Here is a 44346-nt window from a genome sequence, read left to right as displayed (position 1 = left end):
GGGCAGTTTGTATTACCGGCCCGAAGGGAGCGAAGTTATCCCCGCTGCGTGAAGCCGAGACCACAGAAGTATGGAGTTAAAAAAACCAATAAAAACAATGCCAGTCAGGCTTAACTGACTGGCATTAAGCCAGCTGGCTTGCCCTTTGTTTTAACGGCTGTATGCAAAAGCGGTGGAAAAGATCGGGTTCAGAGGGCCAGCAACTGCTCGTTCTCGACAATCTCGCACCCGGCGGGCAGTTTCGAGAGGGCGATCATGGCGCGGGCTACCTGCTGGGCCTCGATGGCGCGCCAGCGGGCGAGCTTGCCCACCAGCAGCGGCCGAAACAGCGGGTAGATGGTCTGAAAGATCTGCTCGGAGAGGCGCGGTGGCTGGCGATCCCCCAGCAACATGGCGGGCCGCACGATGGCGAGCCGTGGCCAGGATTGGGCCAGCAGGGCCTGCTCCATCTCCCCCTTGGTGCGCGGATAGAGGGCCGGTGAGCCTGCGCTGGCTCCCATGCTCGAGACCACGATCAGCCGTTGACAACCGTGGCGGCGGGCCAGCTCGGCAAAGGCGAGCACATAGTCAAGGTCGACCCGGCGAAATGCCTCGGCAGAGCCCGCCTCCTTGCGGGTGGTACCGAGGGCACAGAAGGCGATATCGACCGGGCGGGAGAGGGTGACGCTGGCCAGATCATCAAAATTGACCGGTAGCCAATTGTGCGCCTCCTTGCCCGGCTTGCGACAGAGCAGGGTCAGTTCATGTTCGGCAGGCAGTTGCTGCAGCAGTTCGCGGCCGATAAGGCCGCTGGCTCCGGCAATCAGGATCCGGCTCATGGGGTTTCTCCCTGTGTCATTCGATGGTGTTGATGCCATGGTGGCTGCTCATCAGCATCAGTCAATTTGCGAGCCGCTGCAATGGGGGGAGATGACATCGCATCGTCTGACAAGATAACGGGCAGGATAAATAGCGAGGGCTGGATAAAACAAAACCGGCGCGAGGCCGGTTTTGCGGAATATCAGAGCGGGGTATTGAAGGCCGCTGGCAGCGGGAAGTCACCCGTCACCGTGGTGAGCCGCTCATTGGCAAAGGTCACGGTGAGCTCTTTACGCTCCTTGTCGCCGTGGCCCGGCTGGAATTCATAGAGGTAGTACCAGCTGTTGGGGTCAAAGCCGTCGCGCAGCATGGGGCTGCCCAGCACATAGCTGACCTGCTCGCGGGTCATCCCCTGGCGCAGTTTGTCGACCTGTTTTTGTTCCACGTAGTTGCCCTGGGGAATATCAATGCGATAGACCAGGCTGCAACCGGAGAGGGTGAGGGCGGTCAAAGCCGCGGCAATCAGGTGTTTCATCCGCATATCGAGTTCAGATCATCCATACAGTCTTTTTGGCTCGGCAAATCATACCGACTCCCTCCACGGAAGTAAAAAGCCATTGATCCATCAGCCAATAAAAAGGGCCGCAGTGCGACCCTTATCGGCAATCAGGCAACCATTACATGGCGGCGCGGAAGATGGCGACGATCTCTTCGTGGCTCGCCTGTTTCGGGTTGGTGAAGCCGCAGGCATCTTTCAGGGCGTTGCTGGCCAGGGTATCGAAGTCATCGGCTTTGACGCCGAGCTGCTCCAGACCGGCCGGGATCTTCACATCCAGCGCCAGCTGCTTGATGGCGGCAATGGCGGCGGCGGCACCCTGCTCATCGTTCATGGCGCTCACGTCCACACCCATGTAGCGGGCCACCTCTTTCAGGCGGGCGGCGCTCACCTGGGCGTTGTAAGCCTGAACGTGGGGCAGCAGCACGGCGTTGCAGACACCGTGGGGCAGATCGTAGAAACCGCCCAGCTGGTGGGCCATGGCGTGTACGTAACCCAGGCTTGCGTTGTTGAAGGCCATGCCAGCCAGGAACTGGGCATAGGCCATCTGCTCGCGGGCGTGCAGATCATCGCCCTGATGAACGGCGGTGCGCAGGTGCTTGGCGATCAGCTCGATGGCCATCACGGCGCTGGCATCGGTCACCGGGGTGGCGATGGTGGAGACATAGGCTTCGATGGCGTGGGTCAGGGCATCCATACCGGTGGCGGCGGTGAGGCCGGCCGGCTTGGCCAGCATCAGCTCGGGGTCGTTGACCGACATCAGCGGGGTAACGTGCTTGTCGATGATGGCCATCTTCACGTGGCGCGCTTCGTCGGTGATGATGCAGAAGCGGGTCATCTCGGAGGCGGTACCGGCGGTGGTGTTGATGGCGATGAGCGGCAGTTGCGGCTTGGCGGAGCGATCCACCCCTTCGTAATCCTTGATGCTGCCACCGTTAGCGGCAACCAGCGCGATGCCCTTGGCGCAGTCATGGGGCGAGCCGCCGCCCAGCGAGATGACGCAGTCGCAGCCGTTGGCCTTGATCATCGCCAGACCCGACTCGACGTTGGTCATGGTGGGGTTCGGCTTGGTTTCATCGAAAACCACGCTTTCAATACCATGTTCAGCCAGCAGGGTGGTGAGCTTGGCGACCACGCCGATCTGGTTGAGGATCTTGTCGGTCACGATCAATGCCTTGCGATAGCCGTAACCCTTGATATCGGCGGCAGCCTCTTGCAGACAACCGGCACCCATCAGGTTGATTGCAGGAATATAGAACTTGAATGTAGCCATGATGGACTCCCTATAGTTAGCCATTTAGTGGTAATTGAGGGCTAAGTTACCATCATGGGTGGGATACAAAAGCATCTTGTTTACAACTTTACGGGGTCGATCACGAGTCGTTAATTAAGCGCTGAACCAGACTTGACTTTCCCGCTTAGTGTTCACTTTTCAGAAAAACGTTTGTCAATTATTTCATTGGGTTAGCAAACGTTTTGCGCGGAGTTTGTCACTGTCAATGCGTGGAAGTGTGAGGCGCTTCAAGGAATTGGAAAGCGCTTTCGACCATAGTTGGCGCCTCCCCAAAGAGGGGGGTAAAGGCTTGAAAGTATCATAAAGAATCATCTTAACTTGCGCCCTGACCATGCTGGCAGGGGGCAACCAGGAGTCCAATATGTCTGATGTATTTCACTTGGGTTTGAAGAAAGCGGATCTGCAAGGCGCCACCCTGGCGATCGTCCCCGGTGACCCCGAGCGCGTCAAGCGCATCGCAGAGATGCTGGATAACCCGGTGCACCTGGCCAGCCATCGTGAATTCACTTCCTGGCGCGGCGAGATGGACGGTAAGGCCGTGATCATCTGCTCTACCGGTATCGGTGGCCCGTCCACCTCCATCGCGGTAGAAGAGCTGGCCCAGCTGGGTATCAACACCTTCCTGCGTATCGGCACCACCGGCGCCATCCAGCCGCACCTGAACGTGGGTGACGTGATCGTCACTACCGGTTCCGTGCGCCTTGACGGTGCCAGCCTGCACTTTGCACCGATGGAGTTCCCGGCTGTTGCCGACTTCGACTGCACCACAGCGCTGGTCAACACCGCCAAAGAGATGGGCTCCAAGCTGCACATCGGTGTGACCGCCTCTTCCGATACCTTCTACCCGGGTCAGGAGCGTTACGACACCGTATCTGGCCGCGTAGTGAGCCGTTTCCAGGGTTCCATGAAAGAGTGGCAAGCCATGGGCGTGCTGAACTATGAGATGGAATCCGCAACCCTGCTGACCATGTGCACCAGCCAGGGCCTGCGTGCCGGTATGGTGGCTGGCGTTATCGTCAACCGTACCCAGCAGGAAATCCCGAACGCCGAGACCATGGCGAAAACCGAATCTGATGCCATCAAGATCGTACTGGGTGCTGCCCGCAAGCTGATCTGATAGCAGAGCTCTTGTTACAAGAGCACCGAGTGGGGGGTGGGGGCCGTTGCGAAAGCGCGGCCCCTATCTTTATCCGCCGTTTGCCTCTGTTCTTCTCCCGTCATCCCTTTCACTGCTCCCGCCGCACTCGCGCTGATTGCCATCTACTGACGGCCTCTACCCATTGCCTCTAAAAAGGGGCGGCACAGCGGATCTGCATCGGCTCGCCGTTTACCGGATGAGTAAAGTCCAGCTCGCTGGCGTGCAGCATCAGCCGCGGCGCCTGTTCGCAACCCGGTTGCAGCAGACCGCCATAGAGATCGCAGCCGAGGATGGGGTGGCCCAGCAACTGGCTGTGGATGCGCAGTTGATGAGTGCGGCCGGTCTCAGGCACCAGCCGCACCCGGGTCAGTGGCACAACCTGGCCTTGCATCTGCTGATCCAGCCGCTCAATCACCTGATAGCGGGAGCGGGCGGGTTTACCGCTGGCGGCGCAGATCTTCATCAGCGGAAAGATCGCCGGATCCTTGGCAATGGGGGCGTCGATCATCCCCTCATCGTCAGCCAGATGGCCGCAGAGCAGGGCGCTGTAGGCCTTGCTTACCGCCCGCTGGCTGAACTGCTGGCAGAGCAGGGCGTTGATGGTCTTGTTTTTGGCCACCACCATGATGCCCGAGGTACCAAAATCTAGGCGATGCACCAGGGTGCAGCCGGGGTGATCCTGCACCAGTCGATAGTGAACCGAGTCGAGGTTCTGCGGGTTCTTGCCTGACAGACTCAGCAGGCCGCTTGGCTTGTTGATCAGCAGCAGGTGCTCATCTTCAAACAACGTCTCGATGACGGCACTGCAGGGCGGGGCGATAAAGGTGTCGACGATAACGGACATAGGGCACACGGGCTGAAAACGGGGGGCGATCATACCCGAACCGGCGCGGCCGGGCGAATGGGCGGTGCGCTGTCTCGGGAAATGAACGGGATTGCGCCATGCACCCTCTTGATAATGAGCCGCTTTGATCGCGCGACGGCGTGAAGTGCAAACCCTTCTGGTCACCAACAAGGCCCCGTTTTGTGACCCCTTCCCGAGTTCATCCGAAGCTTGCTTGTTAAGGTATGGCTCCCTGTTATGTTGTAAGGACCCTTTCCATGGAACTGCCCGTTATTCTCGATTGTGATCCCGGCCACGACGACGCCATTGCCCTCATTCTGGCGCTGGCCAGCCCTGAACTTAAGGTGCTGGCGGTCACCACCAGCGCGGGCAACCAGACACCGGATAAGACCCTCAACAATGCCCTGCGCATCCTCACCCTGCTGGGGCGGGACGATATTCCGGTGGCCGCGGGGGCGCCGAAGCCACTGGCCCGCGAGCTGATTATTGCCGACAACGTCCACGGCGAGTCGGGGCTCGATGGTCCCAAGCTGCCGGATCCCGCCTTTGCGCCGCAGGCCATGACGGGGGTTGAATTGATGGCCAAGTGCTTGCGCGAGAGCCCGCAGCCGGTGACCCTGGTACCGACCGGGCCACTGACCAATATCGCCCTGCTGTTGGCGGCCCACCCGGAGCTCAAACCCAGGATTGCCCGCATCGTATTGATGGGGGGCACCGCAGGGGCGGGCAACTGGACCCCGGCGGCGGAATTCAATATTTATGTCGATCCGGAAGCGGCCGATATGGTGTTCAAGTCTGGTATTCCCATCACCATGTGCGGCCTCGATGTGACCCATGAGGCGCAGGTGATGGATGAGGATATCGAGCGGGTGCGCGCCATCACCAATCCGGTGGCCCAGTGTGTGGCTGGGCTGCTCGACTTTTTCATGATTTACCACCGGGATCCCAAGTGGGGATTTGCTGGCGCGCCGCTCCACGACCCCTGTACCATTGCCTGGTTGCTGGCTCCCGAGTTGTTCCACGGGGTCGAGTGCCGGGTCGATATCGAGACCAGTGGGGAGCATACAGTGGGGATGACGGTGGTGGATCGTTATGGTCTGACCGGCAAGCCAGCCAATGCGCTGGTATTGCTGGGGCTGGATCGTCCGGGCTTTATCGATCTGCTGGTGACGCGGCTGCGGGCGTTTGACTGAGCGCCGGTTCATTTTTGCAAGAAGGGGCGGGGAATGTGGAAGAGAGGCTTGGTGCTGCTGGCCGGGTTGCAACTGACGGGCTGTGCGACGCCATTCGAGCGGATGTGGCAGGGTCTGGCGACCTGTGAATTTACCGATCTCTATGTAGATGAGACGGGCAGGGCCGCCAATCTACAGCTGGCCAACTACACCCCCTACAAGGTGAGCGACGGCTTTGCCTGGTACAAGGTGCACGAGGAGCTGCACGGCTTGCCAGTGGTCGGTTTTATCGTGCCTGCCGCAAGCTTTGAAGTGCACGCCCTGTTTGTCGATACCCCCATCGCCAACGCCCGCCGGTTGACCCACAACGCCTACGGCAGCGAGTTTAGTGACGAGCAGAAGCATGACGAGGGGTTGGCGCCCCTGCTGCTGCGCGACCCCAACAATCCCAAACGATCCATCATCGATTGCACCAAGGGGGAGTCCGACGAGGAGCTGCAGGATTCGGCCATGCCGGAGTAGGGCTGCCATCACCCTATCCCCCTGTCAGCCTGAAACATGCGGCCGGAAAATAGAGGGGCCAGCCTTGTCGGCTGGCCCCTCTATTTATTTAGTACAGAGTGTTATTGCAGAGCTGTTCCCGGCTTAGGGATAGCTCAGCGTCTCTTTGATCAGAGGCAGCTGAGCCTTGATCCATGCAGGGTTGATGGGGCCCCAGTCGCTGATGCGGTAGTGCCCTTGCAGGTGGCGAGCCCCTTCGGTCTGCTCGAAGGCGCAGTTGATATCGAGCTCGGCCAGCGCGCTCAGGGTATCTTGCGCGGTGCGGCGCGGCATGCCGGTCACCTCCATGATGGCGGGTACCGTATCCGTGCCCTGGCTGATCAGCCAGGCCACGTAGAGCCGCCGGTAGAAACTGGTGCGGGTTTTACTCGGCTCACTCATATCTCGTCCTCAAGACGATCGAAGTAGCGCCAGGTCGCAATGGCCGCTTTGCCCATCACCAGTGCCCAGAGGCCGAACCAGAACCAGCGGAAGAAGCTCCAGGTGGAGGCATCAGGCTCGGTGCTCTCGATCTTGGTAACGTTGGGGAACAGGGAGAACATGTTCACGCGCCAGCCGTAGGAGGTGATGATGGCCAGACGCTTCTCGAACTCCATCGACTTGGCTTTGGCCTGCACATCGGCGGCGTTGAACTTGAAGTAGAAGGGCCAGCCCCACTCGGTATCTTCATTGCGGAATACCCGGATCTTCTCGCCGGGGCGCTCGGTATAGATGTAGTAGACGTCGGAGGTGGGGCCATCAGCCGGGTTCTTCTGGCTGATGGGGCCATCCTTGTCGGTGCGCTTCACCTCGACACCAGTGATGGTGGCAATGGTGTGCTCCGGCAGGTAGAAGTCGAGCCAGGTGGCGGAAACGAGGGCGATGAGCCCCAAAGCGATAAAGGCGGGTTTCTTGAATCTCAGGCTCATGGTGTGCTCACGTGAGGGGGAGTAACGTGCCTCTACCATACCGATATTTGGTGGAGCAGCCCAGCCCCCTATGGAGCCATTGGCCAAAAAATGGCGTTTAAAACAGAGACAAAGCCATTGTCCCATCAACAAGAAAGGCCCTTACGGGCCTTTTTGTCTTGTTCGCTTTGTTCGCTTTGTGCGCTTACAGCTGGAATTGGGATAGCTGCTTGCGTTGCTGCTCGGCGAGCTGCGAGAGTTCGTTGCTGGCACTGGCGCTCTGGCTGATGCCGGCGGAGCTCTGGCTTACGATCTCGTGAATATTGGTGATGTTGCGGTTGATGTCGGCAGTGACGCAGGACTGCTCCTCGGCGGCGGTGGCTACCTGGGCGTTGGCGTCGTTGATCTGGCGCACGGCACCGGTAATACCGCTTAGAAGCTCCTGCACCTGAGCCGACAGGCGCTGGTTATGGCTGAGGATCTCCAAGGTTTCTTGCACGCCGTTGTTGGCGGATTGGGACTGGCCCTGCAGCCGCTCGATGATGGCCTGGATCTCCTTGGTGGAGTCCTGGGTGCGGGCCGCCAACATTCTCACTTCGTCGGCCACGACCGCAAAGCCACGGCCCGTCTCACCGGCACGGGCCGCTTCGATGGCGGCATTGAGCGCCAGCAGGTTGGTCTGCTCGGAGATCCCCTGAATAACTTCAATCACCTTGCCGATCTGCTCGGACTGGGATTTGAGCTGGGCCACTATGGCGGCGGCATCTTCCAGACTGCCCGCCATCCGGCTGTTGGCAGCGATGCTTTCGGTAAAGAGCGTTAGCCCCTGTTCGACCCGGCCATTGGCATCCCGTGCCAGATCATCCGCCATGGCTGCGTTCTGGTTGACGTTGTCAGCGGTGCTGGAAAGTTCGGTCACAGCTGAGGCAACCTGCTCAATCTCGCTGCGTTGTTGCTGGGCGTTGGCTTCGGACTGGGTCATCACGGCGGCCAGCTCGGTGGCGGCGGAGGCGACGTTATCGCTGATCCCGGTCAGGTTCTCTATGGTGCTACTGAGCTGGGTCAGGGTGAGGTTAATATCCTTGGCCAGATGGGTCAGTTCATTATTGCCCTCGTCATGAGCACGCACGTTGAAGCGCCCCTGAGCCACTGCGCGCATAACCGATTGCAATTGGCTGATGGGCCGAACAATATGGCCTGAAAGCCACCAGCCGCAGACTAGGGCGGCAATCAGAGATCCCAGCATAAAGAACATGGCTTGCAGCATGGTCGCTTTGTAGTCTGCATCCTTGCTGGCGATCTCGGCGACGATCAGCTGGTTGATATGGGTAGACATGCTGTCAATCTCTTTGATCAGCTGTTCTCCCAGTTCACGGAAACGAACACGTGCTTCTGCGTAGCCGGCAGGATCGATTCCGTCACGATGTTTTTGGGCAAGCAGGGGAACCATATTGGTTCGGATATGACCAAGATAGGCTTGCAGGGCATTGGTAACCTGGCGGTTATCCTGTTCGGCACCACTGATCTCCAGACGTGACAGAATGGTGCTGATTTCTCGTTCAGAGTTGTTGAGTTGTTCCGGCAGGGTGGCAAACAGCTTTGCGTCATAAAGGCCGTAAATGGAACTGGTGCGCAATCGATAAGTGGCATGAATCAATTTGGCGATATCGTCTTTGTGTGAGATTACGTTATCGGTAGTTTCATTCATGGCCTTGATGGAGCTGTCGAGTCCCTGTTTGCTGACGGTAATCATTAATACCATCAATACACTGGCAAGCAGTAGCGGGATAAGGATTTGTAGTCTTATTGATAGATTATTCAATGACATGCATTCTCCTGATTCAAATTTGATCGGCCAAGGAGTATACAAAACTGACAAGATATGTCACCGGTAACATTAGTAAAATTTATCGAAATTAATCGTATTCTTCTTGTTTAATAAAATGGTGTCCGGCAAGATCTGATATCTGTTTTGATGGAGGTATGTTGTGTCCAGCTGGATCGATCCGGCCATTCTGGCTCTGTTTATCCCGACCTTTTTCTTTGTCTCGGTGACCCCCGGCATGTGCATGACCCTGTCGATGACCCTGGGGATGAGCCTGGGTGTGCGCCGTACTCTACACATGATGTGGGGGGAGCTGATCGGAGTCGGGCTGGTCTCGGTGCTGTCGGTGATCGGGGTAGCTGCCATCATGCTCAACTATCCGGGGATCTTCGCCGCCTTCAAATATGTGGGGGGCGCCTATCTGGTGTGGCTCGGCATCCAGATGTGGCAGGCCAAAGGGAAGATGGCCATTCCGGCGGATCTCTCGGCCGGTCAGCAGACCAGCCCCATGGGGCTGGCGGTGCAGGGGTTTGTCACCGCCATCGCCAACCCCAAGGGGTGGGCCTTTATGATCTCCTTGCTGCCGCCGTTTATCTCTGCCGACAAGCCGATGGCGCCGCAGATCACCGCGCTGGTGGCGCTGATTTTGGTCATCGAGTTCTCCTGCTTGCTGCTCTACGCCAGCGGTGGCCGCACCCTGCGCCACTTCCTTGCCAAGAGCGGCAACGTAACCCTGATGAACCGCATCGCCGGTACCCTGATGCTGGGGGTAGGGGTCTGGCTGGCGCTCGGTTAAGAGCCGTCAGTGACCCGCGCCACGAAAGAAAATGCCACCGCTTGGTGGCATTTTTTATGGGAGCGGCTTGGCTCAGCGGGGCTTGAAACGCTCGACCCAGGGGTTGGCGGTGAGGCCGTGCAGGATGACGCTCAATATGATGGTGCAGAGCACGGTGGCGATGATGGGGCGCTGGCCGATCAACGCTGGCTGGTTTTGCAGCACCATCACCGCAAAGACAATGCTGGCAAGGCCCCGTGGCCCGAACCAGCCGATAAAGAGCTTGAGCTCTGGTTTGAGGCCGGTGCCGATAAGGCTCAGCCAGACCGGCACCATCCGCAGCAGGGTGAGACTGGCAATGGCATAGAGCCAGTATTGCCACTGCAGAAGCTCCGGCAGGATGGGCATCAGGGTCGCGCCAAACACCATCCAGATCACCACGGAGAGCAGGTCGCCGTAGCCTTCGCAGCTGTCCATGTAGGCGTGCTTGTGCTCGCCAAGCCGGTGGCCGATAAAGAGGCCGCCGACAAAGGCGGCGATAAAGCCGCTGCCACCGAGAGTCTGGGCCAGGGCAAAGCAGAGCAGGGCCAGCCCCGGCATGGTGAGCTGACGCCAGAGCGGCAGTTGCCAGCCGTTGAGATAAGAGATTTTCAACAGCCGGATGGTGAGGCTGGTCAGCACAAAGGCGACCAAGAGGCCAATGCCGATCTCTTCGAGCATCAGGGTGATGGCCAGGGTGGCGGTGCCTGCGTGTTGCTCGGTGGGGGCGATAAGGGCCAGCAGCAGAAGCAGTACCGGCACGCAGATGCCGTCGTTGAGGCCGCTCTCCTGATTGAGCCCTTCGCGCACCGGTGCCGGTACCGCGGGGTTGCTCACCACCGCCTTGCCCAGCGCCGCATCGGTGGGGGCAAGAATGGTCGAGAGGATGGCCATCTCTAGCAGTGGTAGGTCGGGGAAAATCCAGTGGCCAAACAGGGCGCCACAGAGCAGGGTGAGGGGCAGGCCAATCAGCAGCAGCCGGATCGGGAGCTGGCGGTTGGCCAGCAATACCTGCCAGTTGGTGTTGGCGGCATCGTTGAACAGCACTATGACCAGGGTCAGCTCGGCCAGCAGCTTGATGCCGGCGCTGTCGATAGAAAGAGATAGCAGCTCCAGCCCGCCCGGCCCCAGCAGCCAGCCGGTCAGCAGAAACAGCAGGGGGCCGTTGACCAGTTTTGACTCGAAGCGCCCCGCGATCAGGCTGTAGATCAGCAAGAAGGCAGCGATCACCGCCAGATTCTGGTAAAGCAGATGTGTATCCATACAAGCTCCCTTGAAACCATCTTGTCAGGGCTGTTTAACTGCCATCCTGGCCCCGGGTTATGCCCGATATTCTCAGTTATGAACTCTTCATTGCCGTAGCTGTGCGCACACCTTGCCCAGACTGGCTGCGCGCATCACTCCCATCACGACAATCACGCCAGCCGAGACTGGCTCAGCCTGCCCCGCAGGGTGAGTTAATCGGTCAGACAGTCGGGGTCGAACACATACTCCCCATCCAGCCAGCGCACGATTTCGTCGACGCAGGATTGGTCGCGAAACGGCAGGTAGCGCGCCTTGAGGGCGGCAATCTGCTCGGAGGTGAGCTGCGCCAGCCCCAGATCCTGAAACAGCGGCAGGTCGGCTTCGATCATCGCCGAGATCTGCGGGCCGCAGGTGGCGTTGAGGGCGGCGTGCAGCGCCTTGTCGGGATCGTACTGCTTGCCGAGCCGGTAGCTCATCGGCAGGGTGGCGAGGGGTAGGGCCGACAGCGCCGCCTGTTTCATCGGGTTGACCGCGTGGCCAGAGACCAGCTCCGCCAGCTCGGCGGGGCGGTTCTCGAAGGCGCGCAGATGGAGGTAGCTGCTCGCCTTGCTGCCATCGTTGACCGGGTAGTTGTCCCACAGGAACGGCTTGCGGCCGAGCAGTTCGGTCACCTGCTTGAGGTGGCTGGCCGGATACTCGCTGGAGCAAACCTTGGGGCCGGTCCAGAAGATCTCGAAGCGGCGGTCGAGTTGCTCGCCAAGCTCTTCCAGATAGCGGGGGGGCATGGCGCCGAACACCTTCTCCAGCACCGGATCGGTCGAGTAGTAGCTGGGGCAGAAGATGAGGCGGGTCGCCTTGCTGTGGGCCGCGATGTCGTGGGCGATGGTGAGCTGGTGACGGGCCAGATCCGGGGTATCACCCTTCATGTCGTCAAACAGCACCGCCAGAATATCGGGCTGGATCATCTCATCGATAAGGCGCACTTTTTCGAGCAGCGCCGGGCGCTTGCGCTCGTAGTCGTGGTGTGCCCCCATGGGGCTCAGGCCCACCCCGAAGGCGAGCCCGTTGGCACGGCACTGGCGCGCCAGCTCGGCCAAATCTGCCAGCTGCTGCTCGGGCCAGGGGAGGGCCCAGTGCTTGCGCAGATAGCCATCCTCTTTCGGGGCATAGATATAGAAGCCGTAACCGTGGCGCGGCAGCCACTGGGCGTAGCGGGCGCGGGCCTGCCAGCTCCATCCCTTGCCAAAAAAGCCTTCAATGACCCCCAGATTGGCAGCGGGGGGCAGGGAACCGGACAGCAAACTTTGATATGGCATAACTCTTCTCCCTTCTTGCTGGGGACTTGATACGGGACGGTCGCTCAGACCGGGTCCTCTTCCTGAAAGCGCACCCCGATCTTGCCCGGCACGCTCTCGTCCATTTCGGCCACGGTCCAGATCAGGCCCTGCCATTCGATGTTGTCACCGACCACCAGATTATCGCCCAACTGGTTGGCAATAAAATCGGCCAGTGTCTGATCCGCCACCTCGCTCACATCCAATCCGTACAGGGGGGCGAGATCCACCAGCCGCGCCGCCGCTTCCAGCAGGAAGTCACCGAAGAAGCGGGGGCCGAGATCCTGCTCCGGCGCCTGACTGAACAGTTGGCCGAGGGCGGAGAGATCGCGCTCGTGGCCAATCACGCAGAGGATGTCATCGGCCTGCAGGCAGGTACTGCCCGAGGGGTGAAGCAGTTCGCGGCCACGAAACAGGGCGCAGATCCGGGTGCCGGTGGGCATCTGCAGATCTCGCAGTGGCGAGCCGATGCACCACTTATCGGCTCCCAGCTGGTAGACGAAGGTCTCCCACTGACTGTCGAGATCGATCTCGAGCCCCGAACGGTTGATGGGCGAGGGCGGTGCCGGTACCTCAACCCGCGCCAGTTTTGATGCCAGCGGCAGTGAGCTCCCTTGCAAAATCAGCGAAACCAGCACCACGAAGAAGGCGACGTTGAAGTAGAGCTGGGCGTTGGGCAGCCCCGCCATCATGGGGAACACCGCCAGAATGATGGGAACGGCGCCGCGCAAGCCGACCCAGGAGATAAACCAGCGCTCGCGGGGGGCAAAGTTCTTGAACGGCAACAGGCCGATCCACACCGAGATGGGGCGGGCTATCAGGATCATCCACATCGCCAGCGCCAGCGCGGGCAGGGCGATGGGTAGCAGATTACTCGGGGTGGCCAGCAGCCCCAGCACCAGAAACATGCCGATTTGGCTGAGCCAGGTCAGGCCGTCCAGCACCGACAAGGTGGTGCTGCGGCTGCGCAGGGAGAGGTTGCCGAGCAGCAGACCGGTGAGGTAGATGGCGAGAATGCCGCTGCCACCTACTGCCGTGGTGAGGGCGAAGATCAGCAGGCCACCGCTGACGGTGAGCAAGGGGTAGAGACCTGCAGCCAGCTTGGCTGTGTTGATCAGTCGCCACAACAGCCAGCCACCGGTCAGACCAATCCCGGCCCCCATGCCAAACTGCTGTAACAGTTGCAGCAACAGGTAGCCACCATCCAGCCCCTGCTGGGCGGTGGCCAGCACTTCAATCAGGGTGACGGTGAGAAACACCGCCATGGGATCGTTGCTGCCCGATTCGATCTCCAGGGTGGCGCTCACCCGTTCGTTGAGGCTGCGCCCACCGAGCAGGGAGAAGACCGCCGCCGCATCGGTGGAGCCGACGATGGCGCCGATCAGCATTCCCTGCATCAGGTTGAGGTCAAACAGCCAGGCGGCGGCCAGACCGGTCAGGCCGGTGGTGATGGCCACCCCGACCGTGGCCAGCGACAGTGCAGGCCAGAGTGCCACCCGAAACGAGGAGACCCGGGTGCGCATGCCGCCGTCGAGCAGAATGATGGCGAGCGCCAGGTTACCCACCAGATAGGCGATGGAGTAGTCAGCGAAGTGGATGCCACCGGGGCCATCCTCACCGGCCAGCATGCCGACGGCGAGGAAGATAACCAGAATGGGAATACCGAGGCGGGAAGAGAGGGCGCTCAACAGGACGCTGGCACCCACTAGCAGTGCGGCGACAAAAAAGAAACTGTTGATGGTAGCGGCATCCAAGGGCGAACTCCTTCCTGGTAATGTGCAAAGTAGGCACATTATATGCAGTTAGGCCCCCCTTGTGTGGCTTATTTGTGCATCAATTTGCACTTTCTTACATTTTTCATCCCTTTTTTCAGTATGGCCGCGCCATATTCTGACTGTGACGGGGTTAACGAAAGCGGAGTCAAAGGAGCGTCGATTTCAAGGATGCGCAGGGAGGAGAGGGCGGGGAAAAGCGAAACGGCACAGCAGAGGGAGAGGGGAGCACAAGGGCGCTCCCCAAGGGATGGGGCGGGATTCAGTCGTCCTCGTCATCCTTCACTTCGCGTATCTTGTCCTTGTAGTTGGGCAACTGCTTCTCCAGCCGTTTCATGTCTTTGATGGCATTGAGAAACAGCCCGAGCAGGAACAGCAGCGGCAACCCTATCCATAGCCAGAGATTCATGGGATTTTCCTTTCGTCAGGACAGGTGGTGACATAACGGGCCAAAATTTCATCAAGGTTGGCCAATATGGTCGACTTGCCTTCAATATCCGCCTGTTGCAGGCAAAGCGCCAGTGCTGCGGGATCGAGCCGCTGCTCATCGGACTCCAGCGAGAAGCTGATATGCCAGGGCTCGTAGGCGACCCCGCTCCCCGCCCCGACCGGCTTGGCATAGGGCAGGAAGAAACCGAAGTCGCTCATATGATCGCTGAGCCACTCGCTGAGATCTGCAAACCAGCCCCCGGCTTCATACTCCCACGGCTCCAGCGCCAGTTTGGTATCGGCGGGCAGGCAGTCCGGGTCGTAGATGTCGAGATCGGTCCCCCAGTGGTGACGGCTGGTGCCGGGCAGGGCACTCCAGCGCAGGATGGCGTGCAGCCGCTCTACCTCGCTTAGTTGCAGGGCATCGATGGGCTGGCTGTTGGCATCGAGCAGTGGCCGTTCGCCGCGCCACTTGCCATTCCAGATGGCGAGCTGGCGCTCGAAGCTGCGCCAGCTGGAGGCCGCCTGCAGGTTGAACCCCTCGTAGGCGGCCGCCACCTGCATGTCGTTGAAGGCCGCCGCGGTGGCGGCGGTCAGACGATGGGGGCCGCGCCCCACCAGAATTAGGTGACTCTCGTCGAGCCCCAGCAGTTGTTCCTGCGTCATGCCAGTAATCTCTCGAGCACCCCTTGGTACATGTCGGCCAGCAGATCCAGATCGTCCGCCTTCACGCACTCGTTTACCTTGTGAATGGTGGCGTTGACGGGGCCAAGCTCAATCACCTCGGCGCCAGTGGGGGCGATAAAGCGCCCGTCCGAGGTGCCGCCAGTGGTGAGCAGGGCCGGTCGCTGACCGTTCACCGCCTCGATGGCCGCCACGGCGGCATCGAGCAGTGCGCCGGTGTCGGTGAGGAATGGCTGGCCGGAGAGGGTCCAGCTCAGCTGATAATCGAGGCCGTGTTTATCCAGCAGCGCTTCGACCCGCTCACGGATATCCATGTCGGTCAGTTCGGTGCTGAAGCGGAAGTTGAACTGCACCTGCAGCTCGCCCGGAATGACGTTGGAGGCGCCGGTGCCGGCCGAGATATTGGCGATCTGGAAGCTGGTGGGGGGGAAGTAGGCGTTGCCCTCATCCCACACGGTGGCGGCGAGTTCCGCCAGCGCTGGCGCGGCTTTGTGAATGGGGTTGTCCGCCAGATGGGGATAGGCGACATGACCCTGCACTCCGCGCACCAGCAGATCGCCGGTGATGGAGCCGCGTCGGCCGTTCTTCACCACATCCCCGACCACGGCGGTGGAAGAGGGCTCGCCGACGATGCACCAGCGGATCTTCTCGTGGCGGGCCTCCAGAGTGTCGATCACCCGGGTGGTGCCATTGATAAAGGGCCCCTCTTCATCTGAGGTGATGAGAAAGGCAATCGACCCTGCGTGATCCGGATGCTCGGCCACGAAGCGCTCGACTGCTACCACCATGGAGGCTAGCGAGCCCTTCATGTCGGCGGCGCCGCGCCCGTAGAGTACGCCATCCTTGATGGTCGGCTCGAACGGCGGGGTGTGCCATTTGTCCAGCGGCCCGGCAGGCACCACGTCGGTGTGACCGGCGAAGCAGAACAGCGGCCCCTCGCTGCCACGGCGGGCCCAGAGGTTGGTGGTGTCCTCAAACACCATGGGCTCGATGACGAACCCGAGCCTGGCGAGGCGCTCCGCCATCAGGGTCTGGCACCCCTCATCGAGGGGGGTAACGGAGGGGCGGCGGATCAGATCCTTGGCCAGTGCAATGACATCCGACATCAGTTGTCCTTAACGAGAGAAGAGGGATTGGTAGTGATCAGCCTTGAAACCCAGGGTCAGTTCGCCGTCACGGTCCAGCAGCGGGCGCTTGATCATCGCCGGGTGTTCCAGCAGCAGGGCGCGCGCTTTAGCGGTGTCGAGCCCCTGTTTGGCCTCATCCGGCAGGGCGCGGAAGGTGGTGCCACGACTGTTGAGCAGGGCTTCCCAGCCGAGTTGTGCCAGCCAGCTGTCCAGATCGTCCGGGTTCAGGCCGTCGGCGCGGTGGTCGTGAAAGCGGTAGTCGATACCGGCCTCATCCAGCCACTTGCGGGCTTTCTTGATGGTGTCGCAGTTCTTGATGCCATAGAGGGTGGTGGCCATGGGGAGTCCTTCTCTTGTGGGCGCTGCCGTGGGCTGCTGCCCGAAAATCCGAATCAACACAGTGCAAGGGCCCGATTCTGGCATTGTGGCAATCCCATGGCAACGCCGATGGTCCGGCTCGCGGGTTTTACCGGAACTGGTCACACCTGAACGGCGCTTTCGTGCTCAAGGTCAGGAGCACTGCTGTGGGTATGCTCGATGGGGGCGGTTATTGCGGGAGAAAAGCGGCTATTACGGGAGAAAAAGATAAGGGGCAAACGCCAGATAGCCAAAACGCGCCAGTTGGCGCGTTTTGGTCGGCATCTTCAAACACGTCAATCAGTGCAGGGTGGTCCACTCATGGTCAAAGACCCGGGCCCGTTCCCAGGGTGCATCAGGCAGGCTGGAAGAGAGGCCAGTATATTTGCCCACGTCATCCACCACTATGGTGGAGAGGATCGGCAGGTGGTTTTCAGTGCAGTACATGCGGATGCGTTGCAGCAGGGTGCGCAGTTCATCCTGGCACTGCTCCAGCCCGGCCAGCTTGGCCAGTTTGGAGTAACGAATGGTAGTGCGTTCCTTTGCAGACTCGACGAGGATGTCCCACAGCTTGTAGTCGCAGGTCGAGACACCTGCGGTGGCTTGGTTTGTCATAACTCTCTCCGGCGCGAAATGGTCGCTAAATGTCGAAGCGCATCTTCGCCACTTCGGCGCTGTCATATGTTGATCCAACGCAAAAAAGAGGGGAGTCGTGTCACACAATCCCCGGATAGCGGTTGATAAAGGTTTTCCGGCAGTTTAAACAACGAAAATTTGTTACATCACCGACATATTATGCTGATGGTACCCAGTGAAGGCACCTTTATTGATAGGGATCAAAGGCAATCTCTGGTCAGAACACTAGATTCCGCTCTTCGATAAATTTATCAGGAGTGAATATTGGAACTTTTATTCGTCTTGCTCGTTCTGGTCGCCGTGGTCTACGGCATTATCAAGGATTACAACCCGCAGGCGGTGCTGGCGCTGGCGGGCATGGCCATTTTTGCGGTGGCCTACTGGCTGGGGCTGCACCCCATTCTCCCCGCTGACAAGAGCACCGGCTTCGCCCTGTTCGACCTGTTTGAAGTGTTCAAGGGGATCTTCTCCTACCGCGCGGCGGGGCTGGGCCTTACCATCATGGCGGTGGCGGGCTTCGCCACCTACATGTCCCATATTGGTGCCTCCCAGGCGCTGGTGCGAGTGGCGGTCAAACCGGTGGCTGGCATCCAGTCCAGCTACCTGATGCTCTCCATCTGCTATCTGGTGGCGGTATTCGTTTCCCTGTTCGTCACCTCCGCCACCGGCCTTGGCCTGCTGTTGATGGTCACCATGTACCCGGTGATGCGCAACCTCGGCATCAGCCCGGCCTCCGCCTGTGGCGTCATCGCCACCTCCCAAGCGTTCGAAATTGGTCCGACCCAGACCAACGCCATCTTCTCCGCCGGTCAATCCGGCATGGATCCGACCAGCTACTTCGTCGACTACCAGATCTGGCTGGTGGCCCCCATGCTGCTGGTGACCATGGTGCTGCACTTCTTCTGGCAGCGTCACTGCGATCGCAAGGATGGCTGGGATCCGGCGCTGCATCGCGGCGATCACGCCGAGCTGGACGAACAGGGTACTGATGCGGTGCAGGCGCCGACCTGGTATGGCCTGCTGCCGATCATCCCCTTTGTGCTGATGATGACCTTCTCCAAGCTGCTGGTAAGCGACATCAAGATGAGCGTGGAGGTGGCCATGCTGCTGTCGGTCTTTATCGGCATGTTGTGCGAGCTGCTGCGTAGCCGCTCGCTGCGCACCGCTATGGCCGGGTTGTCGAGCTTCCTCGATGGCATGGGCAAGGTGTTTGGCCCGGTGGTGGCGCTGATCGTTTGTGCCGAGCTGTTTGCCGAATCCCTCAAGGCCATTGGTGCTATCGATACCCTGCTGCACTCTGCCAGCAATGCCGGTATCGGCAGCGGCCTGATGACCCTAGTGATGGTGGCGCTGATCATGGTGGCGGCGGTCATCATGGGCTCTGGCAACGCGGCGTTCCTCAGCTTCTCGACCCTGGCACCGGCAGTGGCGGCCAAGTTTGGTGTACCTGCGGTGACCATGCTGCTGCCGATGCAGCTGGCCTCCAGTATTGGTCGCACCATCTCCCCCATCGCGGCTGTGCTGATCGCCTGTGCGGGGATTGCCAAGGTGTCGCCCTTTACCGTGGTCAAGCGCACCAGCGTGCCCATGGCGGGGGCGCTGGTGACGGCGTTGACGCTTAACTATCTGCTGTTCATGTAGTGGTGTTTGGAATTTACCGGTCGGGCGGGTGGCATGGTTGCCCGCCTTTTTCTCACTGTGTCGCATTGTTGCAATAGACGATCGGCCATCAACGCTGATTGTTGCATGGAGAAGATAATGACAGTTGTAAAGAGCCCGTTTTCCCTCGATAGCTATCTGGCCGATCTGGCCCCGCTCATCAACCTCGATTGCGGCACCCGCACCCCGGCCGGGGTGGCGAAAGTTGCCGACATCATGACCGAGAAATATGAGGCCATCGGCTGGCAGGTGACCCGCCACCAGTTCGCTCCTGAGTGCGGCCCTTGCCTCGAGATCACCAATGCGCCGGGGGCCGATCACTACGACGTGATGCTGTGCGGCCACATGGATACCGTCTTTCCCGAGGGGACGGCGGCCAAGCGACCGCTGAAAATCGAAGGCAATCAGGCCTTTGGCCCCGGTGTTTCAGACATGAAGAGCGGCCTGCTCTCTATCTGGTATGCCCTCAAGGAGATGGATCCGGCGCAGCTGGCCAAGCTCAAGGTGCTGGTCTGCTACAACTGCGACGAGGAGGTGGGCTCCCCCTGGTCGAAGGATTGGCTGGTGAAAAAAGCCAAACAGAGTGGCTGCGTGCTGGTGGCCGAGGCAGCCCGTCCCAACGGGGATCTTATCAGCGCCCGCAAGGGCAATGCCAAGTACCGCATCACCTTCCACGGCAAGGCGTCCCACGCCGGTTCGGCCCTCACCGAAGGGGTCTCCGCTATCACAGAGTTGGCGCACTGGGTGCTGGCCATCAACGAGCAGGTCAACATGACTACGGGCACCACCATGAACGTGGGGGTGGTACAGGGCGGCACCGGCGTGAATGTGGTGCCGGACTTTGCCGAGGCGATCGTGGATTTGCGTTTCTGGAGCAACGAAGAGGCCCGCGCAGTACACGATCGACTCACCTTTATGGCCAACAACCCCTTCCTGGTGGGCTGCCGGGTCGAGGTGGATCGCCAGACCTTCAAACCGGCGATGCGCCCGAGTGGCGACACCGAGGCGTTGATGGCGCTGGTGGAGGCTGCTGCCAAGGAGGAGGGGATCCCCTTCAACTGGCTGGAGGCCGGTGGCGGCTCGGATGCCAACTTCACTGCCGCTGCGGGTGTGCCGTCGCTGGATGGCTTCGGCCCCATGGGCGGCGGCTTCCACTCGGAAGCGGAATTCCTGCTGCTCGACAGCATAGAGCCGCGCATCCGTCTGTTGCAGCGGGTGCTGGGCAAGCTGGCGAAATAAGCCAGTTTATTGTTGTGCCGAGTCATCAAAGGCGCGAACAGAACAAGACGGGAGGCTGCTGCCTCCCGTTTTTTTATCTCGATTTTTCGCGCACCCCTGAACGAGCTGGCCAGATAGCTTGGCGCCGTTATCCCTGCTGCTCGGCCAGATAGGCCAGATGATCTTGCCGTGCCACCTGCCAGCCATCGAGGCGCAGGTGGCGTCAGGGGAAAAAGAGCAGGCCCCCGAAGCGGGGGCCTGTCTGGCAATGGCGCGATAAACGCGACTGCGATTAGAGCAAAATGGTGGTCAGCAGATAACCCAGGGCGCAGGAGCTGCTTACCCCGATCAACCCCGGAATGATGAAGCTGTGGTTGATGATGAACTTGCCGATGCGGGTGGTGCCGGAGCGGTCGAAACCGATACAGGCCAGATCGCTTGGGTAGGTCGGCAGCACGAAGTAGCCGTAGCTCGCCGGCAGGAAGGCGATCAGCAGTTTCGGCTCTACGCCCAGTGCCAGACCCATGGGGGCGATGGCTGTCAGGGCCGCGGCCTGGCTGTTCACCAGCTTGGAGATCAGGAACAGCACCAGGGCGTAGGTCCAGGGCTGGGCCTGTACCACGTGAGCCAGGGTCTCTTTGAGCAGCGGCATGTGAGCCTGGAAGAAGGTCTCACTCATCCAGGCAACCCCGAACACGGAGAAGATGGCGACCATACCGGCCTTGAACACGGGGCCATTGGAGATCTCACCCGGCTTGACCTTGCAGCGCATCAGGATGATGGCACCGGCGATCAGCATCATCATCTGGATCACCAGGTTCATGGAGAGCGGGCCTGTCTTGTCCTTGATGGTGAATACCGGACGCAGACCTTCGTTGGCGCCGAGCAATACCACGGCAGCGATGGCGGCGAAGAAGATCCAGGTAGACCAGTAGGCCTCTTTCGGGAACTTGGTGTTGAGCAGGGTTTCACCACCGCCGTAGATGAAGGTGCGCTGCTCCGGATCCTTGATCTTGGCCTGGAACTCTTCGTCCTGATCCAGATCCTTACCGCGACGCAGGCTCCACAGGGCAGCCATGATCACACCGGTCAGGGAGGAGGGGATGGCGATCATCAGGATGTCGAGCAGGCCGTAAGCCTGACCGATGCCATGACCGGCCGCCAGAATGGAGACCATGGAGACCACGGCAACGGAGACCGGGGAGGCGCAGATCGCCATCTGGGAGGCAACGGATGCCACGGCCATCGGGCGCTCGGGACGGATGTTCTTCTGCAGCGCTATGTCAGCGATGATGGGGAACATGGTGTAAACCACGTGGCCGGTACCGCACAGGAAGGTGAGGGTCCAGGTCGTCAGCGGTGCCAGAATGGTGATGTATTGCGGGTGACGGCGCAGCAGACGCTCGGCCACCTGCATCATCAGGTTGAGGCCACCGGCAGTCTGCAGGGTGGCGGCACAGCCGATCACCGCCAGAATGGTCAGCATCACCTGCACTGGCGGTTCGCCCGGCACCAGGCCGAAGACGAAGGTCAGCAGGAAGAGACCGATACCACTGATGAGACCCAGTCCCATGCCACCAAAGCGGGTACCCAGCAGCAAGCAGCCGAGTACCACCAAAAATTCCATCAAGATCATTCCATTACCTCGTGTGATTCAACCCATATTGCCGCGGGTAGCCTGAACCATGAATTGTCATTGTTTGTTTTATTTAGCCCAAAAGGGTTAGTTGCTATTCTGCTCCCCTGCATAAGTGAAAAAATTGAGTTACTTCAATAACTCGATGAATTTTTGATTAAACCACTTAAAAACCTCTTGTTAACAAAAAAATCAATTTAATTGCCGTGTGGTATCACACGGAGCCAAGCCTTCAGGTCGTCATGGTGGCGGTAAGGAGAGAGAGCAAGGCTGCAGGGGAGGGGAAGAAAAAGTGATAAATAGCGACAGAAGAGGGTCAAAAAGCCGGTGCTCAGGCCATCTCTGCCTGCAAACGGGGACTTCGGCGGTTTGGCTCACTTGGCCGCAGGTGCTTGCTGCAGATAGCGACGCTGATAATCCTCACTCAGCTTGGCAATATCGAGTCTGGCAATGGCCTGCGCCAGCCGCTGCTGCAGCGCCTGTTGATCGGGGCGAAACATGATGTGCAGGCTCTTGTGCTCGAGGATCTGCGGGTGAAACTGCAATCCGGCCGTTTGTAGCTTGCGGTCGTGATGGATCAGCCAGTAGAAAACATCCCGGTCGATGACCGCCAGATCGAGCCGGTCGCGTTGCAATTTGCGTAGGTTGAGCAGATCCGCATCGACGGCGAAGGTGTTGAGGCGTTTGCTGGTCATCAGGGCATCAAATTCCCGGGTGTTGACATACCCCTCTACCACACCGATCCGGTAGGGGGCGAGATCTGCAAGCCGTTGCCATGGTATGGGGGGGCCAACTCGCTGCGCCATGCCCAATACGCTGTCCCCCACGCTGGGGGAGCTGCGCCACAGGGTGGGCAGGGTGTCTGAGAGGTACTCGGGGAAATAGCCGCGGTAGGGCTGGGCCGGATCGGCAGCCAGTCGCACCGCCCGCTGCCAGGGGTAGAAATCGAACTCCACCTCCAGCCCAGCCTCGGCAAAGGCGCGCTTGACGATATGACCGGTAAGACCGCCATCGGGCAGGCTCTGGCTGGTGAAGGGGGGCCACTCCAGGGTGGTCAGACGAACGGGCTCGGCCCACAGTTGAACAGGCATGCAGAACAGCAGTAGCGAGAGCAGCAGGCGATATCCCATAGGCGACCAGTTCCTTGTGCCGATTGATACTGAGTATCACCCATAACGGTGACAATAAAAAAGCCGACCCCAAGGTCGGCTTTTATGATGCAGTGGCAAGATGCCGCAGATCAGAACTCGGCGGTACGCGGCGTGCGCGGGAACGGGATCACGTCGCGGACGTTGCCCATGCCGGTCACATAGACCACCAAACGCTCGAAGCCCAGACCGAAACCGGCGTGGGGTACGGTACCGAAGCGACGCAGGTCGCGGTACCACCAGTAATCTTCCTTGTTCAGGCCCATCTCGGCCATGCGGGCATCCAGCACCTCAAGGCGCTCCTCACGCTGGGCTCCACCGATGATCTCGCCGATCCCCGGTGCCAGTACGTCCATGGCGGCAACGGTTTTGCCGTCGTCGTTGAGGCGCATGTAGAAGGCCTTGATATCTTTCGGGTAGTTCTTCACCACCACCGGAGACTTGAAGTGCTCTTCGGCCAGATAGCGCTCGTGCTCGGAGGAGAGATCGATACCCCAGGAGACTGGGAACTCGAACTTCTTGCCACAGTTCTTCAGCACTTCGATGGCATCGGTGTAGTCGATTTGGGCGAAGTCGGAGGAGACGAAACGCTCCAGACGACCGATGGCATCCTTGTCTACGTGCTGGGCGAAGAACTCCAGATCGTCGCGACGCTCAGCCAGTACGGCGTTGAAGACGTATTTGAGCATGGCTTCGGCCAGGGCGGCGTTGTCGTCCAGGTTGGCGAAGGCAATTTCCGGCTCTACCATCCAGAACTCGGCTAGGTGGCGGCTGGTGTTGGAGTTTTCGGCGCGGAAGGTGGGCCCGAAGGTATAGACCTTGGAGAGGGCACAGGCATAGGTTTCGACGTTGAGCTGGCCGGATACGGTCAGGAAGGTCTCCTTGCCGAAGAAGTCCTTGTCGTAATCGACCTTGCCAGCGTCGGTGCGCGGCAGGTTTTCCATGTCCAGGGTGGAGACGCGGAACATCTCGCCAGCACCTTCGGTGTCAGAGGAGGTGATGAGCGGGGCCGCAATCCACAGATAGCCCTCTTCATGGAAGAAGCGGTGGATGGCTTGGGCCAGGCTGTTGCGTACCCGGGTCACGGCGCCAACGATGTTGGTGCGCGGGCGCAGGTGAGCCTGTTCACGCAGGTACTCGATGCTGTGACGCTTGGCAGCCATCGGGTAGGTGTCCGGATCTTCGACCCAGCCGACAACCTTCACGTCGGTGGCTTGCAGTTCAAAAGCCTGGCCGCTGCCCTGAGAGGCGGCAACCACGCCGGTCACTTCCACGGAGCAGGCAGTGGTCAGACGCAGCACTTCATTCTCGTAATTGGCTAGGGTATTGGGAACAACCGCCTGTACCGGATGGAAACAGGAGCCATCGGATACGGCCAAAAATGAGATCCCCGCCTTGGAATCACGGCGAGTCCGGATCCACCCTTTTACAGTTTGGGTGGTGCCAACCGCATATTTACCGGTCAGCACATCTACTACGGATGCGTGCGTCATCGAAATATTGTCTCCAGCTTGTTCTTGCAGCGCTATTTGCAACACTAGGGGTCTGGCCGGGCATTCATTGGCCCATCATGGCAGACTAAGCCGTCAATCTTACCCGCGCGGGTTTGATAAACAAGCAAAAATGTCGGACTCTGGTGGGGTTTTCAGCATGGTTGGCGCAACCCGGGTGTCATGGCAAAGGAGCAGTGTGTGAAAGATAGGCGGCATGGACCTGATTGGCTGACGAAGGCATTGCAGTGGCTGGTGGTGCTCTGCTGGGGGGGCTTTATTGTGTTGCTCTCCCTTTACCACTATGCCCGTCCCGAAATTTCCTACGGTTTTCTGGTCTATGGCGGGATCGCGGTGCGCGATTATTGGGATCCTGCGTTGACCCCCTGGTTACTCTATTGGCTTTGGGGGAGCTGCGGGCTGACGCTGACGGTGTTACTGCTGGAGCGGCAGCGCAGCCGGCGCAAAGAGGATTCGATGCACGTCAATCTGGCCATCCTGTTGCTGATCCTGATTGCCAGCCTGCTTTTTTACTACGTCCCCTGATCGATTACTTACTCAGAGGCTCTTTTTGGTGCTTGTCAGCAGGCCTGGGGGGCTTGCCCAGCTGACGTGCCACGCTGTCGAGCATCTGGTTGTAGGCGAGGGCCACCCGCCCTATCTCATCGTCGTCATCTCCTTCCAGCCGGTGGTCAAAGTCGTGCAGATCGGTGGCCTCCTCGATGGAACGGGTCAGGTGATTGAGCGGGCGAACTATCCAGGTGCGGATGACCCACAGGGTCAGCAGCAGTCCCAGCCCGAAGATGGCGGTGAGAATGAGTGCCGAGGTGAGGATGTTCTGCTCAACCCGGGTAAACAGCGAATCGAGGGAGTAGTCAAAGCGCACCGCACCGAGCACTGTGTCTTCCGGCACCAGATGGCAGCTGGTGCAGTCGGTGCCACGAAGATCTTTTTTGGCCAGCAGCGGTCGGGTCACGACCAGCCGGCTATGCATATCGTCATACACCACCGCCATACTGCCTGTTCCCGCTAACGCCAGTCGATCATATTCATCCTTGGCCTGTTCGGTCGCCCGTGCTGGTCCGTACTGCTTGTTGACCGCATCACCGCGCACGATGCGGGCATCTTCCACATGGGCGTGGTCGAGAAACTTGGCTCGCAGGGTATCGCGGGCTTCCATCTTGCCGGTCAGCATCAGCATGTTGAGGCCATCGAAATAGGCATCGGTCTGCTCGCGACTCTGCTCCTTCATGAGGGTCAGGATGAGGTCACGCTCGCGCACCGCCTGATAGGCTGCGGAGAAGACCAGTACCATGGAGAAGATGAAGAGCAGGAAAAAGTTGATTTTGGCAGCAATGGAGAGGCGCATGAGCAATCTTTCTTGATGGTAAAACCGCAGCAGTTTACCCCTCTTGGTGCCTCAGGTCTGGTGTTTTGCTCACATTACGGCAAGTGAAACCGCACTGAAGTAGATAAAGTTGCCCTCTCTATATATCAAATGCGGGTAGTCAAACGGGCGGCTGCAATGGCCGCCCGCCGCTTGCCTTAAAACTCGCCCTCGGCGATGGCCTGACTGATTGCGCCGGTCAATACCCGCAGCTCCTCGGGGGTGATGACGAAGGGGGGCATCAGGTAGACCAGCTTGCCAAACGGCCGGATCCAGGCGCCCAGCTCAACGAACTTGCGCTGGATACGGGCCACATCCACCCGCTCTTTCATCTCCACCACCCCGATGGCGCCAAGCACCCGCACGTCTGCCACCGCCGGGTTGAGGGTCAGCGCCACCAGCTCGGTACGCAGTTGATGCTCGATAGCGCGCACTCTCTCCTGCCACGGGGAAGCCAGCAGCAGATCGATGGAGGCGTTGGCCACCGCGCAGGCCAGCGGATTGCCCATAAAGGTGGGGCCGTGCATAAAGACCCCTGCCTTGCCGTCACAGATAGTGCGGGCTACGTGTTCGGTGGTCAGGGTCGCCGAGAGGGTGAGATAGCCGCCGGTGAGCGCTTTGCCGAGACACATGATGTCGGGGCTGATCCCCGCCCAGTCGCAGGCAAACAGCTGGCCGGTGCGACCAAAGCCGGTGGCGATCTCATCGGCAATCAAGAGCACGTCGAACTCGTCGCACAGGGCGCGTACCCACTGCAGGTAGCGGGGATGGTAGAAGCGCATGCCGCCTGCACCCTGCACTATGGGTTCGAGGATGATGGCCGCGATCTCTTGGTGATGATCGGCCATGAGCGTGGCCAGCTCCACCACGCTCTGCTCGTCCCACTCGGCGTGGAAGCGGCAGCTCGGTGCCGGCGCGAAATGGTGCTCCGGCAGGAAGCCTTTATAAAGATCATGCATGCCGCCATCGGGGTCACAGACGCTCATGGCGCCGAAGGTGTCGCCGTGATAACCGCCGCGCAGGGTGACAAATTTGACTTTTGGGGTGCCCTTGCTGTGCCAGTACTGCTGGGCCATCTTGAGCGCCACTTCCACCGCCACCGAGCCGGAATCTGCCAGAAATACCCGATCCAGCTTAGCTGGCGTGATCTCCACCAGTTTGCGGCACAGCTCGACCGCCGGAGCGTGGGTCAGGCCGCCAAACATTACGTGGGACATCTTGCCGAGCTGGGCGGTGGCGGCGGCGTCCAGTTCCGGCACCTGATAGCCGTGCACGCAAGCCCACCAGGAGCTCATGCCATCCACCAGTTCACGGCCATCGCTGAGGGTGATGGTTACCCCTTTGGCGCTGGCCACTTCATAGCAGGGCAGGGGGTGAGTGAGGGAGGTATAGGGGTGCCAGATGTGGTGCAGGTCGAATTCTTGATTGGTCATTTGTTGTTCTGTTGTCAATTTATTTGATCTGGTCGGTGTTGACAGTCTACGCGTGCTCTCTACACTAGCCAACAATTTCAGCCACTTGGCGCGGCGCATCACCCTGATCGCGCGGGCCCGGCGGCGGGTTTTGTGGCCGCCCATCGCGGGATGCGGGCGCAGGATCCCACTAATAACAACCGGAAGCCATGTATGAATGCTCTCACCACTGGCGGTCACGCCCTTCGTCATGACTGGACTCTCGCCGAGGTTCAGGCCCTGTTTGCCCTGCCGTTCAACGATCTGCTGTTTGCGGCCCAGACCGTACACCGCGCTCATTTCGACCCGAACGAAGTGCAGGTGAGCACCCTGCTCTCCATCAAGACCGGCGCTTGTCCGGAAGATTGCAAATACTGCCCCCAGAGCGCCCGCTACCACACCGGACTCGAGACCGAGCGGCTGATGGAGGTGGAGAAGGTGCTGGAGCGGGCCCGCGAGGCCAAGGCCAATGGCTCGTCCCGTTTCTGCATGGGGGCGGCCTGGCGCAACCCCAAAGAAAAAGACATGCCCTACGTCATCCGGATGATTGAGGAGGTGCGCGGGCTGGGGATGGAGACCTGCATGACCTTGGGCATGCTCACCGCCGATCAGGCTGCCCGTCTTGGCGCCGCAGGGCTCGATTACTACAACCACAACCTCGATACCTCGCCGGAGTTCTACGGCGAGATCATCTCTACCCGCACCTATCAGGACCGGCTAGATACTCTGGAGCATGTGCGTGGCGCGGGCATGAAGGTCTGCTCCGGCGGCATCGTCGGCATGGGCGAACAGGCCAAAGACCGTGCGGGCCTGTTGATGGCGCTGGCCAACTTGCCCCGTCACCCCGAGAGCGTGCCCATCAACATGCTGGTCAAGGTGAAAGGGACGCCGCTGGAGAACGAAGAGAACCTCGACCCGTTCGAATTTATCCGCACCATCGCCGTGGCGCGGATCATGATGCCCGCCTCCCATGTGCGCCTCTCCGCCGGGCGGGAGAAGATGAACGAGCAGATGCAGGCGATGTGCTTTATGGCGGGGGCCAACTCCATCTTCTACGGCTGCAAACTGCTGACCACCCCGAACCCGGACGAGAACAGCGATATGCAGCTGTTCAAGCGGCTCGGCATTCGCCCCGCCCAGCGCGCCCAGAAGCCGGATCAGGTCCAAGAAGAGGAGCTGCTGGCTGAGGTGAGTCGCCAGAGCGAGCCCGCCGAGATGTTTTATGACGCAACCCGCCCCCGTGCCGGGGCTGCGCGGTCATGACTGGCCCTGCAGTCACAGGCCCCTTTGCATTGGGCGCTGCGCTGGCCGGGCGCGAGCAGGCTGGCCTGCTGCGCAACCGCATCGCGACCGACGGGGCGAGTGGCGGGCGGCTCAGGGTAGCGGGGCGCGACTACCTCAATTTTTCCGCCAACGACTATCTGGGGCTGGCGGATCATCCCGCCATCAAGGCCGCCTTCAAAGCGGGGATTGACTGCTATGGCACGGGCTCCGGCGCCTCGCCGCTGGTGACCGGTTACAGTCGCGCTCACCAGCAGTTGGAAGAGACCCTAGCCGAGTGGCTCGGGGTGGAGGCGGTGCTGCTGTTCAATTGCGGTTTTTCGGCCAATCAGGCGGTGCTGAAAGCCCTGCTCGGCAAGGAGCATCTGCTGTGGCAGGACAAACTCAACCACGCCTCCTTGCAGGAGATGGGCAGCCAGCTCCCCTGCAAGATGAAGCGCTTTGGCCATAACGATATGGCGGCCCTTGAACGGCTGCTTGAGCCAAATCACGGGCTGATTGTCTCGGAAGGGGTGTTCAGCATGGACGGGGATCAGTGCCCCTGGGCTGAGCTCGCAACACTGGCAGCCCGGAGCGGCAACTGGCTGATGATCGACGATGCCCACGGCCTCGGCGTGCTGGGGGCCGAGGGGCGCGGCACCCTGGCGGCGCAGGGAGTAAATCCTGCCAACGTGCATATCCAGATGGGCACTTTTGGCAAGGCGCTCGGCGTCGCTGGCGCCTTTGTCGGCGGCAGTCGCGAGCTGGTGGAGTATCTGGTCAACTTTGCCCGCCACTATGTCTACAGCACCCATATGCCTGCCGCGCAGGCTTGCGCCGTCAGCAAGAGTATCGAACTGGTGCGCGCGGCTGATGAGTCCCGCGCCCATCTTGGTCAGCTGATCGCCCGCTTCCGGCAAGGGGCAAAGGCGCAGGGTTGGCAACTTGGTGCAAGCAATACCCCCATCCAGCCGCTGCTGGTGGGGGAGAGCAGTGCTGCCCTGCAACTGGCTGAACGGCTGCGCGAATGCGGCGTCTGGGTGAGCGCCATCCGCCCGCCCACGGTGCCGGTCGGTACGGCGCGGCTGCGTATTACCTTGAGCGCGGCTCACCGCGAACAGGATGTGGAGCGCCTGCTCGATGCCCTTGGCCCATGTTCGGGCAGTGCCACTTCGGAGGGATCTCACCATGGATGAGCGCTTCCAGTCGGTGGACAAAGCGCAGCTAGCCCGCCGCTTCGGTGCTGCCGCCTGTCATTACGATGCCCACGCCCATTTTCAGCAGGAGGTGGGTCAGGCGCTGCTCGAATTGATGCCGGACAGGTCGGTTGGCACTGATCTGACGGTCAACGGGCTGGATCTGGGCTGTGGCACCGGTTTTTTCTTGCCCCGGCTGGCGAATCGCTGTCACCAGCTGGTGGGGCTGGATCTGGCCCCCGGTATGCTGGCACAGGCCGCCTTGCGTGGCAGTGGTGCCCGCCTGCTCTGCGGCGATGCGGAGCAGCTGCCCTTTGCGAATGACTCGTTCGACTGGGTCTTTTCCAGTCTGGCGCTGCAGTGGTGCGAACGACCGGCCCACGCCTTTGGCGAGCTGCTGCGGGTGGTCAAACCGGGCGGCCAGATCTTTTTCTCGACCCTGCTCGATGAGTCGCTCTGGCAGTTGCGAGCCGCCTGGCAGCAGCTGGATGGTCGTGCCCATGTCAATCGCTTCCTCAGCCTGCCACAATTGGAGCAGGCGCTGGCTACCGCCGGGGTATCTGCTCCCGAGCTGCGTTGTATCACCTGGGATCTTGCCTATCAGGCATTGCCGCAGCTGTTGCGCGATCTCAAGGGGATCGGGGCTAATCAGGTTAACGACAATCAGCAAAATGCCGCACCGGCCGGGCTGAGCGGTCGCGCCAGATTGCAGCAGCTGGCACAGGCGTATGAAGCGTTTCGCCAGCCCGATGGCAGGCTGGTCGCCAGTTATCGGGTCTGTCTCGGACGCCTCAGCAAGCCTCGCTGAGCGTCGGGAATTGCAATATCTGCAGGGCAGTCAACGGCGCCCTGCCAAGGAGATAATCGTATGAAATCATTCTTTATCACCGGCACCGATACCGATGTGGGCAAGACGCTGGTGGCGCGTACCCTGCTGCGAGAATTCAGCGCACAGGGGATCAACTGTGCTGGCTACAAGCCGGTTTCTGCGGGATGTGCCCGCACCCCGGACGGGCTGCGCAATCTCGATGCGGTGTTGCTGCAAGAGGCGGCGAGCCTGCAACTGCCCTATGAGGTGGTCAATCCCTTTGCCTACGAGCCGCCGATTGCCCCCCACATCGCCGCCAGCGAGGCGCGCCAGCCCATCACCATGCAGGGCTTGAGCGAGGGGTTGCGCAAGATTGAACAAGCGGGGGCCGAATTGACGGTGGTGGAAGGGGCGGGGGGCTGGTATCTGCCGCTCGATCGCAAACACCTGTTATCGGATTGGGTAAAACAGGAAAACATGGCGGTGATCATGGTGGTGGGGGCCAAGCTGGGCTGCCTAAATCATGCGTTGCTCACCTTTGCCGCCATTCGTAATGATCAGCTGCCGGTTGCTGGCTGGGTAATTAATCGGCTCCATGGTTCCATGAGCCATTATCAGGAAAATCTGGACACCCTCAGAAGCTTGCTGCCTGCTCCCTTTCTGGGGGAAATTCCGTTTATAAACAATCCGCTTGAGGCCGATTTGCAGGGGCGTATCGATATATCTCCGCTACTTTAACGGCACATTCAGCGAACATTCATCGAATCCATCTAGAATGGCCACCATTAACATGAACAGGTGGATGACCGGCTGTCATGTCCTATTTTTCACAAGGAGTCTATATGAAGCGAATTATGCTATTCCTGGTGACCAACCTGGCCGTCATGCTGGTGCTGGGGGTGGTACTCAATATCCTGTTCTCGGTTCTGGGTATCAACAAGTCCAGCATTACTGGCCTGTTGATGTTTTGTGCCGTGTTCGGTTTTGGGGGTTCCTTTATCTCCTTGTTGATGTCCAAGTGGATGGCCAAGCGCAGCTACGGTGTCCAGGTCATCGAGCAACCCCGTAACGAGACCGAGCACTGGCTGGTGAGCACTGTGGCCCGTCAGGCCCGTGAAGCCGGGATCAAGATGCCGGAAGTGGGGATCTACGACTCTCCCGAGATGAACGCCTTTGCGACCGGTGCCCGCCGGGATGATTCGCTGGTGGCGGTCTCCTCCGGCCTGCTCTACAGCATGAGCCGTGACGAAGCCGAAGCTGTGCTGGCCCACGAAGTGAGCCACGTAGCCAACGGCGACATGGTGACCCTGACCCTGGTGCAAGGGGTGGTGAACACCTTCGTGATGTTCTTCGCTCGCATCGTGGCGGGTATTATCAGCAACTTCTTCAGCTCCAACAACAGTGAAGAGAGCAGCAGCAGCGGCGGCTTTGCCTACATGATCACCGTATTCGTGCTGGAGATGCTGTTTGGCGTACTGGCCTCCATGATCGTCATGTGGTTCAGCCGTCAGCGCGAGTTCCGTGCCGATGCAGGTGCCGCCAAGTTGGCGGGTCGCGACAAGATGATTGCCGCCCTTGAGCGTCTTTCCCGCGGTGCAGAGCCGCAGCTGGAAGGCTCCATGATGGCCTTTGGCATCAACGGCAAGCGCTCCATGAGCGAGCTGTTCATGAGCCACCCGCCCATCGAGCAGCGCATCGCCGCTCTGCGTGGTTGATTGATGCTGGATGTGGATTGCAGGGGATAACCCCGAATAAAGAAACGGCTGCCTTGGGGCAGCCGTTTTGCTTTGTAGCGTTTTTTAAAGTTTGAAGTGGCTCATCTCCTGGCGCAGCATGCGTGACAGCTGCTTGAGCTTGGATGCCTCTTGCGACACATGGCGGGCGGCATCCCCCGACTGCTCCGAGAGGGAGGTAATGTTGCCGACGGTGGAGACCACTTCGTTGGCGGCGGTAGATTGTTCGCGCAGGGTGTGGCTGATCTCCCCCATCAGGCCGGTCAGGTTAGAGGCGTGACTGCGGATGCTTGAAATCGCCTCACCGGTCTGGTTGGCCAGACTGACCCCGCGGGAGACGTTGTTGACTGTGGTTTCCATGCTGCGGATGGAGGCATCGGCCCCGCTCTGGATCTTGCTGATCATCCCGGTGATCTGCTGGGTTGAGGCGGCAGAGCGGCTGGCCAGATTGCGCACCTCGTCGGCGACCACCGCAAAGCCACGACCTTGCTCCCCTGCCCGCGCTGCCTCGATGGCGGCGTTGAGGGCCAACAGGTTGGTCTGATCGGCGATACTGCGGATCACCCCGATGATCTCCGAAATCTGCTGGGTATGACCGTTGAGCTCGGAGATGGTGCTGGCTGCTTCGCCCACGGTGGTGGAGATATTTTCGATGCTGTCCAGGGTCTCCTTGATAACCCCGGAACCCTCCTCCAGGGTATTGGCAGAGACCTTGCTCAGCTCGTCAGCATGGGTCGCGTTGTCGGAGAGGTGGCTGATGCTCACCACCAGCTCCTCGATGGCGGCCGCCATGGTCTGGGTGCTGCTTTGCTGGGAAGTGGCGAACAGCGCTGTCTGTTCGGCGATCTGGGCGATGCTGTCGGCAGAGTCGGACAACTCTTCGGTGGAGTGGGAAACCTTGGCGATGATCCCTTTGAGGGTGCTCTGCATGCCGCCGAGCAGGCCGATCAGACTCTCTTTCGAGCCTTGTGGCACCTTGATAGGCAGTGAGAAGTCCCCCATGGCGAGCAGATGGAGATCGGTTTTGAGCTGTTCGACCGACGTCCCCACCAGATCGAGCAGGGAGCGATAAGTACGCCAGAGGAAAAACATCAACACCAGGCCGAGGGCGATAAACAGATAGCGCAGCATGTCGGTATTGGTCATGGCGCTCTCGACCGCCTCCTGATTGCGCGCCTCCATCATCACGTAGAAGTCATCAATGGGGGACATGATGCGCCCCTTGTTCTGGTGATAGGCCTTGTCATGCATCATGGCGATGGCCTTTTGCTGGTTGGCGATCGGGTCGCCATCGGTCTGCTGCACCAGTTTGAAGGCAGCGACCTCGGTGTTGACCAGCGCATCCGAGTTGTTTTTGGCCTCGTTGAGCTTGGCGAGCTCCCCTTCGGTAAAACCGGCATCCTTCATCAGGTCGATCAGGCCACGGCGAACATTGCTGTCGGGGCGGGGATTCTGACCGTTGGCGGCGACGAAGTCCCAGTAGATACGGTTGTAGCCATCCGGTCTGGCTTGCTCACCGTTGCGAATGGCCAGGATCCGCATGTACTGCTGCTCGTAGGCGGGATCCTTGGTGATGACGTAGGTGCGCCCGAGTCGGGTCAGATCATCGGAGGATTGGCGCAGCTCATCGGCCAGCAGGTAGGAGACATATTGTTGCCGATAGCTCTCTTCCAGCTGTTTCCCCGCCCAGCTGTAGGCGAAGAACACCAGTGACAGCAGGATCAGGGTGATGACGGATAGCAGCAGGTTGAGCTGAAAGGCGGGCTTGTTCTGTTCCATGGTGTGGGCGTCCTTTCCCTATGGGGGAGTGTCGTATGGAGCATCGCCAAGTCAATGTCTGGCAAGGCTTTTTGCCCTGAGAGTATAGGAAGGAAACGCGCTCTTGCGGGTGGGGGAGGAGGAAAGGAAGGGCTCGTATCGAACAAAGTGACAAAAAATGACCGGGGTCAATTCCCCGGCCATCTGAGTTGACGTGAGTTAACGCGGCCCGATCACCAGATCATAAGATCTCAAGGTCGGTGAGCGGCACGGCGCAGCAGGTGAGGATCTTGCCCTCGGCCCGCTCGGCGGCGGTGATGGCGGGGGCATCGGGATGATCTACCTCGCCCGAGACCAGCGTCTGCTTGCAACTGCCGCAGATCCCGGCGCGGCAGCTCCAGGGCAGCTCAACCCCCTGCTTGTTGGCCTGATCCAGCACAGTGCCCTGATTGTTGCCGGTGAATGCCTGCTCCCCGATCTTGAGTTGCACCGCCTGATGGGGGCGGGCCACCGAGAGAATGGCGCCGCCAAAACTCTCCTGTCTGATCCGTGCAGCTGGTACGCCGAGGGCTGCGACGCTGGCTGCGGCATCGGCCATAAAGCCGTGGGGGCCGCAGATAAAGACCTCTTTTTCGGCCAGCCCTTTGACCCGTCGCAGATGCTCATCATTGAGTCGCCCTTGCAGCCCCTGCCAGTGGCTATCTGGCTGGCTCAGGATCAGGGTGAGCGTCATGCCCTGCTGCGCCATGGCGTGCAGTTCACTGGCGGCGGGAATGTCCGCTTCGCTGCGGCACAGGTGCATAAAGTGAGCATCTTCCAGCTCCCCGCGCAGCGCCAGGGTGTGGGCAATCGCCAGCATGGGGGTGACGCCGGAGCCTGCGGAGAGCAACAGGAGATTGCGCTCGCGGCCCAAGTGAAACTCGCCTGCGGGATTAGCTGCCAGCAGCCGGTCACCCACCTGCAACTGTTGGTGCAGCCAGTGGGAGATGCGGCCCCCCCCCACCTTCTTGACGCTGATGCTGTAACGTTCCGGGTGATCCGGCGTGGAGCTCAGGGTATAGCGCCGTTGGATCCGCTCATTTTTGATATCGAGACTAATGGGCAGATGCTGGCCCGGCAGGTAGTCGGGCAGGGGCTCGCCATCGGCCGCCTCGAACCAGAAGGTCTCCAGATCCCGCGCCAGCGGTTCGCGGGCCACGCAGCGCAGCTCGCGCTTTTTCGGTGCGGCGGCGGGATAGACCACTGGACGGGTGCGCTCCAGCACCTCGATCTCGCTGCCCGCCTCAATCCACCCCTCGTTCAGGGCCACCAGATTCTGGCCGAAGTAGACCTCGCCATCCTCGCCACGGCGGTAGCGGGTGAGGGTGGCCAGCGGCTCTTTCAGGGCGTTGAAACGATCGGTGCCCGCTTCCACCGTGGTCATGATGCAGCGGCTGCAGGGCTTGACCACTTTAAATTCCACCTCGCCGATGCGGATACGCACCCAGCTGTCCTCCTCGAAGGGCTGGGTGCCGCTTGCTACCAGATTGGTGCGGAACTGGCTCATCTGGTGCAGGGCATCGGAGCGCAGATTGAGATCCTCAAGGGAGGCCTGGCTTATCAGCAGCAGCGGATAACCGTCGGCAAAGCTGACCCGGGTGCCGGTCTTTTCGCGAAAACGATCAGAGGTTTCACCCAGCCAGAGCAGTTGCACCGTTTCCCCAGCCACCCGGCTTAGCCACCCATCGGCTTTGGGGTCGGTATGCAGCGCGGTGAAGCGGTCGCTCCAGACCCCGGTGGCCTGCGGGGCGCGGCTGAAGTCGGCCTCTTGCAGGGTCAGCGGTTCAAAGCCCGGATAGCGCAGTTGCAAGCCCCCTTCGATGGGGGTAGCGACGACCTGCTGCAGTTGGGGATGGGTGCGGGCGGTGATAAAGGTGCCGTCCGGTTTGACCACCATGTAGCGGCGATCCCCTGCCAGTCCCTCTTCGGTCACCCGAGCGCGAGCCAGCGGCATGCCCGCAGTCGATTTGATGGGGTAGAGGTGAATGCTGTCTAGCCTGGGCATCTTCGTATCCTTGTGACGCGGCGCGTTCGCCTGGAAAAAGGGGAACATAACGGTTCCCTGGCGATCCGGCAATCCTTTCAGGGGGGCGGTCTATAGTTGGGAAAACAGAACAAGAGGGTATCGGGATGAAAATAAGCTGGTTGCTGGCGGGGAGCCTTTTTTGCCACGGGCTCTGGGCACAGGAGCTGACCCTGACCACGGGAGAGTATCCGCCTTACTGCTCCGAGACACTGAAATATCAGGGGCTTATCCCCCATGTGGTGAGCGAGGCGTTCAAGAGTGAAGGGGTGAGCGTCAAGTTCCAGTTTCTGCCCTGGAAGCGGGCCTTTCGCTTGTCAGAGGAGGGGGTGGTGGATGGCACTGTCCACTGGTATGAGTCGAGCGAGCGGCGCAAAACCCATCTCTACAGCGATCCCATCCTGAGCGAAACCTACGTCTGGTTCTATCTCAAGTCAGATCCGCTTGAATGGAAAGGCTATCGGGATCTGGCGGATCGCAAGCTGGCTGCGGTCAGTGGCTATACCTACAATGCAGATTTTTTTGCAGCCATCACGCAGGTGCCACTACAGGTACAGTTCGTCACCCGGCTGCGCCAGAGCTTCGATCTGCTGCTCTCCGGTCGCGCCGACCTGACGCTTGAGAACATCGATGTCGGCTACTACTCCCTGCGTCAGTTCTACCCGGCCAGCACGGTCGATCTCTTCGCAACCCATTCAAAACCCGTGATGAAAGTCGAAGGTCACCTGCTGATCAGCCGCAAGCGCGCCAACGCTGACGAGCTGATCAAAACCTTCAATCGGGGGCTCGCCAAACTGAAAGCCAGCGGTCAGCTGGATAAGATGTTACTTGAGTCACGTTCTGGTCTCTATGAACCATAAAGTGCAACATTTTTTGATCCTGATTCGCTAATCAGTACAAAAAAGCCGCCACTATCGACTCAGTTCCCAGTTTCTAACGCTTTCGCTTCTTCCCTCTCTGGCCACCGTCCGCTTCGGCGACACGGTATCAAGTGCTATCGGAGTGGGCCTGTTACCCAACAAGAAGAAAGCAATGTATGAGCAAACAACTGGACATGACCCCACAGCCGGATCTCTCCCTGAAAACGGGAACAGGCCCGGTGCGTACCCGGCTGCCCGTTTGGCGGCCGGCCCTGCCACCCTGCAATCACGCCTGCCCGGCCGGAGAAAATATCCAGGCCTGGCTCTCTTTGGCGCAGGCGGGTAACTTTGAGGCTGCTTGGCAGACCTTGATCGAAGAGAACCCGCTGCCCGCCATTCATGGCCGGGTCTGCTATCACCCCTGCGAGAGTGCCTGCAATCGCGGTCAGGTGGATGAATCCGTCTCCATCCATGCCATCGAGCGTTTCCTCGGCGACGAGGCGCTGGTCCATGGCTGGCTGCCTGCGCCGCCTGCCCCTGCCAGCGGCAAGAAGGTGCTGGTGATTGGTGCCGGGCCCTCCGGCCTCTCCTGCGCCTGGCACCTCAACCGGCTCGGCCATCAGGTGGAGATCCGCGAAGCGGGGCCGCTCGCCGGGGGCATGCTGCGCTTTGGTATTCCCGCTTACCGCTTGCCCCGCGATGTGCTGGATCGGGAGGTGGCCCGCATCGTGGCCGCAGGTGTCACTCTCACCCTCAACCACAAGGTGGAGGATGTGCTGCGCGAGCGCGATGAGGGGGGCTTTGACGCCGTCTTTATGGCTATCGGTGCCCATCTGGCCAAGCGGGTCGATATTCCGGCCCGGGAGGCGGGCAAGATCCTTGATGCGGTGAGTTTCCTCGAACAGGCCAGTCTGGCCGAAGAGCAGGGCTTGCCGCCCCCCAAACTGGGACGGCGGGTGGCCATCTATGGCGGCGGCAACACCGCCATGGACGCGGCCCGCACCGCCCGCCGCCTCGGTGTGGAAGAGGCGATGATCATCTACCGCCGCGACCGGGATCATATGCCCGCCCACGCCTTTGAAGCCGACGAGGCCGAAGAGGAGGGGATCAAGATCAACTGGCTGCGCAGCATTCGCCAGCTCGACAACACCAGCATCGAAGTGGAGGTGATGGCGCTGGATGCCGAGGGCAAGCCGGTGCCCACCGGCAAGTTTGAAACCCTCGAAGCGGACTCCCTGATCCTGGCGCTCGGTCAGGAGGTCGACCTCTCGGTGCTGGAGAGCATTCCCGGCGTGCGGGTCAACAAGGAGGGAGTGGTGCAGGTGGCGGGCAACCTGATGACGGATGTGCCGGGTCTCTTTGCGGGCGGCGACATGGTGCCCTCCGAGCGCACCGTTACCATCGCCACCGGCCATGGCAAGAAGGCGGCGCGCCATATGGATGCCTGGCTGCGCGGTCGCCACTACCACAAACCGCTCTCCTACCCGCTGGTGGGGCCCGAGCAGTTGCAACTCTGGTTCCAGACCCACGCCCCGGCCAGCAGTCAGCCGGTCAAACCGGCGTGGGCGCGGGATGACTTTGGCGAGATCATCGGCGGTCTGGATGAGGTGGCCGCCCGCTACGAGGCGGCGCGCTGCTACTCCTGCGGCAACTGCTTCGAGTGCGACGGCTGCTATGGCAGCTGCCCCGAGCAGGCCATCGCCAAGCTGGGGCCGGGCAAGGGCTATCAGGTGGATGCCGTGCGCTGCACCGGCTGCGGTGCCTGCCACGACCAGTGCCCCTGTCACGCCATCGAGCTACGCCAACCGGAGGAGTCCCAATGAAACATGAACTGATCATGGTTGACGGCAACGAAGCCGCGGCCCGGGTGGCGTACCAGCTGAGCGAAGTGTGTGCCATCTACCCCATCACCCCGAGCTCGACCATGGCCGAACTGGCCGACGCCTGGGCGGATGAGAAGCAGACCAACCTGTGGGGCAACATTCCCACAGTCGTAGAGATGCAGAGCGAAGGGGGGGCGGCCGGTACGGTACACGGCGCCCTGCAGGCGGGGGCGCTCGCCACCACCTTCACCGCCAGTCAGGGGCTGATGCTGATGCTGCCCAACATGTACAAGATCGCCGGTGAATTGACCGCGGCGGTATTCCATGTGGCGGCCCGCTCGCTGGCGGCGCAGGGGCTGTCGATTTTTGGCGACCATCAGGATGTGATGGCGGCACGTAGCACCGGCTTTGCCATGCTCGCTTCCGGTTCGGTGCAGGAGGCGCAGGACTTGGCCTTGGTTGCCCACAGCGTCACCCTGCAGTGCCGGGTGCCCTTTATCCACTTCTTCGACGGCTTTCGCACCTCCCACGAGGTGAACAAGATCACTGCCCTGCATCGGGATGAAATTCGCGCCCTTATCGACAACGACTGGGTACGCGCCCACCGTGCGCGGGCCCTCAACCCGGATCATCCGGTGATGCGTGGCACCGCCCAGAACCCGGATACCTATTTCCAGTCCCGCGAGAGCGTCAACCCCTTCTACGAGGCGGTACCGGCGCGGGTGCAGCAGTGCATGGACAACCTCGGTGAGTTGACCGGCCGCCACTACAAGCTGGTGGAGTACCACGGTGCGCCCGATGCCACCGATGTGATCGTGCTGATGGGCTCGGGGGCGGCCACCGCCCGCACGACCGTGGATTGGCTCAACCGGCAGGATCGCAAGACCGGGGTGCTGGTCATTCGCCTCTATCGCCCCTTCCCGGTACAGGCGCTGCTCGATGTGCTGCCGCAGAGCGTGCGCCGCATTGCTGTGCTGGATCGCACCAAGGAGCCGGGCGCCGGTGGCGAGCCGCTGCTGCTGGATGTGCAGAGTGCCCTTATCGACGGCTTGCAGCGCGGCCTTATCAAGCGGCTGCCCTGGCTCAGTGGCGGTCGCTATGGCCTCTCTTCCAAAGAGTTCACCCCCGCCATGTGCGCGGCTGTGTTCGAGGAGCTGGCATCCGATGCGCCGCGCCCCCGCTTTACCGTGGGGATTGTCGATGATGTGTCGGGCCTCAGTCTGGCCTGGCACCCCATCGGCGATCTGGAGCCTGCCAGCCGGGTGCGGGCGCTCTTCTTCGGCCTTGGTGCCGACGGCACGGTCGGCGCCAACAAGAACAGCATCAAGATCATCGGCGAGCTGGAGGGCTTCCACGCTCAGGGCTACTTCGTCTACGACTCCAAGAAGTCGGGCTCGCGCACCGTCTCCCACCTGCGCTTTGGCCCCGAGCCCATCGACGCCCCCTGGCTTATCGAGCAGGCGAGCTTTATCGGTTGCCACCAGTGGGGTTTTGTCGAGTCGGTGGATCTGCTGGAGCACGCCGCCGAAGGGGCGACCCTGCTGCTCAATGCTCCCTATGAGGCGGACAAGGTGTGGGGCCAGCTGCCCGAGCGGCTGCGCGCCCGTATTCGCGCCCTCAATATCCAGCTCTACTGCATCGATGGGGATCGGGTGGCCGAGCAAAACGGCATGGGCAATCGCATCAACACCATCATGCAGACCTGCTTCTTCGCGCTGGCCGGAGTCTTGCCGCGGGATGAGGCCATTGCGCTGATCAAGGAGAGCATCGAGAAGAGTTATGCCCGCAAGGGGCCCGAGGTGGTCGAGCGCAACTTCGCGGCGGTGGACGATACCCTGGCTCACCTCTGCAAGGTGGTGATCCCGGCCGGTGACGAGCAGATCAGCGACTATCCGCTGCCACTGGCACCGGGTGGCAGCGAGTTTGTCCAGCGGGTCACTGGCGAGATGCTGGCGGGGCGAGGCGATCTGATCCCTGTCTCCATGCTGCCGGTGGATGGCACTTACCCCACCGCCACCAGCCGTTTCGAGAAGCGCGATATCGCCCGCGAGATCCCCATCTGGCACTCCGATATCTGCATCCAGTGCGGCAACTGTGTCTTTGTCTGCCCCCACGCGGCGCTGCGGGCCAAGTTCTACCATCAGGACTGGCTGGCGACCGCCCCCGAGGCGGCCCAGTCGGTGCCCGTTACCGCCAAGGGCTTCCCTGACAGCCGCTACACCTTGCAGCTCTATCCGGAGGATTGCACCGGCTGCGGTCAGTGTGTGCAGGCTTGTCCGGTACGGGCCGGGGCTAATGAGGAACATGAAGGTACGCGCGCCATCACCATGCTGGACAAGGCGCCCCATCTGGCGGGCCAGAAGCAGGCGCTGCGCTGGTTCGAGAGCCTGCCCTGGCCTGCCCGCGAGCGGGTGGACTTCTCCACCGTGCGCGGTGCCCAGTTCCTCGAACCCCTGTTCGAGTTCTCCGGCGCCTGCGCCGGTTGTGGCGAGACCCCGTATCTCAAGCTGCTGACCCAGCTGTTTGGCGATCGCATGCTGGTGGCCAACGCCACCGGCTGCTCCTCCATCTATGGCGGTAACCTGCCGACCACGCCGTGGGCCAAGAACGGGGAAGGGAAGGGGCCGGCTTGGTCCAACTCCCTGTTCGAGGATAACGCCGAGTTCGGCTTTGGTTTTCGTCTCACCGCCGATCAGCATCACGGTCAGGCGGTGGCGGCCTTGCAGGCGATGAAGGGGGAGCTGGGAGAGGCATTGGTCGATACCCTGATTAGCGCCCCGCAGCGGCTAGAGTCGGAGATCCGCGCCCAGCGCACCCGGGTCGCGCAAGTGCGTGAGCGGTTGGAGGAGGTGAAGTCCGGCAAGGCTCGCGAGCTGTTGTCACTCATCGATCAGCTGGTGCGCCGCTCGGTCTGGATCGTCGGCGGCGATGGCTGGGCCTATGACATCGGCTCGGCGGGGCTCGATCACGTGCTCGCCTCCGGGCGCGATGTGAACGTGCTGGTGATGGATACCGAGGTCTACTCCAACACCGGCGGCCAGATGTCGAAATCGACGCCGCTCGGTGCCGTCGCCAAGTTCGCGGCGGGAGGCAAGACGCTGGCCAAGAAGGATGTGGCGTTGCAGGCCATCTCCTACGGCAACGTATATGTTGCCCGCATCGCCTTTGGTGCCAACCCGCAGCAGGCGCTGCAAGCGTTGCGTGAGGCTGAGGCCTATCCGGGCCCGTCGCTGATCATCGCCTACAGCCACTGCATCGCCCACGGCATCGATATGGAGTTTGGCCTGACCCAGCAAAAACGTGCCGTGGCCTCCGGTCACTGGCCGCTGATGCGCTACAACCCGCTGCTGCGCAGTGCGGGGCAGAACCCCTTTAGCCTCGATAGCCTGCGCCCCTCCATTCCCCTCGCTGAATACCGCCAAGAGGAGACCCGTTATCGGGTGCTGGCCCAGAGCCATCCGGAGGAGGCCGAACGGCTGATGCAGGTGGCGCAACAAGTGGCGTGGCAGAAGTGGGCCACTTACGAGGAGATGGCCACCCGCGAAGCCAGCCATTTCCATCCGCCGGTGTGAGGATTTGTTGAGTGAAATATAACCAAGCGGGTCGCTGGCCCGCTTTTTATCTGGTCATCAAAGTAAATATATGTTTACACACATATATTTTTTATTGTAGATGTATAAGCGTTGAGTATTAATGAGACTGTTAATTATCTATAAAACAAGTGCGATAGTTATATTGTTCATGTATAAAAAGCGACTAGTGTTATTAACGGTTTGGTGGTGATGCATCTAAATTAGATAATTATGTTGTTGATGTTTTAGTCTGGACTTAGCAGGATGTATGAAGATTTCATATATTGTTATGTAGGCTTTATGATAAGTAGTTGTGATTTATAGGAGCGTTGTAAATGACAGATTTAGAGAAATCTTTAGAAAGTTGGAAAGCAATCACTGATGAGAATGCTCATTATGACTCGGTAGGTGCTTTAGCTGAGGCAACGGTCTCAACAAGTCCAATTATGGATAAATTATCAACTTGGGCGGCGGCAGGCAGCGCTGCAGTTGCTGGTTTATCAGTAACCAATGTCGATAAAATGGCTCATTTTTATGAGCAATCAGAACTTAAAGTTTTATTTTCTTGTTTAGCTGCCTCGCTACTGTTTTCATTGTTTCAAAAATATTATGCAATGTTGTGTTCGCTTAGCATTTCTAGTTCAATCGAAGTCAGAGAGCGTTTAGTTCCAATAATAGATGATTATGAGCAGCATGTTCAGAAGATCGAAGAAATGGCAGAAAGAAATGGGTTGGATATCAAAACCGAGTTTTATTTAATGAAAAGTATTTCATCTTTCCAAGACATATTCCCATGGTATATGAAGCTGATTTTGAACAAAGCAATGAGTAAGATAAAAGAAAATCGGAACTATCATCATAAACGAATGCTGGTAAATTATTTTTGGCAGAGCGTGACACTATTTATCCAGTACTTTGCTTTAGTTGTATTTGTTAGTATGTCTGCAGTTTATATTTAGATTCAATTTTATAAAGGAGGGTGACGACATATGGATATATTCGCACAGTCAGAACAATTATCGGAAGAGTTACATAGGCTCATTGATTGTTCACTTTTTGAAAATTCAGAACGCGTTGTTATTAGTGATGTGGCATGTAGCTTATCGTTGGAACATTGGCATTCAATAAGAGTGACTTTAGAACTTGGCTACCTACCTTCTGCTCTTGTCGTTCATAGGTCTCAATTTGAATCGATAGTTCGTTCCATTTGGTTATTATATAGTGCTTCAGATACTCAGTTAGCAAAGCTGAGTGTAGAATTGACTTTAGAGTCAGAGCAAGCAGCTAAAAATATTCCACAAATGTCGCAAATGATGGAAGCACTAGCAAAGGATGCTCCTCTAGAAGCATTCAAGGCACTTTCTCGTTTTAAAGATCATTCATGGAAAGCTTTAAACTCTTATGTACATGCAGGCATCCATCCTATTCGAAGGCATAGTGAAGGATATCCAGTAAAGCTAATTCATGATGTGCTCAAAAATGCAAATGGATTAGCTATTTTAGCTTGTATGCAGTCTGTTATATTATCTGGTCGGCAGCCCCTGCAACGTGAAATATTGAAGTTGGCAGAAAAAAGAGCAATTTGTATGCCTCCGATATTAGATAATATCTAACAATTTTCTGAGTTAAGTTCTGTGAGTGTAGCTTTTGCACTTTTTTCTGTCCCTCAAGCTGACCGAGCGAGGGAAGCGATGTAGGGAGAAATATGGCTCCCGATATCCCTAACAAATAGAAACAAAATACCGACGTCTTGGCGGTATTTGTCTATCAGCAGGCCAAGGCTTCCTTTTCCTACCAAGGCAGGTAAGCTGC

The 44346-nt window shown here is 59.8% G+C and carries 40 protein-coding genes; 18 read left to right on the top strand and 22 right to left on the bottom strand.

Annotated features, from left to right (window positions below):
* Positions 1 to 188: 188 nt before the first annotated feature.
* The 3 genes from BN4575_RS06475 to yiaY all read right to left on the bottom strand — a co-directional run bounded on the left by BN4575_RS06475 (position 189) and on the right by yiaY (position 2627).
* Complete coding sequence (locus BN4575_RS06475) at positions 189 to 818, bottom strand: NAD(P)H-binding protein (protein ID WP_068977587.1); 630 nt, start codon at positions 816 to 818, stop codon at positions 189 to 191.
* 182 nt (positions 819 to 1000) lie between these two features.
* Positions 1001 to 1339: an outer membrane protein assembly factor BamE gene (gene bamE / locus BN4575_RS06470; RefSeq protein WP_042018688.1), complete on the bottom strand. Its 339-nt coding sequence runs from the start codon at positions 1337 to 1339 to the stop codon at positions 1001 to 1003.
* 136 nt (positions 1340 to 1475) lie between these two features.
* Positions 1476 to 2627 (bottom strand): L-threonine dehydrogenase, encoded by a 1152-nt coding sequence (gene yiaY / locus BN4575_RS06465; protein WP_068977586.1) that lies wholly within the window; start codon positions 2625 to 2627, stop codon positions 1476 to 1478.
* 382 nt (positions 2628 to 3009) lie between these two features.
* On the opposite strand from yiaY, the gene udp reads away from it, so the two are divergent.
* A complete protein-coding gene (udp, locus tag BN4575_RS06460; protein ID WP_042018691.1) occupies positions 3010 to 3765 on the top strand; it encodes a uridine phosphorylase in 756 nt (251 codons plus the stop codon).
* Positions 3766 to 3934: 169 nt separating this feature from the next.
* Here udp and BN4575_RS06455 read toward each other — a convergent pair whose 3' ends face one another.
* Positions 3935 to 4663: an RluA family pseudouridine synthase gene (locus BN4575_RS06455; RefSeq protein ID WP_083221005.1), complete on the bottom strand. Its 729-nt coding sequence runs from the start codon at positions 4661 to 4663 to the stop codon at positions 3935 to 3937.
* A 224-nt stretch (positions 4664 to 4887) separates the two neighbouring features.
* On the opposite strand from BN4575_RS06455, the gene rihA reads away from it, so the two are divergent.
* Positions 4888 to 5823 carry a pyrimidine-specific ribonucleoside hydrolase RihA gene (gene rihA, locus BN4575_RS06450; RefSeq protein ID WP_068977584.1) on the top strand — a complete coding sequence of 312 codons (936 nt, stop codon included), beginning with the start codon at positions 4888 to 4890 and terminating at the stop codon, positions 5821 to 5823.
* 33 nt (positions 5824 to 5856) lie between these two features.
* The gene (locus BN4575_RS06445) at positions 5857 to 6324 is read left to right on the top strand and encodes a hypothetical protein (protein ID WP_068977583.1); all 468 of its coding nucleotides are present in this window, start codon (positions 5857 to 5859) and stop codon (positions 6322 to 6324) included.
* A gap of 123 nt (positions 6325 to 6447) precedes the next feature.
* Here BN4575_RS06445 and BN4575_RS06440 read toward each other — a convergent pair whose 3' ends face one another.
* The 3 genes from BN4575_RS06440 to BN4575_RS06430 all read right to left on the bottom strand — a co-directional run bounded on the left by BN4575_RS06440 (position 6448) and on the right by BN4575_RS06430 (position 9078).
* Positions 6448 to 6744 carry a winged helix-turn-helix domain-containing protein gene (locus BN4575_RS06440; protein WP_068977582.1) on the bottom strand — a complete coding sequence of 99 codons (297 nt, stop codon included), beginning with the start codon at positions 6742 to 6744 and terminating at the stop codon, positions 6448 to 6450.
* Positions 6741 to 7271, bottom strand: a complete 531-nt coding sequence (locus BN4575_RS06435) for a DUF1523 family protein (RefSeq protein ID WP_042018699.1) — start codon at positions 7269 to 7271, stop codon at positions 6741 to 6743. Before BN4575_RS06435 ends, BN4575_RS06440 begins: the two co-directional genes overlap by 4 nt.
* Before the next feature lie 184 nt (positions 7272 to 7455).
* A complete protein-coding gene (locus tag BN4575_RS06430) occupies positions 7456 to 9078 on the bottom strand; it encodes a methyl-accepting chemotaxis protein (RefSeq protein WP_068977581.1) in 1623 nt (540 codons plus the stop codon).
* 160 nt (positions 9079 to 9238) lie between these two features.
* Between BN4575_RS06430 and BN4575_RS06425 the strand changes: the two genes are divergently transcribed.
* The gene (locus BN4575_RS06425) at positions 9239 to 9871 is read left to right on the top strand and encodes a LysE family translocator (protein WP_042018701.1); all 633 of its coding nucleotides are present in this window, start codon (positions 9239 to 9241) and stop codon (positions 9869 to 9871) included.
* A gap of 72 nt (positions 9872 to 9943) precedes the next feature.
* On the opposite strand, the gene BN4575_RS06420 is transcribed toward BN4575_RS06425, so the two are convergent.
* The 8 genes from BN4575_RS06420 to BN4575_RS06390 all read right to left on the bottom strand — a co-directional run bounded on the left by BN4575_RS06420 (position 9944) and on the right by BN4575_RS06390 (position 17452).
* Positions 9944 to 11152, bottom strand: coding sequence for a cation:proton antiporter (locus BN4575_RS06420; RefSeq protein WP_068977580.1), 1209 nt, complete (start codon positions 11150 to 11152; stop codon positions 9944 to 9946).
* 194 nt (positions 11153 to 11346) lie between these two features.
* The gene (locus BN4575_RS06415; protein WP_068977579.1) at positions 11347 to 12450 is read right to left on the bottom strand and encodes a beta-N-acetylglucosaminidase domain-containing protein; all 1104 of its coding nucleotides are present in this window, start codon (positions 12448 to 12450) and stop codon (positions 11347 to 11349) included.
* Positions 12451 to 12494: 44 nt separating this feature from the next.
* On the bottom strand, positions 12495 to 14222 hold the full coding sequence (locus BN4575_RS06410) for a potassium/proton antiporter (RefSeq protein WP_068977578.1): 1728 nt from the start codon (positions 14220 to 14222) through the stop codon (positions 12495 to 12497).
* Between the two features lie 280 nt (positions 14223 to 14502).
* Entirely contained in the window at positions 14503 to 14649 is a 147-nt protein-coding gene (locus BN4575_RS21665) for a hypothetical protein (RefSeq protein WP_005337933.1), read from the bottom strand.
* Positions 14646 to 15335: a M15 family metallopeptidase gene (locus tag BN4575_RS06405; RefSeq protein ID WP_068977577.1), complete on the bottom strand. Its 690-nt coding sequence runs from the start codon at positions 15333 to 15335 to the stop codon at positions 14646 to 14648. Before BN4575_RS06405 ends, BN4575_RS21665 begins: the two co-directional genes overlap by 4 nt.
* The gene (gene dapE, locus BN4575_RS06400; protein WP_068977576.1) at positions 15332 to 16459 is read right to left on the bottom strand and encodes a succinyl-diaminopimelate desuccinylase; all 1128 of its coding nucleotides are present in this window, start codon (positions 16457 to 16459) and stop codon (positions 15332 to 15334) included. The genes BN4575_RS06405 and dapE overlap by 4 nt, the downstream gene beginning before the upstream one ends.
* A 9-nt stretch (positions 16460 to 16468) precedes the next feature.
* Positions 16469 to 16819, bottom strand: coding sequence for an ArsC family reductase (locus tag BN4575_RS06395; protein ID WP_068977575.1), 351 nt, complete (start codon positions 16817 to 16819; stop codon positions 16469 to 16471).
* A gap of 318 nt (positions 16820 to 17137) precedes the next feature.
* The gene (locus BN4575_RS06390; protein WP_068977574.1) at positions 17138 to 17452 is read right to left on the bottom strand and encodes a hypothetical protein; all 315 of its coding nucleotides are present in this window, start codon (positions 17450 to 17452) and stop codon (positions 17138 to 17140) included.
* Between the two features lie 285 nt (positions 17453 to 17737).
* Here BN4575_RS06390 and dcuC point away from each other — a divergent pair, with 285 nt between their 5' ends.
* The 3 genes from dcuC to BN4575_RS22060 all read left to right on the top strand — a co-directional run bounded on the left by dcuC (position 17738) and on the right by BN4575_RS22060 (position 20630).
* Positions 17738 to 19114, top strand: a complete 1377-nt coding sequence (gene dcuC, locus BN4575_RS06385; protein WP_042018714.1) for a C4-dicarboxylate transporter DcuC — start codon at positions 17738 to 17740, stop codon at positions 19112 to 19114.
* Positions 19115 to 19231: 117 nt separating this feature from the next.
* Entirely contained in the window at positions 19232 to 20371 is a 1140-nt protein-coding gene (locus BN4575_RS06380) for a M20 family metallopeptidase (RefSeq protein WP_068977573.1), read from the top strand.
* 118 nt (positions 20372 to 20489) lie between these two features.
* Complete coding sequence (locus BN4575_RS22060) at positions 20490 to 20630, top strand: hypothetical protein (protein WP_176716422.1); 141 nt, start codon at positions 20490 to 20492, stop codon at positions 20628 to 20630.
* 12 nt (positions 20631 to 20642) lie between these two features.
* On the opposite strand, the gene BN4575_RS06375 is transcribed toward BN4575_RS22060, so the two are convergent.
* From BN4575_RS06375 to asnS, 3 genes are all read right to left on the bottom strand, one after another.
* Positions 20643 to 21986, bottom strand: a complete 1344-nt coding sequence (locus BN4575_RS06375) for an anaerobic C4-dicarboxylate transporter (RefSeq protein ID WP_042018718.1) — start codon at positions 21984 to 21986, stop codon at positions 20643 to 20645.
* A 374-nt stretch (positions 21987 to 22360) separates the two neighbouring features.
* Complete coding sequence (locus BN4575_RS06370; RefSeq protein WP_068977572.1) at positions 22361 to 23116, bottom strand: substrate-binding periplasmic protein; 756 nt, start codon at positions 23114 to 23116, stop codon at positions 22361 to 22363.
* A gap of 110 nt (positions 23117 to 23226) precedes the next feature.
* Positions 23227 to 24627 (bottom strand): asparagine--tRNA ligase, encoded by a 1401-nt coding sequence (gene asnS / locus BN4575_RS06365; protein ID WP_042018719.1) that lies wholly within the window; start codon positions 24625 to 24627, stop codon positions 23227 to 23229.
* A gap of 198 nt (positions 24628 to 24825) precedes the next feature.
* On the opposite strand from asnS, the gene BN4575_RS06360 reads away from it, so the two are divergent.
* Positions 24826 to 25170 carry a hypothetical protein gene (locus tag BN4575_RS06360; RefSeq protein WP_256028905.1) on the top strand — a complete coding sequence of 115 codons (345 nt, stop codon included), beginning with the start codon at positions 24826 to 24828 and terminating at the stop codon, positions 25168 to 25170.
* A 4-nt stretch (positions 25171 to 25174) separates the two neighbouring features.
* Here BN4575_RS06360 and BN4575_RS06355 read toward each other — a convergent pair whose 3' ends face one another.
* Together BN4575_RS06355 and bioA are read right to left on the bottom strand one after the other, a co-directional pair.
* Positions 25175 to 25993, bottom strand: coding sequence for a HAMP domain-containing protein (locus BN4575_RS06355; RefSeq protein WP_068977570.1), 819 nt, complete (start codon positions 25991 to 25993; stop codon positions 25175 to 25177).
* 176 nt (positions 25994 to 26169) lie between these two features.
* The gene (bioA, locus tag BN4575_RS06350) at positions 26170 to 27444 is read right to left on the bottom strand and encodes an adenosylmethionine--8-amino-7-oxononanoate transaminase (protein ID WP_068977569.1); all 1275 of its coding nucleotides are present in this window, start codon (positions 27442 to 27444) and stop codon (positions 26170 to 26172) included.
* 192 nt (positions 27445 to 27636) lie between these two features.
* Here bioA and bioB point away from each other — a divergent pair, with 192 nt between their 5' ends.
* The 5 genes from bioB to htpX all read left to right on the top strand — a co-directional run bounded on the left by bioB (position 27637) and on the right by htpX (position 32441).
* Positions 27637 to 28725: a biotin synthase BioB gene (gene bioB, locus BN4575_RS06345; RefSeq protein ID WP_068977568.1), complete on the top strand. Its 1089-nt coding sequence runs from the start codon at positions 27637 to 27639 to the stop codon at positions 28723 to 28725.
* Entirely contained in the window at positions 28722 to 29918 is a 1197-nt protein-coding gene (gene bioF / locus BN4575_RS06340) for an 8-amino-7-oxononanoate synthase (protein ID WP_068977567.1), read from the top strand. Before bioB ends, bioF begins: the two co-directional genes overlap by 4 nt.
* Entirely contained in the window at positions 29911 to 30726 is an 816-nt protein-coding gene (gene bioC / locus BN4575_RS06335; protein ID WP_068977566.1) for a malonyl-ACP O-methyltransferase BioC, read from the top strand. The genes bioF and bioC overlap by 8 nt, the downstream gene beginning before the upstream one ends.
* Positions 30727 to 30786: 60 nt before the next feature.
* Positions 30787 to 31464, top strand: coding sequence for a dethiobiotin synthase (gene bioD / locus BN4575_RS06330; RefSeq protein WP_068977565.1), 678 nt, complete (start codon positions 30787 to 30789; stop codon positions 31462 to 31464).
* A gap of 104 nt (positions 31465 to 31568) precedes the next feature.
* On the top strand, positions 31569 to 32441 hold the full coding sequence (htpX, locus tag BN4575_RS06325; protein ID WP_068977564.1) for a protease HtpX: 873 nt from the start codon (positions 31569 to 31571) through the stop codon (positions 32439 to 32441).
* A gap of 84 nt (positions 32442 to 32525) precedes the next feature.
* Here the strand turns inward: htpX and BN4575_RS06320 are convergent, their stop codons facing one another.
* A complete protein-coding gene (locus BN4575_RS06320) occupies positions 32526 to 34238 on the bottom strand; it encodes a methyl-accepting chemotaxis protein (protein ID WP_068977563.1) in 1713 nt (570 codons plus the stop codon).
* Between the two features lie 220 nt (positions 34239 to 34458).
* Positions 34459 to 36261 carry an MOSC N-terminal beta barrel domain-containing protein gene (locus BN4575_RS06315; protein WP_068977562.1) on the bottom strand — a complete coding sequence of 601 codons (1803 nt, stop codon included), beginning with the start codon at positions 36259 to 36261 and terminating at the stop codon, positions 34459 to 34461.
* Positions 36262 to 36386: 125 nt separating this feature from the next.
* Between BN4575_RS06315 and BN4575_RS06310 the strand changes: the two genes are divergently transcribed.
* From BN4575_RS06310 to BN4575_RS21660, 5 genes are all read left to right on the top strand, one after another.
* Positions 36387 to 37139 (top strand): substrate-binding periplasmic protein, encoded by a 753-nt coding sequence (locus BN4575_RS06310; RefSeq protein ID WP_068977561.1) that lies wholly within the window; start codon positions 36387 to 36389, stop codon positions 37137 to 37139.
* Between the two features lie 176 nt (positions 37140 to 37315).
* A complete protein-coding gene (locus BN4575_RS06305) occupies positions 37316 to 38962 on the top strand; it encodes an NAD(P)-binding protein (RefSeq protein WP_068977560.1) in 1647 nt (548 codons plus the stop codon).
* Positions 38959 to 42534: a pyruvate:ferredoxin (flavodoxin) oxidoreductase gene (gene nifJ, locus BN4575_RS06300; protein ID WP_068977559.1), complete on the top strand. Its 3576-nt coding sequence runs from the start codon at positions 38959 to 38961 to the stop codon at positions 42532 to 42534. The genes BN4575_RS06305 and nifJ overlap by 4 nt, the downstream gene beginning before the upstream one ends.
* Before the next feature lie 335 nt (positions 42535 to 42869).
* Complete coding sequence (locus BN4575_RS06295; protein WP_068977558.1) at positions 42870 to 43493, top strand: hypothetical protein; 624 nt, start codon at positions 42870 to 42872, stop codon at positions 43491 to 43493.
* Positions 43494 to 43523: 30 nt separating this feature from the next.
* Positions 43524 to 44147 (top strand): DUF6988 family protein, encoded by a 624-nt coding sequence (locus BN4575_RS21660; RefSeq protein ID WP_141689728.1) that lies wholly within the window; start codon positions 43524 to 43526, stop codon positions 44145 to 44147.
* Positions 44148 to 44346 lie beyond the last annotated feature (199 nt).

Origin of the sequence: Aeromonas sp. EERV15 (assembly GCF_900079845.1) — a bacterium.
Classification (GTDB): domain Bacteria; phylum Pseudomonadota; class Gammaproteobacteria; order Enterobacterales; family Aeromonadaceae; genus Aeromonas; species Aeromonas sobria.
The sequence above is the reverse complement of the archived record's forward strand: the minus strand, read 5'-3'. Positions and strand labels throughout refer to the sequence as shown.

What these genes read in the sequence shown, in the direction of transcription:
- yiaY (WP_068977586.1), bottom strand. Translation starts at nt 2,627, where the DNA reads ATGGCTACATTCAAGTTCTATATTCCTGCAATCAACCTGATGGGTGCC.
- BN4575_RS06395 (WP_068977575.1), bottom strand. Translation starts at nt 16,819, where the DNA reads ATGGCCACCACCCTCTATGGCATCAAGAACTGCGACACCATCAAGAAA.
- bamE (WP_042018688.1), bottom strand. Translation starts at nt 1,339, where the DNA reads ATGCGGATGAAACACCTGATTGCCGCGGCTTTGACCGCCCTCACCCTC.
- udp (WP_042018691.1), top strand. Translation starts at nt 3,010, where the DNA reads ATGTCTGATGTATTTCACTTGGGTTTGAAGAAAGCGGATCTGCAAGGC.
- BN4575_RS21665 (WP_005337933.1), bottom strand. Translation starts at nt 14,649, where the DNA reads ATGAATCTCTGGCTATGGATAGGGTTGCCGCTGCTGTTCCTGCTCGGG.
- BN4575_RS06380 (WP_068977573.1), top strand. Translation starts at nt 19,232, where the DNA reads ATGACAGTTGTAAAGAGCCCGTTTTCCCTCGATAGCTATCTGGCCGAT.
- BN4575_RS06310 (WP_068977561.1), top strand. Translation starts at nt 36,387, where the DNA reads ATGAAAATAAGCTGGTTGCTGGCGGGGAGCCTTTTTTGCCACGGGCTC.
- BN4575_RS06375 (WP_042018718.1), bottom strand. Translation starts at nt 21,986, where the DNA reads ATGATCTTGATGGAATTTTTGGTGGTACTCGGCTGCTTGCTGCTGGGT.
- bioD (WP_068977565.1), top strand. Translation starts at nt 30,787, where the DNA reads ATGAAATCATTCTTTATCACCGGCACCGATACCGATGTGGGCAAGACG.
- bioF (WP_068977567.1), top strand. Translation starts at nt 28,722, where the DNA reads ATGACTGGCCCTGCAGTCACAGGCCCCTTTGCATTGGGCGCTGCGCTG.
- BN4575_RS06475 (WP_068977587.1), bottom strand. Translation starts at nt 818, where the DNA reads ATGAGCCGGATCCTGATTGCCGGAGCCAGCGGCCTTATCGGCCGCGAA.
- BN4575_RS21660 (WP_141689728.1), top strand. Translation starts at nt 43,524, where the DNA reads ATGGATATATTCGCACAGTCAGAACAATTATCGGAAGAGTTACATAGG.
- BN4575_RS06315 (WP_068977562.1), bottom strand. Translation starts at nt 36,261, where the DNA reads ATGCCCAGGCTAGACAGCATTCACCTCTACCCCATCAAATCGACTGCG.
- rihA (WP_068977584.1), top strand. Translation starts at nt 4,888, where the DNA reads ATGGAACTGCCCGTTATTCTCGATTGTGATCCCGGCCACGACGACGCC.
- dapE (WP_068977576.1), bottom strand. Translation starts at nt 16,459, where the DNA reads ATGTCGGATGTCATTGCACTGGCCAAGGATCTGATCCGCCGCCCCTCC.
- BN4575_RS06440 (WP_068977582.1), bottom strand. Translation starts at nt 6,744, where the DNA reads ATGAGTGAGCCGAGTAAAACCCGCACCAGTTTCTACCGGCGGCTCTAC.
- bioA (WP_068977569.1), bottom strand. Translation starts at nt 27,444, where the DNA reads ATGACCAATCAAGAATTCGACCTGCACCACATCTGGCACCCCTATACC.
- nifJ (WP_068977559.1), top strand. Translation starts at nt 38,959, where the DNA reads ATGAAACATGAACTGATCATGGTTGACGGCAACGAAGCCGCGGCCCGG.
- BN4575_RS06405 (WP_068977577.1), bottom strand. Translation starts at nt 15,335, where the DNA reads ATGACGCAGGAACAACTGCTGGGGCTCGACGAGAGTCACCTAATTCTG.
- BN4575_RS06435 (WP_042018699.1), bottom strand. Translation starts at nt 7,271, where the DNA reads ATGAGCCTGAGATTCAAGAAACCCGCCTTTATCGCTTTGGGGCTCATC.
- BN4575_RS06430 (WP_068977581.1), bottom strand. Translation starts at nt 9,078, where the DNA reads ATGTCATTGAATAATCTATCAATAAGACTACAAATCCTTATCCCGCTA.
- BN4575_RS06455 (WP_083221005.1), bottom strand. Translation starts at nt 4,663, where the DNA reads ATGATCGCCCCCCGTTTTCAGCCCGTGTGCCCTATGTCCGTTATCGTC.
- BN4575_RS06305 (WP_068977560.1), top strand. Translation starts at nt 37,316, where the DNA reads ATGAGCAAACAACTGGACATGACCCCACAGCCGGATCTCTCCCTGAAA.
- BN4575_RS06295 (WP_068977558.1), top strand. Translation starts at nt 42,870, where the DNA reads ATGACAGATTTAGAGAAATCTTTAGAAAGTTGGAAAGCAATCACTGAT.
- BN4575_RS06420 (WP_068977580.1), bottom strand. Translation starts at nt 11,152, where the DNA reads ATGGATACACATCTGCTTTACCAGAATCTGGCGGTGATCGCTGCCTTC.
- htpX (WP_068977564.1), top strand. Translation starts at nt 31,569, where the DNA reads ATGAAGCGAATTATGCTATTCCTGGTGACCAACCTGGCCGTCATGCTG.
- BN4575_RS06370 (WP_068977572.1), bottom strand. Translation starts at nt 23,116, where the DNA reads ATGGGATATCGCCTGCTGCTCTCGCTACTGCTGTTCTGCATGCCTGTT.
- BN4575_RS06320 (WP_068977563.1), bottom strand. Translation starts at nt 34,238, where the DNA reads ATGGAACAGAACAAGCCCGCCTTTCAGCTCAACCTGCTGCTATCCGTC.
- bioB (WP_068977568.1), top strand. Translation starts at nt 27,637, where the DNA reads ATGAATGCTCTCACCACTGGCGGTCACGCCCTTCGTCATGACTGGACT.
- BN4575_RS06390 (WP_068977574.1), bottom strand. Translation starts at nt 17,452, where the DNA reads ATGACAAACCAAGCCACCGCAGGTGTCTCGACCTGCGACTACAAGCTG.
- BN4575_RS06355 (WP_068977570.1), bottom strand. Translation starts at nt 25,993, where the DNA reads ATGCGCCTCTCCATTGCTGCCAAAATCAACTTTTTCCTGCTCTTCATC.
- BN4575_RS06415 (WP_068977579.1), bottom strand. Translation starts at nt 12,450, where the DNA reads ATGCCATATCAAAGTTTGCTGTCCGGTTCCCTGCCCCCCGCTGCCAAT.
- BN4575_RS06445 (WP_068977583.1), top strand. Translation starts at nt 5,857, where the DNA reads ATGTGGAAGAGAGGCTTGGTGCTGCTGGCCGGGTTGCAACTGACGGGC.
- bioC (WP_068977566.1), top strand. Translation starts at nt 29,911, where the DNA reads ATGGATGAGCGCTTCCAGTCGGTGGACAAAGCGCAGCTAGCCCGCCGC.
- asnS (WP_042018719.1), bottom strand. Translation starts at nt 24,627, where the DNA reads ATGACGCACGCATCCGTAGTAGATGTGCTGACCGGTAAATATGCGGTT.